Source organism: Streptomyces sp. NPDC005566 (genome assembly GCF_040605575.1).
Lineage (GTDB): Bacteria > Actinomycetota > Actinomycetes > Streptomycetales > Streptomycetaceae > Streptomyces.
The window spans coordinates 131,117-186,614 of the sequence record NZ_JBEXDB010000015.1 but is presented as its reverse complement, the minus strand read 5'-3'; the positions used below and the strand labels follow the sequence as shown (position 1 = coordinate 186,614).

Below are 55,498 nucleotides of genomic sequence, written 5' to 3'. Positions count from 1 at the left end.
AGGCGCTGGAGTCCGGACTGGCCCACGACTTCGTCGCGGGCTGGATCACCCTCCGGGTGCACTCCTCCCTGGATGCCGTCGGCCTGACCGCCGCGGTCTCGCTGGCCCTCACCGACGCGGGGGTGAGCTGCAATGTCGTCGCGGGATTCCACCACGACCACCTGTTCGTTCCGTACGCGCGTGCGACCGAAGCCGTCGAGCTGCTGGAAGCGCTGGCCGCGGAGTCCGCTTAGGGAGTGCCCGGCTCCGCAACGTGAGCCGGGCCACGTAACATGGCTGCATGTCCTTCCTCCGCCGCCGTAGCGCCGCCACACCCGCGGGCCCGGACTTCGACGTCCTGGCCATGGATCCGGGGGACTGGCCCGGCAACCTCGGCGCCGGTCTGCTCCCCGCTCCCGACGGGAGCTGTCAGGGCGTCTTTCTCCGCTACGACCTGTTCGGCGGCCGCGGCCCGGCGATGATCATCGGCAATCTGCCGGAGGGATCGCCCGCCCGCGAGACCGAGGAGGGCCAGGTCCCGTTCGAGGTCGCCCAGCTCCTCCTCGCGCTCGAGAACGACGAGCCGGTGGAGGTGACCGGCACCGAGGACGTCCCCGTCATGCAGGGGGACAGTCTTCTGATCGTGCGCAGGGTCAAGCTCTCGGAGAGCCGAATCTCCTGCGTTCAGTTCGACCGGAGCGACGGCGTGCTGGTCACCATCGCCAGCTGGGACCGGCCGATCACGGACGATCTGTACGCGCTGCTGAAGCCGTTGCCCGCGGAGCTCTTCCAGCAGGGCTGAAACGTCCCTGCGCCTTCAGCAGCTGTGTCACCCGGGCCGCCGAGGTACCGAACCCCGTGGGACCGCTGAGATGCCACGGGGCACCGGAGCCCCGCCGCAGATCCTGCTCCCGGTAGCGCCGGCAGCCGCGGTGCCAGATCAGGATCCCCGCCATCCAGTGCTGGAGCTCCACGACATAGCCCGCGAGGACCTCCCGCGCGTCCGCGTCCAGAGCGAAGTCGTCGTACAGCACCGGGAGTTCCCGCTCGGCGATGTGCTGGAACTGGCGCATCCGCGAATTCATCAGGTCGTCCACGATCGACACCGCCGTCGGATAGTCCACCCCGAAGAAGTTCTGCACGACCAGGACGCCGTTGTGCACCTCGCCCTCGTACTCGATCTCCTTCTGGTAGGAGAAGAGGTCGTTGAGGAGACAGGCGTAGTCCGCCGCCGCGTTCTCCAGGGAACGCAGGGGACCGCTGCGGTAGACCGCGTCCGGCACCTTCCTGCCGTGACCCAGCCGGCACAGGCTCATCGTCAGATCCGAGCCGAACGTCGCCCTGCGCATCTCGACGTAGTCCACCGGGTCCGGGATCCGGTTCTGCGCCTGGTTCGCCAGCTCCCACAGCCAGCTCGCGGTCATCGACTCGACCGCCTCACGGAACGTGCGGCGCCCGCTCACGTCCATGGGCTCGACGGTCCGCCGCCAGACGTCGGCCAGCCCCCGCTCCAGGGCGTTGACCGGCTCGGGCACCGGCGTCCCGTCCAGGGGCATGAAGAGGGACAGCCGCTCGTTGGCCAGCCGGGCCCCGGCAAGGTCCCGCGTCCGGCCGTGCACCACGGGGAACCAGTCGTCGCCGTACGTTCCCCAGGTCAGCCACTGCGATGACAGATCGAGCTCGTCCGGTGCGGCGTCGGGGTGCAGGCCCGCGGCGCAGAGCGGCAGATCGATCGCGACGAGCCGTTCCTCGTCCCAGATGTGCGAACCCGGCACACCCGGCTGAGCCTCCAGAAGCCCCATCCGGCGCGACCAGTCCACGATCCGTACCCGGGCCCCGTCGAGATGCGGACTCGGTGTCGTGGTGAACGGCATGTCGAATTCGGGCAGCAGGGACGGGCCGACGTGCTGGTACGGCACATGGGTGTGGCTGCGCAGCCGGGCCGACTCCGAACGGGGTGTGAAGCGGATGGAGGCGGCTGCCATTCCGAAACCGGGCGCAGTGCCGGCGCCACCGCCGTCGTTCATGTAGCGGCTGGAGCGCATGTGCCACTCGTGACCTCCCGACTGCCAGTCCTGAAGCCCCTTGACGTACGCCAGTACAGCGACCGTCTCCTCGGGGGTGAGCCCCTTCTCCGCACAGAGCGGTCCGAGTTCGGTGAGGGCCGTGTTCTCGAACTGCTGGAGCCGTGAGGTCAGCAGATCGTTGACGGCCTCGGCCGCCTCCTGGGTGGAGCAGCCCAGGAACTTCTCCAGGACCAGCACACCGTTGCTGTTCTCGCCCTCGTCCTCGACCTCACGCTGGTAGGAGAACAGGTCGTTGCGCAGGTGGACCCCGTCGGAGAACGCGTCCCGCAGCACCCGCAGTGCCCGCGCACCGGCCAGCGACGCCGGAACCTCGGCGTTCGCCGCGTACTCCACCAACCCCGCAGACCAGGGTGCGCCGCCCACCTTGCGCCGCATCTCGATGTACTCGACGGGGTTGGCGATCCGGCCCTCGTTGATGTTCGCGAGCTCCCACAAGGACTCGTTGAGCAGATTCTCCGTCGCCTCGGCGAACCTGGCCCGCCAGGCGTCGGACATGGCCGGCACGGTCCTGGCCCAGAGGTCGGCCAGACCCGCCTCGACCGGGTTGGCGGGCTCGGGCGTCGCCGCCCCCCGCTCCATCGGCATGAAGGCCGGCAACCGGTCCAGATACCGCTTGCCGCCCTCTCGGTCCGGAGTGCGCTTGAACAGTTCCAGGAAGTGGTCGTCGAAGAAGAAGACCCACACGTACCAGTCGGTGACCAGGGACAGGGCCTCGGACGAGCAGTCGGGGTGGGTGTACGCACACAGCAGCGCGTAGTCGTGGGACTCGAGGTCCTTCTCCTCCCAGATGCCGGACCCCTCGAGCATGCCCATCCCGCGCGCCCACTCCCGGGTGTGGCTTCTGGCCGCCTCCACATGGGGGTTGAGACGTGCCGGATACGGCACGTAGAAGTCGGGAAGGGAGAAGGGCTGTGCCATGTGTGCGTCGGCCTTTCGAGAACTCCGCCCGGTCCGCTCGGACCGGCTGTCGGCGGCAGCACTACCCCTCGGCCATCCGGGGCACGCACAGCCCGAAATAGTCACACAAGCTCAGACCCCGTACTGCACTGTGCTCTTGACTCACCAACACCTCACGTCACAGAGTGTCCGCCGACGGCGGAAAGCTGAGATCACCCCAGGAACGGCTTCGGTAGGCCCGGCCCAGGAAGGGTTGTCATGACGTCCGAACAGAGGACCAGGCTCGCACTCGCACTGACCACTGCGGGGGCGCTGAGCGTCGCACTCCTCACCCCCGCGTCGCAGGCCGGCGCGGACGCGGTACGGCCGGAATGCCCGCGCAGCCTCCACTGCGACTGGGTGCCGGCGGCCTACCAGCAGACCGGCGATCCGGCCGACAAGGATACGTACGGCAATTACGACACCGCCGACAGGCCGCACAGCAACGCGATCAAGTTCATCGTCCTGCACGACACCGAGGTCGACTACGACACCACCCTGAAGATCTTCCAGAACCCGCTCAACCAGACCTCCGCCCACTACGTGGTGCGATCGGCCGACGGCCATGTCACCCAGATGGTGAAGAACAAGGACGTCGCCTGGCAGGCGGGCAACTGGTACCTCAACACCCACTCCATCGGCATCGAGCAGGAGGGTGTCGCAGCCGAGGGCGCCAAGTGGTACACCCCGGAGATGTACCGGTCCACCGCCCGGCTGGTGCGTCACCTGGCGGCGAAGTACGACATTCCGCTCGACCGGCAGCACATCATCGGCCACGACGGCGTGCCGCCGACCAGTGCGGCCGGTACGAGGAACATGCACTGGGACCCGGGCCCGTACTGGGACTGGAACCGCTTCATGGCTCTGCTCGGCAGACCCGCTGTACCCAGTGCCCCCAAGAGCAGCGAACTGGTCACGGTCAGCCCCGACTTCGCCAGGAACGAGCAGGCATTCCGCGACTGCGAGAAGGGCGTCGACCTGCCCCTGCAGGGGAGCAGCGCGGTCCCGCTGTACACCGGGCCCTCCGACGACGCGCCGCTCTTCTCCGACCCGGGGCTGCACCCGGACGGTTCGGCGGGCACCAACTGCGCAGCCGACTGGGGCAGCAAGATCAGCGCCACCCAGCAGGCCGTCGTCGCGGAACGGGCCCCCGGCTGGACGGCGATCTGGTGGTACGGACAGAAGGCGTGGTTCCGCACTCCGGGCGGCACCCGGGTCACCGTGCCCACGTCCGGTCACGTCGTCAGGCCGAAAGCAGGCAGGACCGAGGTGCCGGTGTACGGGGTGGCGTACCCGGAGAAGGGGGAGTACCCCTCGGACTTCGTCAAGCCGACAGTGGGCACACCCCTCGTGTACACGATCAAGGCGGGCCAGGCATTCCCCGGCGGAGGCGAGGCGCCCACCGGCTACTACTACGCGCCGACGATCGACGCGTCGAAGCCGTACGACCACACCTACTTCACCGGCGCGCAGAAGTATCTGACGGTGCAGATCGGGCACCGGATCGGATTCGTGAAGGCGTCCGACGTGGATGTGGAACGGGTGCGCTGAGCAGAACCCGCTCACCATGCTGCGGGACCGGTGTGTCGGCACCGGTCCCGCAGCACTCGTCCCCCGTCGGTCAGGTTCTCCGGCCCGGCGTGGTCAGCGAGTGCCCACCGCGGCACGCACGGCGCGCCGCGCCATCGCGCAGTCGTCGTGCAGCCTGCGCAGCAGCAGCCGCTGTTCCTCGCTCGACGAGAGCGCGCCCTGCCGGGCCTGGCCGCCACCCGACGGCGCCCCTTCGCGCATCGCGCGCTGGACAGCCGTCTCGTACGTCCGGATCTCCCGGGTCAGTACGAGCATGAGGTTCACCAGGAACGCATCACGTGCCGCGGCACCCGGCGCCTGCGCCAGCTGGCTGATCTGGCGGCGGGCCGCCGGTGCGTCACCGAGTACGGCCCAGAGCGTCGCCAGGTCGTAGCCCGGCAGATACCAGCCGGCGTGCTCCCAGTCGACGAGCACCGGGCCGGTGGGCGGCAGCAGGATGTTGGAGAGCAGCGCGTCACCGTGACAGAACTGGCCCATGCCCCCCCGACCGCTCGCGTGGGCCAGACCGTGCAGCAACTTCTGCAGATCGCCCAGATCACGGTCGGTGAAGAGCCCCAACTCGTGGTACCTGGCGATGCGTGAGGCGTAGTCGAGCGGTGCGTCGAACAGACCCGCCGGAGGCCGCCAGGCGTTGATCCTGCTGACCGCTCCGAGGGCCGCCCGCACATCCGCCCGGGGCGGTGCCTCCGCGGGGTGCCTCGTCAGCGCCGCGACCCGGCCGGGCATCCGCTCGATCACCAGCGTGCAGTTCTCGGGGTCGGCTGCGATGAGCCGGGGGACCCGAACCGGTGGGCGATGCCTGACGAAGGCGCGGTATGCAGCTATTTCGTGCCGGAACCGCTCGGTCCATACGGGGGAGTGGTCCAGTAAGCACTTGGCCACCGCGGTCGCACGGCCGGTGGTGCCGACGATGAGCACCGAGCGCCCGCTGCGACGCAACACCTGGACCGGATTGAACTCCGGACAGATGCGGTGCACCGAGGCGATGGCCATCCGCAGCTGCGCACCCTGAGGGCCGGACAGGTCGAGTCTCCCGCTGAGCGGTTGGGCTCCGGTGCCCGCCGCCCGCCGGGTCCGACCCATGCCGGACGCCGGCGACGCTGCGTTGGGGTCGAGATACGGTCCGCCGCCTGCACCCATGGGGCGGAACGCGCGGGGTGGGGCGGACACGGAGGACGATGCTGTGTACATGGGCGAGACAGATCCCTTCGTGCGCCGACAAGTTACGTGCGCCGCCCCGGCCGGCGGCCGTTCGGCACCCTGGGGAGTACCTAGGGCTGCCGGGCGGGGTGGCGCATTCCTACCTGACACCGGGTAATGGGTAGTGGACCATCTGGCGGACCCTGGCGAAGCCTGGCGAATAGTCACTCAGCATCTGACAGCGGGTTAGTGTCAAGTCAGCCGAGAACCTGGGGGCTTGACGTGACCGGAGAACCCAACACCCGCCTTTCTGATCTGTTCGGCCTGGCCGGATGGTCGAAGGGGGAGCTAGCGAGAATGGTGAACCGGCAGGCGGCGGCCATGGGCCACCTCCAGCTGGCCACCGATACCTCGCGGGTCAGGCGCTGGATCGACATGGGGGAGTCCCCCCGAGATCCCGTGCCCGAAGTGCTGGCAGCTCTGTTCACCGAGCGGCTCGGCCGTGTCGTGACCATCGAGGACCTCGGGTTCGGCCGACGCGGGCGTGTGGGGAAACGGCAGAACACCGGGACGGAGAAGAATCCCGACGGAATGCCGTGGGCGCCCGAACGGACGGCAGCGGTCCTCACCGAATTCACGGGAATGGACCTCATGCTCAACCGACGCGGCTTGGTGAGCGCGGGCGCCGCGCTCGCAGCTGGCTCAGCCATCACAGGCGCCATGCACGACTGGCTGCATTCCGACCCCGCCCCGGCGGCCAAGGCAGCCGGCCTCAACGACCCCATGTACGCCGACGCGGCCGGCTTCGACCGGTACGAGGCTGCCCCCATCGGATCCGAGGAGATCGAGGCCCTCGAGCGCTCGGTCGAGGTATTCCGTGCCTGGGACGCCTCACGCGGTGGAGGACTTCAGCGCAAGGCTGTCGTGGGCCAGCTCAACGAGGTGGGAGGCATGCTCGCCTACCACCACCCCGACCACCTGCAGCGCCGCCTGTGGGGCGTCGCCGCCAACCTCGCCGTCCTCGCGGGCTGGATGTCCCACGACGTCGGCCTCGAGCCCACCGCTCAGAAGTACTTCGTCATCGCCGCTCATGCGGCGCGCGAGGGCGGAGACCGGCCGAGGGCCGGCGAGGCACTCTCCCGCGCGGCACGCCAGATGGTTCATCTGGGCCGCCCGGACGATGCCCTGGACCTGATGAAGCTCGCCAAGTCCGGTTCGGGGGAGGAGACTCTGCCCCGTACACAGGCGATGCTGCACACGATCGAGGCCTGGGCCCAGGCGTCCATGGGGCGCGGGCAGGCCATGCGGCGCACGCTCGGCGAGGCCGAGGAGCTCTTCGTATCGGACAAGGGTGACGTGCCGCCCCCGAGCTGGATGCAGATGTTCGACGAGGCGGACATGCACGGCATGCAGGCCCTGGCGTTCCGTACGCTCGCGGAGCACGATCCGGCTGCGGCCGGCACGGCCCAGCGCCACGCGAAGCAGGCGCTCGAGCTCCGTATAAACGGTCGTCAGCGGTCCAAGATCTTCGACTACATCTCGCTGGCGTCTGCCTGCTTCATCGCCGACGACCCCGAGCAGGCCGACCGGTACGCACGGCTCGCCCTGGTGTCGATGGGGGAAACCTCCTCGCACCGGACCTGGGACCGCCTGCGCGAGATGTACCGGCTCACCGGTCAGTTCGCGGGGTACGCCAAGATCGAGGACCTTCGCGAGGAGATCCAACTCGCCCTGCCGCAAAGCACGTTCACCAAGAGGCCGAGGGGCTCACAGATCTGATCCGGGGCGCCGTCGACCGGCGCAGTGCCGTCGTCCGGCCCTTGTCGGAGCAGCGAATCAGCACATTCACGGGCGGTCATGCCGTCCTGGGATTCCTCATGACCCGACGCGGGCCACCAGCACACATGCGTCGTCGAGCCGCTCGGTTCCGCCGAACTCCTCGACGACAGTCCTGACGCAGTCCTGCGCCGTGCGGGCCTGCGCGAACCGAGGGGCCAGGCCCAGCAACGCGTCCGGGTCGGCACTCCGGTCCCTCTGCCGTGTCAGCCCGTCGGTGTGCAGCATCAGCACATCGCCGGGAAGCAGAGTCACCTGGTCCTGCTCGTAGGAGACGGCGGACGCCGCGCCGAGCAGCACGCCGTCCGGCGTCGGAAGAGCACGCCCCACTCCGTTGCGGAAGAGCAGCGGCGCGGGGTGACCTGCCTGCGCCCAGGCGAGGGTGCCCGTCGCCGGGTCGAATCGGCAGCATACGGCGCTGCCCAGGACGGGCTGGACCGAGGATTCGATCAGCTGGTTCAGATGGCCCATCACGGCGCCCGGCTCGATGCCGGCCATCGCCATGCCGCGCAGCGCGCCCAGCAGCATCGCCATGGCCGAGGTGGCGGGGATTCCGTGGCCCGTCAGGTCACCGACGGTGAGCAGCGTCCTGCCGTCAGGGAGCTGCAGTGCGTCGTACCAGTCGCCGCCGATCAGGTTGCTCGACTCCGACGGAAGGTAGTGGGCGGCGGTGTCCAGGGCACCAAGGCCGCGGCCGGGAGAGGAGAGCGATCCGCGCCAGGGCGGCAGTACGGCCTCCTGCAGCTCCACGGCCATACGGTGCTCGGTCCGCGCGATCTGCTGTCCGCGCCGCAGCGAGTCCCGGGTCCGGCTCATGAGGCGCTGGCTTCGCCGGATCCGGCTGACATCGCGCAGGACCGCCCACATCGACGCGGTGCAGCCGTCGGCGTCGAGAACGGGTTCGCCCATCATGTGAACCGTACGCATCCGGCCTTCGGGCAGCAGGATCCGGAATTCGCCGTCTATCGGCCTGCCGTCGACGAGGCAGTCGGTGACCATCGACATCAGCAGGGGCTGGTCCTCGGCGAGGAGCAGGGAGGGCAGCTCGTCCAGGGACAGCGGCTCCGACTCGGGCGACCTGCCGAAGATCTGGTACATCTCGTCCGACCAGCTGACCTCGTCGGTGAGCAGGTTCCATTCGGCGCTGCCCACCCTGCTGAGGAGCGAGCCGGGCCGCGGTGCGTTCGTCGTCTCCCCGTCGTCCACCCCGGTGGGATCGTCGTCCGCCTGTGCCGGAATGCCGTCCTTGAGCTGTCCCAGGTGCTCGCCGAGGTCGTCGAGCTGGTGGACGGCCAGATCGCAGAGCGCGCGTTGCCAGCGCACCTGGGGGTCGTCCTCCTCGATGACCGAGGTGTCCCGCCGCACGGCGTCCACGTCTCCGCGCAGCCGTCGGGTCCGGCTGATCAACGCTTCGACGGCATCTCGCTCGGGCGGCTGGGGGGCGGGGCGGTCCGCGAACGTATGGGACGGCATCTCGTACTCCGATACAGGCATGGCACGGCCGGTTCATGGGGGTGGACCGAACACGACTGTCGCACAGGCTGGGGGAGCCCGTAAGGGATTTGGCAACACTCGATACGTTGTTGCTTCCGGCATATGCCGTCGGCCGAGTGGGGCGGGGGCTCGCCGAACACCCTTGCCTTTACGCGGGTGTTGACGCAAGTCGTCGGGCGTGAGCGGCTTTGCGTACGCCCGCGTGCGGGGCTGTGGCACGGCGCACCTCTGCGGGGATCAGGGCATATGCGTGCTCCGTGAGCCGGTGGATCAACGGTGTCGCTCCGGTCCGGCGTCCTTGTACGGTGCCCCGTCCCAGGAGGTATCGGCGGTGGCGTCCGCACCGGTGTACGGATGTGCGTCGTACATCTGTTCCACGGGCGAATCGGCACCCGGGAATGCCGTCGGCCCTGCCTGCGTTACTCGACCAGAACGAAAACGATACCCATTCCCATTACGGGGGATCGGTGCTCTCGTCTGGAGGTGCCCATGGCACGCAGTGAACTCAGGCCCGTCGTCACCCTCCGGTCCACGGCCGGAACCGGCCACAGCTATGTGACGCGCAAGAACCGCCGCAACAGCCCTGACCGGCTCGAGCTGCGCAAGTACGACCCGGCCGCGGGAGCGCACGTCCTCTTCCGTGAGGTCCGCTGACCGCTTCCGCCGCCGCCCGGCAGGATCCTTGTCCGTAAGGAAGGAACATTCATGAAGTCCAGCATCCATCCCGTATCCCGTCCCGTGGTCTTCCGTGACATCGCGGCCGGAACGGCTTTCCTGACGCGCTCGACCGCGCATGCCGAGCAGCGCGTCGAGTGGGAGGACGGAAACACGTATCCGATCATCGACGTGGAGACCTCGTCGGCCAGTCATCCCTTCTACACCGGTACTCGCCAGGTGCTGGACACGGCCGGTCGCATCGAACAGTTCCGGCGCCGTTACGGCACGGCCGGAGTTGCCCAGGGCTGACATCGTCCCTGGTGAGCATGGTGTGGATCACATGTGCGGGTGCCGATTCCCGGGAACGCCCCTCGGTGGTTTATCGTTCATATAGTGGGACCGGGCGGGCTGCGCCCGCACGAGGCGACCGAGCCTCGCACCCGCACACAAGCCGCCCCGGCTGGATTCCCCCGATCCGGCCGGGGCTCCTTTATGCCCCGGCGCCGCGAGCGGCGGCCGGCAGCCCACGGGACGGGCTCACATCGTCCGGTTGAGGTCCGACGCGTAGTGCTCGATGGCGGGCCGATACCTCTGCACGCCGGGACTGTCACTCGTCTCCGCGACGAGGCGCAGCAGAATCTGCATAGCTTCGTGATGCTCGCCGGTGTTGAACAGCGCCATGGAGAGGAACGTCCGCAGCGCGCCGTCGTCCGGGAACTCCGACACACCGCGGCGCAGCGTCTCGACGGCCTGCCCGAACCTGCCCAGCACCCGGTAGGTGCTCCCGAGCCCGAGCAGCGCTCCCCGGCGGTCCTCCTCGCGGAGGGCGTCGCCCTGGAGGCAGCGCTCGTAGTACGGAACGGCCTCGGCCTCCAGGCCGAGCACATCGTGGACCCAGGCGGTGTGAAAGGCCACGTCCACAGCATCGGGATAGTCGGCGGTGAGGGAGAGCAAGCGTTCCCTGGCCTGCTCGGGGTGGCCCTGTTCACGCAGCCGCACGGCCTGCGCCAGCAGCTCGTTCTTGTCCGGTGCGCTCATGCCTACATCGTCGCACCCGACTCCGGGTGTGGCCGCCGGGGTTGGGGGCATCCGTTCCGCCATGACTGTAGAGGCGGATCGTAGTGCACAACACAGAAGCTGGGGCCGTCTTGCGCTGCGCGCACTGGTGCTCATCGCGGCATTTCTGAGCCTTGTGGCGTTCTCGGTCGTCCTGGCGAAGGTGACGCTGACACCGTCACCGGCATCCGAGGGCATCGTGACATCGAACATGCAGCCGGGGCGGTCCCTCCGGCAGTACGCGCAGGACTACACCTTCCTGGCTGCGTGCAAACAGGCGGGAGGCAACCTTCTGCTCGGCGCGCCCTTCGGTGTCCTGCTGCCGATCCTGGTGCCACGGCGGCTGCGCATGATCCGGATGGTCCTGCTGACCGGGCTGGTCATGGCCGTCGTCGAACTCACGCAGGGGGCGCTCGTTGCCGGGCGGGCCTTCGACGTCGACGACGTGATCCTCAATACGAGCGGCGCTCTGCTCGGCTACGCGCTGGTGGGCCGACGGATCAGCCACCGCTACCACGCCCTTTCCGACGTGCCGCCCGTTGGGGACACGGCAAGGGTGAAGCCCACGGGGAAAGCCGCGGACCGGAACGGGGCGAAGAGCAGGGCCGGCACCAAGAGCAGGACCGGTGCCAGGAACCGTGCGGACAGCAAGGCCGGTATCTGGGCGAGGGCCGGTGTCGGTGCCGGCGCGAAGACGGGTACCAGGAACAGGCCCGGGGCCAGGACCGGGTCCGCCAAGGCGGTTTCCACCAAGGCTTCTGCCGGGCGGAGCGCGTCCGCGTCGGCTACCCGCGGACGCGCTCTCATCGGCCGGATGTGGGGTCGTCGGCCGGGCCCGGGCGGGGGAGCGTCCGGAACCGGCCGACGTGGAACCTAGAGCGCCGGGTGGGCGTTCTTCATGAGCTCCTGGAACTGGGCGGAGAACCAGTGGCCGGAGACCGGGGCGTCAGCCAGTGCTCCGGACGGGTTGTTGCCGTTGCGTGCGTTACCGGCGTAGGTCGGGTCGCACATCCCGTCGAATCCCTTGCCCTCGTCGTTCGGGATCGCCTTGCTGGAGCCGTCGGACTCCCCCGGCGGCTTCATCCAGACGTACGCGTCGATCCCGGTTGCCGGGGCGGCCTTCGGCCGTTCGCCGAGTCCGGCTCCGGCCTGGTTGCACCAGTTGCCCAGGTGGATGCGCCGGTCGTACCGGCCGCCGTCCACATAGGTGTCGACGCTGGTGGACGCACCCGGTCCGGTCGGCCGCTGCGTGCCGCCCCAGCCGTTGCGCGAGGTGTCGATCAGCATGCCGATGTCGGAGTTGAAGCCGACCGAGACAAGCTTCTGGCGGAAGGCCTGAGCGTAGGACTGCTCGTCCGTGTAGCGGTTCCAGTCGACCCACTTCGACTGACGCACGGAGGTGCCGTTGATGGAGTCGTCGATGGAGAAGTTGTCCTCCTTCGTCGCGCCGTAGTTGGCTGTGTTGGTGATGAAGCCGTGTACGTCGTTGACGGTCGCGCCCTCGGTCGTCGCCGCCACCTTGAAGATGTCGGCGGTCGCGCCGAAGTTGTCGTCCCAGCCGATCCAGCCGTGGTGCCCCGCGTCGATGTAGTTGTAGACGTTGGGCACGTCACCGAGCTTGTTCAGCGCGTAGCCGACGCCCTTCTGGTAGTTGCCGTTGGCCTTCATCACGTCGCAGGCAGGGGTCGCGGTGGGGCGGCTGCCGGTGTTGGTCACGAGGTTCGGCAGCGAGTCGATCTCGACGGTGGTGACGATCCGCAGGCCCGCGTACTTCGAGTCGCCGAGGATCGCCGCGATGGGGTCGATGTACTCCGTCTTGTAGCGGCCGATCTCCGTGGGGCCGAGCTCACCGTTGGAGGCGAGCGCCGAGCAGTCACGCCCGGGCAGGTTGTAGATGACGAGCTGGACGACGAGTTCGCCGGAGCCCTTCTGCGTCAGGGCCGCGTCCAGATGGTCGCGCAGACCCATTCCGTCGTTGGCGCCCTCGATCGCGGCGATCCGGTCGAGCCAGACACCCGTCGGCTGGTTGGACACCCGGCTGCCACCCGTCTCCGCGGCGGCCTTCGCCGACCACTCCGGGTTCACATAGACCTTGGCGCCCTGGTACGGGTTGTTGACACGGCTGCCCGCCGGAGGGTCGGTGGGCGGATCCGTCGGGTCCGGCGGGTCGGTCGGGCCCGTGGCGCCGTTGCAGGTGACGCCGTTCAGCTTGAAGGTCGCGGGCACGGCACTGTTTCCGTTGCCCGTGGCGTTGAACCCGAAGGAGGCGGAGGCTCCGGAAGCGAGCGTGCCGTTGTAGGAGAGGCTCTTGGCGGTGACGGCAGCGCCGCTCTGCGTCACGGTGGCGTTCCAGCCCTGGCTGACCTTCTCGGCGCCGGCGAAGGACCATTCGAGCTGCCAGGTGGAAAGGGCGTCACCCGTGTTCGTCACGCTCACGGCGGCCGTGAGTCCGCCGTTCCACTGGTTCTGGATCTTGTAGTCGACGGTGCATCCCGCCGCCGCGGCGGCCGAGGCCCCGAAGGGTGCTGCCGCGGCGGCGGAGCCGGCGGCTGCGGCGACAAGTGCTCCCGCCGCTATCAGTGCTGTTCGTGATCGGCGCAGGGTGGTGCGGCTCGTGCGGCTCATACGAATTCCGTTTCCTCAACTGTCGAGGGCGCGCAGATGGTCGCGCAGCCCGATTTCGTACGGGGTGGGGGTACCGTCGTAGTCGCTGATCAAGGACGGGCCCGTGGAGCGGTCCCAGGCGTTCCAGGCCCATCCGAGGTAGGAGGGTCCGCGGTCGTCGAGCCACTGCATGACCCGGTCGGCGAAGCCGTGGGAGCAGGTGTTCTCGCCGATCTCGTGTGTGACGAGGGGGACTTCGGCTGCGACCGGTGTGAGCGTGGAGTACCAGCAGTCCTCGTTCGCACAGGGGTTGACTTTGTAGACATGCCAGGCCGCGGCGAGATGGCCCGCCGGGTCCTGGGGCCGGTGCTGGAGCCGTCGGCCCAGGTCGTTGGAGTAGGGGAGTCCGTCGGCCGGAACAGGTTCCGGGCGTCGGCCGTCCGTGCCGCGTCGATGAGGTCCTGGGTCGGCTCGCCCCTGAAGGCCGAGGCGAGCGAAGACCAGAAGTCCTGTGAACAACCGGAGTTGGGCATCGGCTCGCTGCGACCGGCATGCACGCAGGAGCAGCCCGCCGAATCTCCGGTGTTCTGCCACCAGGTCCAGTGCAGTTCGACCACGGGTGTCATGCCGGCTCCCTGACCCGTTGGACCAGGTCCTTCACGGCGCTGATGTGGTTCTCGCCCGCGTACCGCGGGCCTATGGTGTCCAGGCCAAGCCGGCTCTCCTCGTTCAAAGGGATTCGGACAGTGTTGGCGTTCCAGCCGGCGATCGCCTGTACGGAGGCGTTGTCGACCGGGCCGTCGAAGATGCCACGGCCCTGCACGCACATGAATTCGCCGCCGGAGCGGTTGACGCCGAGGATGCGGCGGGTCGCGCCGATCTCGTCGACGAGCTTGTTGCCGGGGACCTTCGACAGGGGCGGTTCCCCGGCAGGGGCTGGCAGTTCGGCCGGATCAGTGGGATCGGTCGGATCCTGGTCGGGATCCGCAGTGCAGACCGTGCCGTTGAGCCTGAACGCACCGGGCGTGGACCCGGACCCCACACCCGTCGCCAGGAAACCGGCGGTGACGCTCGCGCCGTTCGCGAGCGTTCCGTTCCAGCTCTCGTTCGCCGCGGTGATGACACTGCCCGACTGCGACCACCGGGCATTCCGGCCCTGAGTCACGGTCCGGCCCCGGGGCAGGTCGAAGCCGAGAGTCCGACCACTGCTTGCTGCATCCAGGTCGGTGAGCGTGACGGACCGCTGGGAGCCGCTGTCCCTCTGACTCACGGTGCTGTGTTCCACCGTGCGCCCGTGGGCGGATCCGGAGGCCGGCACCATGGGTGCGGCAACCAGGCCGGCCGTGGCGAGCACTGCTCCGAGGAGCAGCCTGAACAGGTGCGATAAGTGCGGGGGGTGTCGCATGAGCGACTCCTTGCAGATCGGGCGCGCCCCCTACGGCACGTCGACTGATGGAACCGCTCCCACTGGTGTGGCTTGACGTTAGAGCGTCAAGTGGTGTCGGTCAACACACCTGTTCTCATCTCTTGCTATCGAAATAATTCGACTCTTCAAGTCTCTTGACTCTCTTTTTCCTCATCCCCATGCTGGGAGCGCTCCCACTGGTTCAAGGCTTGTGTTCAACCCCGCTTGCCCCCCATGTCGCCGAGCCGCGAGGAGGAACCCGCGCATGCCATCGGGAAGCGCACGAAGAGCATGGTTACCAAGAAGATCCGCCAGAACCGGAGTCGGATCCAGACGGTTGTGGACGGCATTCGTCGTCGCACTCGCTCTCCCACTGGGCATGACCGCCGCTGCCAACACGCCGGCCCAGGCCGCGGCCGTCGAGTGCAGCGTCGACTACAAGGCCAATGACTGGGGATCCGGCTTCAGCGCCGAGCTCACCGTCACCAACCGGGGCTCCGCCGCGATCAACGGCTGGACCCTGAGTTACGCCTACACGGGCAACCAGCAGCTCACCAACGGCTGGAACGGCACCTGGTCCCAGTCCGGGAAGACCGTCACGGTCAAGAACGCCGCCTGGAACGGTGGCATCGCCGCCGGGGCCGCGGTCACCACGGGCGGACAGTTCAGCTACAGCGGCACCAATGCCGCCCCGACCGCCTTCTCCGTCAACGGGACGGTCTGCGCGGGCGCCCACAAGGCGCCGATCACCGTCCTCACCTCCCCGGCGGCAGGCGCCGTCTTCACCGCCGGCGATTCCGTACCCCTGGCCGCCACGGCGGCTGCGGCGGACGGGGCGGGGATCAGCAAGGTCGAGTTCTACGACAACACGACGCTGCTCGGCAGCGACACCACGTCGCCGTACACCTACAGCGCCGCAGGGCTGTCCGCGGGGAGCCATTCGGTCTTCGCGAGGGCCTACGACAGCCTCGGAGCCTCGGCGGAGTCGACGCCCGCGGGCATCACCGTCGTCTCGGGCCCGGCAGTTGTTGCCACGCCCGCCCAACTGGGCGTCCAGCAGGGCAAGTCGGGAACGTTCAACGTGGCGCTCTCCACCGCGCCGACCTCGGCGGTCACCGTCACGGTGGCCAGGACAGCCGGCAACTCCGGTCTTTCCGTCACCGCCGGAGCGAGCCTCAGCTTCACTCCGTCGAACTGGTCCACGGCCCAGAAGGTGACCGTTTCGGCCGACGCCTCCGGTACGGGAGCCGCAACCTTCACCGTGACAGCCCCCGGCCACAGCAAGGCCGAGGTCACCGTCACCCAGCTGGCCGCGGCGAAGGAGTACGACGCGCGCTTCCTCGAGCTGTACGGGAAGATCACCGACCCGGCGAACGGCTACTTCTCGCCGGAAGGCATTCCGTACCACTCCGTCGAGACGTTGATCGTCGAGGCTCCCGACCAGGGGCACGAGACGACGTCGGAGGCCTACAGCTATCTGATCTGGCTGCAGGCGATGTACGGGAAGCTCACCGGGGACTGGACGAAGTTCAACGGTGCGTGGGCCACCATGGAGAAGTACATGATCCCCACCCACGCCGACCAGCCCACGAACTCCTTCTACAACGCCTCGAAGCCCGCCACCTACGCGCCCGAGCACGACACCCCGAACGAGTACCCGGCGGTCCTCGACGGGTCGGCGGCCTCCGGATCGGACCCGATCGCGGCCGAGCTGAAGAGCGCGTACGGCACCGACGACATCTACGGCATGCACTGGATCCAGGACGTCGACAACGTCTACGGATACGGCAACACGCCCGGGGGGAAGTGCTCGGCCGGTCCCACAGAGACCGGACCGTCGTACATCAACACCTTCCAGCGCGGACCGCAGGAGTCGGTGTGGGAGACCGTCACCCACCCGACCTGTGACAACTTCACCTACGGCGGCGACAGCGGCTATCTGGACCTGTTCACCGGGGACGCCTCGTACGCCAAGCAGTGGAAGTTCACCAACGCCCCGGACGCGGACGCCCGTGCCGTGCAGGCCGCCTACTGGGCCGATGTCTGGGCCAAGGAGCAGGGCAAGGCGAGCGAGGTCGCGGCGACCGTCGGCAAGGCGGCGAAGATGGGTGACTATCTGCGCTACTCGATGTTCGACAAGTACTTCAAGAAGATCGGCAACTGCGTCGGTCCGACCGCCTGCCCGGCCGGAAGCGGCAAGGACAGCGCGCACTACCTGATGTCCTGGTACTACGCCTGGGGCGGTGCCACCGACACCTCGGCGGGCTGGTCCTGGCGCATCGGCTCCAGCCATGCCCACGGCGGATACCAGAACCCGATGGCCGCCTACGCCCTGAGTGCGTCGGCGGACCTCAAGCCCAAGTCGGCGACGGGGCAGCAGGACTGGGCCAAGAGCCTGGACCGGCAGCTGGACTTCTACCAGTGGCTCCAGTCGGACGAGGGTGCCATCGCGGGCGGCGCGACCAACAGCTGGAAGGGCAGCTACGCCCAGCCGCCGGCCGGTACGCCGACCTTCTACGGCATGTACTACGACGAGAAGCCGGTCTACCACGACCCGCCGTCCAACCAGTGGTTCGGCTTCCAGGCATGGTCGATGGAACGCGTCGCCGAGTACTACCACGAGTCGGGCGACGCCCAGGCCAAGGCCGTGCTCGACAAGTGGGTCGACTGGGCCCTGTCCGAGACGACCATCAACCCGGACGGCACCTACCTCATGCCGTCCACCCTCAAGTGGTCGGGCGCGCCCGACACGTGGAACGCGTCGAGTCCCGGTGCCAACGACAGTCTTCACGTCACCGTCGCCGACTACACCAACGACGTCGGGGTGGCAGGGGCCTACGCCAGGACCCTGACCTACTACGCTGCCAAGTCCGGTGACACCGAGGCGAAGGCAACGGCCGAGGCGCTGCTCGACGGCATGTGGGGCCACTACCAGGACGACGCCGGCGTGGCGGTGCCGGAGACCCGGGCCGACTACAACCGGTTCGACGACCCGGTCTACGTTCCCAGCGGCTGGACGGGCGCCATGCCCAACGGCGACACCGTCAACAACAACTCGACCTTCCTGTCCATCCGTTCCTTCTACGAGGACGACCCGAACTGGCCCAAGGTGCAGGCCTATCTGGACGGCGGAGCAGCGCCGGTCTTCACCTACCACCGGTTCTGGGCACAGGCCGACATCGCGCTGGCTCTGGGGGCGTATGCCGACCTCCTGGAGTGAGTGACCAGGCACCCTGAAATCCAGGCACCCTGAAATCCAGCGCCCTGAGATTCCGGCACCATCAGGTCCCGGCCGTCGGCCGTCCAGCCGACGGCCGGGATCACGCCCACCCGGGAAAGTGGCCCGTGTAGTTCTCGGCGAACTCCGCCGCCGCATGCGGCGAGTCCGCGATCCTGTGCAGCTGCGCGAGCTGCAGACGGGTCTCGAAAGTGCTCTGCGCCGGATCGGTGTGGAGCGTCGACGTCATGAAGTACGAGAAGTGCTCGGCCCGCCAGACCCGTCGCAAGCACGTGTCGGAGTAGGCGTCGAGCAGATCGGAGGAGCCGGTCCGTTCCAGGTGGGCGAACGCACGGGCGAGGACCACGACATCGGCGGCGGCGAGGTTCAGCCCCTTCGCACCGGTGGGCGGCACGATGTGTGCCGCGTCCCCGGCGAGAAACACCCGGCCGTGGCTCATGGGCTCGGTCACCTGACTGCGCATGGGCAGCACGGACTTGGCCGTGACGGCCCCCCGTTCCAGCTTCCGGCTGCCCGCCGAGGCCAGCCGGACGTCCAGCTCGTCCCAGATCCTGTCGTCGGACCAGGCGGCGGGATCCTCCCCGTTCGGCACCTGGAGGTACAGCCGGCTCACGGCAGGCGAACGCATGCTGGCCAGGGCGAATCCACGCGGTGAGTGCGCATAGACCAACTCGTCGTACACCGGTGGCGCATCGGCCAGGATGCCCAGCCAGGAATAGGGATAGGTCCGGGTGTGGGACCGCAGCACGCCTTCGGGGACGGACCGACGGGTCACACCGTGGAAACCGTCGCAGCCGACCACGTAGTCGCACGCCAGCGTCCGTTCGGCACCCCCGTGCCGGTAGCCGATCACCGGCCGGTCCGTATCCGCACCCGACACCCCCACCGCCTCCGCCTCGAACAGCAGCGGTGGGCCCTCGGCGAGCTGCAGGGCGATCAGATCCTTGACGACCTCTGTCTGCGCGTACACCCACACGCGGCTGCCACCCGTCAGCGAGGGGAAGTCGACGCGATGGGACCGTCCGTCGAAACGCAGCTCGATGCCGTCGTGCGCGATGCCCTCCCGGTCCAGACGCGCGCCGGCACCGCTCGCACGCAGGGCGTCGACGGAACTCTGCTCCAGGATCCCGGCCCGCTGACGCTGCTCGGCGTACGCGCGGTCTCGGCTTTCCAGGACCACACAGTCGACGCCGCGCCCGTGCAGCAGCCGGGCCAGGAGCAGTCCCGCCGGGCCCGCCCCCACGATGCCGACACGGGTACGACGAGGGAGGGACGAGGCGGTGTCCACAGATGTCTTCCCTTCACGAACGGGTTCGGTGCCGCTCACGTACGAAGACTCGTGGCTGAGGAGGAGGACGACAAGAGTGGCGGTCGGCGCGGACCGCGCGCACCTCCGTCCGGTGGGGTGGCGGGTGCGGGCTGCACCCGTTCGGGCCCCGGCCGATTGCCGGGCAGGCGCCACGCGCCCAGCGTGGGAGCCGAGGCCGTGCGTGCCGACGCCGTACGGATCACCGGCCGAGGAGAAGCGACATGGCTGACGGACAGTGGAGCCCGGGGCGGACCGCAGGGCACCCGGAGGAATTCCTGCCCGTCCTGGACATCACCGAGCCGACGCGTCAGCGCCGGCTCACCGTCCTCCTGCGACTGCTCCTGCTGATTCCGCACTTCATCGTGCTGTTCTTCCTGCACATCGGCGCCGTGCTCACCGTGATCGTCGGCTGGTTCGCCGCTCTGGTCCTGGGGAGGCTGCCCGAGCCGGTCTTCCGCTTCCTCTCCGGATATCTCGGCTACCGCATGCGGGTGGCCGCATCCGAGATGCTGCTGATCGACCGGTACCCGCCGTTCGCCCTGACCCCGCCGCCCGACTACCCCGTACAGATCGAGGTACGGCCCACCGACCTGAACCGCCTCGCCGTGTTCTTCCGGCTGCTCCTGATGATCCCGGCAGCCGTCGTCCAGAGCCTCGCCATGTCCGGCTGGTGGATGCTGTCCTTCATCTGGTGGCTGATCACGCTGATCCTGGGCCGGATGCCGCGGCCCCTCATGGAGGCGACAGCGGCGACCCTGCGCTTCCAGATGCGTTTCATCGCCTACGCGCTGATGCTCACCCCGGCCTACCCGAAGGGCCTTTTCGGCGACGAGGACCTCTCCGTCGGCCAGCAGCACATGCGTACGCTCACCAGGCCGCTGCTCATGAGCGGGGCGGGGAAGGCCCTGGTGGTGCTCTTCCTCGTCCTCGGGATCCTCGGCAGCATCACGGCATCGCTGACCACGCCGGACGACGGCGGCAGCAGTGACTACGGCCGGCACGGGCAGCAGGCCGCGCGAGACGTCCCCCTACAGATGTGATGACGACATGACTCGACCGCCCGTACAGGAATTGGCGTAGTCGTGGAGCCGGGTGGACTGAAAGCGCCGGACCGGGTCACACGGAAGGAATGACGTCCACAGACGTAAGGACAGACAGCGCCGGAGAACCCGACGGCAGGGGCGCCCGCCGCCCCGCCCGCAGGCGTGGGTGCCTGACAGCAGCCGGACTGTGTGCTGCAGCGGTCGTCCTGCTGCTCCTCGGCACCCGGCTCAGCCTGCTGCCCGGGCTGGGCGACATCTTCGGCGAGGAGACCACGGACCGGTCCGGCCCTGCGGTGCTCAAGTCGATCCAGGACATGAGCGCGTACGAGGCGGCCTCCGGCAACTTCCAGGTCGTCGTCGACCTGGAGAAGGACGCGAAGTTCCTGCCCGACGCCATCCGTGGTACCCGGACGCTCTACGTGGGAGCGGGCACCGTGGGCGCCTTCGTGGACCTCGGCAAGGTCACGGAGAACGGGGTCGTCGTGAACGAGGACCGCACCACGGCCGAACTCCGGCTGCCGCACGCCGTGCTGGGCAAGCCCGCACTGGATCCGGACCGCTCCTACGCGGTGTCCAAGCAGCGCGGAATCCTGGACCGATTCGGTGACTTCTTCTCCGACAACCCCGGAAGCGAGCAGGCGGTCAACAAACTGGCCGCGAAGCACATCGGCGCGGCGGCCAAGGAGAGCGGGCTCACCCAGCGAGCGGAGAAGAACACCACCTCCATGCTCCAAGGGCTGCTCGGTTCACTCGGATTCGACACGGTGACCGTGCGCTACGTCGACCCGCCTGCCTGAGCCGTCCCCCTGAGCCGTCCCCCCGGCCGCAGCCTTGAGCGAGGCTGCGGCATACTCAACAAAGTGACCAGTCACATTGTTGAGCAAGGAGAGTCGGGGAGATGGCCATGACTGCTGCCGAAACCACGGAGCGCTTCCGAACCGCCGTCGAGAAGAGTGATCTCGCGGCACTGGACGATCTGTTCACCGAGAACGTCCGCTTCTTCAGCCCGGTGAAGTTCACCCCCTTCGAGGGCAAGGCGATGGTGCTCGGACTCTTCGGCGTGCTCCTGCGCACGTTCGAGGACTTCCGCTACATCGGACAGTTCGAGGGCGAGGCCCTGACCAGCGCGGACGACGTCCAGGTCCCCTCGGAGGTCCTGCTCTTCAAGGCATCCGTGAGCGGCAAGGAGATTCACGGGATCGACCTGCTCCAGTTCGACGGGGAGGGCAGGATCCAGGAGTTCACCGTGATGGTCCGTCCGCTGTCCGCGGTCCAGACCCTGAGCGCGGCGGTTCTCGCGGGACTCGTGGCCGACGGCCTCGTACCGGATCCGGCCGGCTCCTGAGGGACCGGGCCCCGGCGCCGAATCCCGGTGTCCGGGGCCCGGTGGCATGGCATGACCTCGGGGACGTCGCCGCAGACAGATCATGCATCTGCTCACCGTGAGATCCGCGGCAGCCGCGCATTTGCCGGAACAGCAAGATCTCTTGCCCGACGTGCGGGCTGCGCCGAATGATCGTGACGCAGGTCGACACCGGGATCCACAGGAGGACACATGCCGCAGCCCGCCCGCTCGCCCGAGCCCTCCACATCCGTTCCCGGGGCGGTCCACCGGCTGGTGGACGTCCCCGGCGGCCGGATCCATCTGATCGAACAGGGCGCCGGACCACTCGTCCTGCTGGTCCACGGCTTTCCGGAGACCTCGTACTCCTGGCGCCACCAACTGCCGGCCATCGCCGCGGCGGGCTACCGCGCGGTCGCCATCGACGTACGCGGTTACGGGCGCTCGTCGGCCCCCGCACCCGTGGACGCCTACCGGATGACGGCCCATGTCGGCGACAACGTCGGAGTCGTACACGCCCTGGGTGGAAAGACGGCCACGGTCATCGGCCACGACTGGGGCTCGCCCATCGCAGCGAACAGTGCACTGCTGCGCCCCGACGTCTTCACCGCCGCGGGGCTGCTCAGTGTCCCCTACGCTCCACGGAGCGGCGTGCGGCCCACCGACGGTTTCGCCCGGATCGGCGGCGACGACGAGTTCTACGTCGGGTACTTCCAGGAGCCCGGCCGTGCCGAGGCGGAGATCGAGCCCGACGTACGGGGGTGGCTCGCCGGCTTCTACGCCGCACTCTCCGCGGACACCATGCCGCCGCCGGGCAAGGACAGCGTCTTCTTCGTGCCCCCAGGCGCACAACTGCGTGACCGCTTCCCCGCCGATCAGCTCCCGTCATGGCTCACGGAGGCCGACCTCGACGTGTACAGCGGCGAATTCGAGAGGACCGGCCTGACCGGGGCGCTCAACCGTTACCGGAACGCCGACCGCGACTGGGAGGACCTGGCGGCCTGGGACGGAGCACGGCTCACCCAGCCCTCGCTCTTCATCGGCGGAGCCCTCGACGCCTCCACCACCTGGATGGCCGAGGCCATCGCGCAATACCCCACCACCCTTCCGGGCCTGGTCTCCTCGCACATCCTGGACGGGTGCGGACACTGGATCCAGCAGGAACGCGCCACCGAGGTCAGCACCCTGCTGACGCAGTGGCTGCACACCATCCACGCCTGACGGACGCCGGACGAGACCGCCCGCCGGACGTCGGAGGCGTCAGCAGACCGGGCCGGGCGCCGCCGCGGTGGCCGCGAGCAGATCCCGTACGAGGTCGAAGTCGATGCGTTCCGGTGTACGGAAGCGAAGGCATCCCTTGCCCATGTCCTGACCGGCCAGCCGGGTCTCGAACGCCTCGCGGACGTCGCCGCGCAGCAGGTAGATGGAGATGTACCGCTTCTGGCTCGCGAAGCCGATCTCGAGGGTTCCGTTCCGTTCGTAGCCCGGCATGCCGTACGCCATCACTTCGGTGAAGCCCTTGAGTTCGTGCCGACACAGCTCGCGCAGCTGGCTCAGAGCAGGCCGGCGCTCCGGCTGGAGCTCGGCCAGGTACTGATCCACATCCACCGCGTCGCTCTGTGCCATACGGACATGCTAATTGCGTTCCGACTCACCTCGCGGAGCACGTGAGGTCGTCCCACGGGCTCCGGTCGCGTGTCGAAGTCCGGGCCCCGCAGACACACCGGCCATGGTGGTCGCATGAACAGCGCAGGCATTCTCGCTGATGCGTTCGAGCGCATCCATGAAACGGTGCACACCGCGGTCGAGGGTCTCTCTCCCGACGACCTCAACGCCCGGCTGGACGAGGGCGCGAATTCGATCTCCTGGCTCGTGTGGCACCTCACGCGCATCCAGGACGACCACGTCGCCGACGCCGCAGGAACCGAGCAGGTCTGGTTCTCCGGGGACTGGGCCTCCCGCTTCGAACTGCCCTTCGCCAAGGGATCGACCGGGTACGGCCACAGCCGCGCGCAGGTGGGCTCCGTACAGGTGACTTCGGCGGATCTGCTCCTCGGCTACTACGACGCCGTGCACGAGCAGACTCTGGCCTTCGTCCGCAGTCTCGACGACGAGGCCCTGGACCGCGTGGTGGACGAGTCCTGGTCGCCGCCGGTGACCCTCGGCGTGCGGCTGGTCAGCGTCGTCGCGGACGATCTGCAGCACGCAGGTCAGGCGGCGTTCGTACGCGGCTCGCTGGAGCGCGGGTAAGGGTTTTCGCGGACTGCGGCCGCGGTGCGCGCGTAGCGCCCCGGACTCGTGCCGACGACACGCTTGAAGTGCCGGGAGAAGTGGGACTGATCGTAGAAGCCCACTGACGTGGCCACGTCCGGCGAACGCATTCCCCCGAGCAACAGGCGCCGGGCCAGGTCCACGCGGCGCCCCGTCAGGTACTGGTGCGGAGCCATGGCGAACTCCTTGCTGAACGCCCTCACCAGATGGGTGTGGTGGGCGTGCAGCAGCTCCGCGGCCACCCGCAGCGTCACGCCTTCGACGACGCGCGCATCGAGCAGATCGCGAAGCTCGTGCGCGATCCGGCGGTCGTGCGGTGACGGGGACGCGCCGAGCTGTCCGCCCAGGTGCTGGGCCAGACGTTCGGAGACGAGCGCGAGACGGCTCTGCGCCTCCAACTCGTCGCCGGGCTGTCCGAGCGTGAGGTGCAACTGGTGGATGCGGCGCCGCAGCGACGGATCGTGCAGCACGGGGCGGTCGACGGCCCGGCCGATGAGCCCGGCTTCGATCTGCGCGGTGTTGAGGTAGAGGACTCGCTTGCGGAATCCCGCGGGGGTCGCTGCGCCACCGTTGTGCGGGATGTGCGGAGGCAGCAGCGTCACCACCGAGCTGCGTGCCCCGTGTTCGTGGCGCTCCAGGTCGTAGCGGACCATGCCTTCGTCGACGATGAGCAGCGTCCATGCGTCGTGCGTGTGCATGGGGTAGGCGTGATCGGCGAAGCGGGCGTGGAAGACCTCGTCGATTCCCTCGACGCGCGGACGCCATGCGGTGATGTCCGGAGGGGCAGCCATGAGGGAAGCGTACAAGGCCGGTCCGGCCCGCCGGCCGTGCAAAGTTCGTACAAGACGGCACGGGCCGGGCCCGGCAGGCTTCTCGGCATGACCGATGACAGCGCACCCGTACGCTTCGACACCAAGATCGCCGTCCTGCTCCGTGACGACCTGCAGACCTGGCAGCGCCTCAACGTCACGGCGTTCCTCGTCAGTGGCCTGGGTACGCGGGCGCCGGAGGTGATCGGCGAACCGTACGCCGACGCCGACGGCACCGGGTACTTGCCCATGTTCCGGCAGCCCGTCCTCGTCTTCGCCGGTTCGAAGGAGTTGCTGACGACGGCGCACACCCGGGCGGTCGGGCGGGGCGTGACCATGGCGGTGTTCACGTCCGACCTCTTCGCGACCGGCCACGACGAGGCCAACCGGGCCGCCGTCCGGGCCGTGAAGCGGGATGCGATGGACCTCGTGGGACTGGCCGTCCACGGGCCGCGCAACGCGGTGGACAAGATCCTCAAGGGTGCCTCGATGCACTCCTGAACGGCCCGGCAGCCGGGGCACCCCACGTCACCGGACGGATACGCACTGGCACACCTGTGCGACTGGCGGTCTGTGGTGTCATACTCGAAACCAGTCCGCTAGACAGGCTTGTCACTGTCCCGAAAGGCGACGCGTCATGAACTGGGCATCGTGGACTACCTGCGGTGTCTTCGCGGGATCCGGCGGAGTTCGCACCGAAGAGGTAGGCGTCGTGAGCGGTGATCTGACCGTACACACGACATGGTCCGACGGGCAGGCAGAGGTGGCCGTGCAGTACAGCGGCGCCTCGGACTGGTTCACGCTGGTCGGCAGTCCTGTGCCGTGCCCCTCCGAAGAAGCCAGCCGTTACTTCCATCAGCAGATCGTCGAGGCGGTACGCGCCGGAGACGGAGCGACGGTTCCGGTTTCGCGCGCCGTGGAGTGATCCGCGCCGCTCACCGCTCCCCGAAGCGTCGTACGAACCGCCGCTGCCAGGGAGTCTCCACAGCCCCCGGGTGATAGTGGCGGCGGACGAAGGCGACAGCCTCGTCCGCCGCCACTCCGTCGAGGACCGCCAGACAGGCAAGTGCGGTACCTGTCCGTCCCCGGCCACCCCCGCAGGCGACTTCGACCCGGTCCGCAGCCGTGCGCTGCCATGCCTCGGCGAGCACACTCCGGGCCTCCTCCCGGTCCGCGGGAAGCCGGAAGTCGGGCCAGCGCAGCCACCGCGACTCCCAGGCGGCCGGCGCCGGCCGCCTACCGAGCAGATGCACCGCGAACGTGGGCTCGAGACCCTCGGGAAGCGGACGTCGCAGACCGCGTCCGCGGACCAGCCGCCCCGAGGGGAGGGCGATCACACCCGGACCTTCGGGATCCCACATCTGCGTCACGATCAGGCCTTCGCGTCGAGGTCTTGCGCCAGCACGGCAGCCAGTTCCTCGACCGCCTCCTGTGCCCCCGCACCGGCGGCGGACAGCACCAGCGTATCGCCGCGCTGGGCCGCCAGGGCGAGCACGGAGAGCATGCTGCGGGCGCCGACCGGGTCACTGCCGTCGCGTGCGACGGTCACCCTGACCGGCCGGCGCGAGGCCGTCTGGACGAACAGCGAGGCCGGACGGGCGTGCAGCCCGCTGCGGGAGCCGACGGAGACGGTGCGCCGGTACATGGATTCCCTCCTGAGGGGACGAGTCGGTGAACAGGTTCCGGTACGGGCGGGCTGTCAGGCAGCCACGGGGACCTCGGGCCGGTCCGCCGTCGGCGCGGCCTTCTCCGGGCTGCGGCGCAGCCCCTTGAGGGTGACGACCAGAGCCGTCGCCACCGCCGTACCCGCGGCGATCGCCAGCAGGTACAGGAACGGCCCGCCGATCAGCGGGACGACGAAGACCCCGCCGTGCGGTGCGCGGAGCGTGCAGCCGAACGCCATCGACAGCGCCCCGGTGACGGCCCCACCGGCCATCACCGACGGGATCACCCGCAAGGGATCGGCCGCGGCGAACGGGATCGCACCCTCGCTGATGAACGAGGCGCCGAGGACCCATGCGGCCCTGCCGTTCTCCTGCTCGGCCCGGGTGAACAGCCTGCCGCGCACGGCGGTGGCGAGTGCCATGGCCAGCGGCGGCACCATGCCGGCCGCCATCACCGCGGCCATCACCTTGAGACTGCCGGGCGTCGGATCGGCCAGGCCGCCGACCGCGAACGCGTACGCCACCTTGTTGAGCGGGCCGCCCATGTCGAAGCACATCATGAGGCCGAGGACGACTCCCAGGATGACGGCGTTGGAGCCCGAGAGTCCGTTCAGCCAGTCCGTGAGGGCCTGCTGAAGAGAGGCGATCGGCTTCCCGACCACGATGAACATCAGGTACCCGACCGCCACGGATGCGACCAGAGGGATCACCAGCACCGGCATGATGCCCCGCAGGGTGCGGTGGACCTTCATTCGCTGGATCCCCATCACGACGGCCCCTGCGAGCAGCCCGGCGACCAGGCCGCCCAGGAAGCCCGCGTCGACCGTGAGCGCGATGGCGCCGCCGACGAAACCGGGGACGAGCGCGGGCCGGTCCGCCATCCCGTGCGCGATGTACCCGGCCAGTACGGGGACCAGGAAGCCGAACGCGGTGGTGCCGATCTGGTTGAGCAGGGCGGCTCAGCTGTCGGCCTCGCCCCGGACGAAGTGGTCGGCGACCGAGGCGGCGTTTGCGATCTCGTAGCCGCCGATCGCGAACGACAGGGCGATGAGGAGCCCGCCGGCCGCAACGAACGGAACCATGTAGCTGACCCCGGACATCAGGTAGGTCCGCAGCCGGACACCGACATGGGTGGAAGCCCCGTGGGAGTCGCCGGGGCCGTCAGCACCCGCGGCGGCCGCGGCCGCGTCGGGCGTCCCGCCGATCTCGCCGCGGCCGGCCATGCGCCGGGCCTCGGCGATGAGTTCGGCGGGCCGGTTGATCCCCGCCTTCACCCCGACGTCGACAACCGGCTTGCCGCCGAACCGCGCCTTCTCGCGCACTTCGACATCGTGGGCCCAGATGACCGCGTCCGCTGCGGCGATCACGGCCGGGTCCAGCCGCTCGAACCCGGCGGAGCCCTGCGTTTCGACAGCGATCACGACACCGTCGGCGAGCGCGGCGGACTCCAGCGACTCGGCGGCCATGTACGTGTGCGCGATACCGGTGGGGCAGGACGTGACAGCGACGATCCGGAACAGCTCCTCCGGCTCGGCACCGGCCGGCTCCGGGGCGTCGAGTTCCGCGTCTCCGGCGTTTGTCGCGTCCGAGGGGAGCCGCTCGCCGCGGATCAGGGCGGCGGCCGCCGCAGGATCCAGCTCGGCACGCAGCGCGCTGGTGAACTCGGGGTCCATCAGCCGTCGCGCCAGGCCCGACAGGATCGTGAGGTGGTCCTCGTCCGCGCCGGCCGGCGCGGCTATGAGGAAGACCAGATCTGCAGGACCGTCCGCGGCGCCGAAGTCGATGCCGTGCGCGCTGCGTCCGAAGGCCAACGAAGGCTCGGTGACGTGTTCACTGCGACAGTGGGGAATGCCGATGCCCCCGTCCAGACCGGTAGGCATCTGGGCCTCACGGGCAGCCACGTCGGCAAGAAAGCCGTCGAGGTCGCTCACTCACTCATCGCGGGGCTCCTTGCTCATGGACCGCCCTGTGGACGGCTCGGGGGACGGGGGGCTGGACGTCGTACGGGTGGGCGGGGTGGCGCCGGTCATGGCGCCGGTTCCGTCAGAACGAGATCCACCGGGATGTCCGCGGTCGTGACGACCGCGGACAGATCGAGATCGGCCGGGGCGGGCATGACGCTCCCCGGCAGTTGCACGGCCGCGGCACCGTGTGCCACCGCGGCGGCGAGTGCCGAAGGACCTGTTCCGTCCGCGGCCAGGAAGCCCGCGAGGGAGGCGTCTCCCGCGCCGACGTTGCTGCGGACGGAAGCCACCGGGGCGCAGCCGAAGTACGCACCGGAGCCCTCCACCAGCAGCTGTCCGTCCGCGCCCAGACTGGCCAGGACCGACCGTGCCCCGAGCTCGCACAGCTCCTGCGCGGCCTTGAGGGCATCACCGACCGTCGCCAGCGGACGACCGACAGCCTCCGCGAGTTCTTCCGCGTTCGGCTTGATCACGTCAGGCCGTTCCCGGAGCGCGGCAAGCAGCGCCGCTCCGGAGGTGTCGAGGGCGATCCGCGTACCGCCGTGGTGGCTGCGGGCCACCAGTTCGGCGTACCACTCGGGGGGAAGTCCGCGGGGCAGGCTGCCGCAGCAGGCGATCCAGTCCGCGTCCGCGGACCGCATCCGCACCGCGTCCAGCAGGCGCTCCGCCTCGCCAGGGATGATCTCGGGCCCCGCCGCGTTGACCTTGGTGAGCGTGCCGTCGGGTTCGACGAGCGTGATGTTGACGCGGGTGCTGCCTGCGACCGGTACGCCCACGGCTTCGATGCCGTGCTCGCCGAGGAGTCGGGCCAGCAGGGCGCCCTCCGGCCCGCCCAACGGCGCGACGGCAGCCGTACGGTGACCGGCGGCAGCGACCGCGCGGGAGACGTTGACTCCCTTGCCGCCGGGATCGACACGGTCGGAGGTGGCCCGCAGGACGGCTCCGCGGCTGAGTCCGGGCAGTTCGTACGTGCGGTCCAGGCTCGGATTGGGGGTGACGGTCAGGATCATGCGCGCACCACTTCCGTGCCCCGGCTCTCGATGTCCCGGGCGTCCTCGGAGCTGAGCCCGGTGTCGGTGATGAGCAGGTCGACATGGGAGAGGTCGCCGAAGCGTGCGAAGTGCTCCTGGCCGAACTTGCCCGAGTCGGCGAGGAGCACCACCCGGCGGGCCGCCGCGATCACCGCGCGCTTCACCGCCGCCTCGGCCAGGTCCGGGGTCGTCAGGCCGCCCCTGGCAGAGAACCCGTTGGTGGCGAGGAAGACGACATCGGCGTTGATCTCGCTGTACGCGCTGAGCGCCCAGGCGTCGACTGCGGCCCGGGTGCGGTGCCGCACCCGGCCGCCGACCAGGTGCAGCGAGATTCCGGGATGGTCGGCGAGGCGCGCGGCCACGGGCAGCGCGTGGGTGACCACGGTGAGGGCGGAGTCGAGCGGGACCGCGGCGGCCAGTCTGACGGTCGTCGTCCCCGCGTCGATGATCACGTTGCCGTCGGCGGGGAGCTCTCCCAGCGCGGCTGCGGCGATGCGGTCCTTCTCGTCCGCAGCCACCGTGTCGCGCTCCACGAGGCCGGGCTCGAAGCCGAGCTTCCCGGCAGGAATGGCACCGCCGTGGACCCTGCGCAGGAGCCCCGCCCTGTCCAGAGCCTTGAGGTCACGCCGAACGGTCTCGGCGGTGACCTGGAACTCCTCGGCGAGGGACAGCACATCGACCCGGCCGCTCTCGCTCGCCAGGCGGAGGATCTCTTGCTGCCGCTCCGGTGCGTACATGTGGTTTCGTATCCGTCTCATGCCCGAGTCTGTGGTTTCACCAGCAGACTACGACCGCACCCCGGGCAAGTAAACCCATTCGGGCGGGGTGTGGGCATGAACGGACTTCGGGGCGGACGAGAGCGGGAGAGACGGGTGCTCAGTCGGTGCGACCGGCCCCATGGGTCAAGGGCCGCGCGAGCAGAGGGACTCCGAGAACCTGGTGTCCGCCGCTCGCCACCATGCGGACCTCGCCCCGCTCGCTGATCTCGGCACGCACGATTCCCGTCTCGTCCTCGTAGACCGGGTAACCGCCCGCTCCCGACCGGGCAGTGAGGCGGACAACGACCACATCGTCCGTGGCACCGGCCGCCTGGAAAATCAGCTCGTAACTCTCCGGGTAATCCATGAGGGCCTCCCGACCGGGCGCCGGCAGAGGCCGGCCACTGGTCACCTCCATTGTTTCCCACCCGCGCGCCCGGCGCTTCAGGAGCCGGCCGCAGATTACCCTCGGTCATTCCGGATGCGGATTCGGTGAGCCGGGGTCACCATCATCTGCAAGGGACCGGATGCGTGCTGACACGTCGCACGGCCGCCCGTATCGCCAGGCGTACCGCCGGCGCGATCGGAATTCGTCGGTGCGGGGCCATGTGCTCCCGGCCGCCCTGTGGAGAGGAACTGCCGTGCTGATGGCCAATCCTGCAACGCTGCGGAATCTCGTCATGCGCTACGAGGCACTGCGACGCGCCCACGCACGGCTGCGGACTTCCGAGAGCAGCCGCCGTCTCGAGGACATCTCCTACACCCTCTGCGTCACCACCGGAACCCGGACCGTGGCGGACGCCCTGACCGCGGCGGACGCCCAGTTGCGTGCCGTCCCGTCCGCGGCATCGGTGCTCTCGGCCGCGGAGCCGTCCGAAGTACAGCTGACCGCCTGACGCCTGTACGGAGTCCGCACGGATGACGCCGGTTCCCTCGAACCGGCGTCATCCGTGCGTTCTGCCGTGGTCCGCGCCGTGTTCGGCTGTGCAGAGACCGTCACGCGGCCCGGTCGGCGGGCTCCTCGGTCCGGGTCACGACCCGCGTGCCCGGGTGGCAGAGCGCACACACGAACGCGACGAACAGGGCGCCGGACATGCAGTAGAACACCCACTGATTGGCCTGTGCGAAGTCCATGCGGATGGCGCCCATGGAATCACGCATCACCTCGGCGACCTTTCCCTCGCCGGACGGCTGCCGCGCGTCGCCGTTGCCCGTGACGGCCTCGGCGACGCTGTGGGCGGCGTCTGTTGCCGCCGCGTCCGACAGTCCCGCGGAGCGCAGCGTCGTATGCACCCGGTTGGTCGTGACATGGGTGAGGATCGTGCCGAACACGGCCAGGCCGACGCTCGCCGCGAAGTTCCGGACCGTCTGCGTGATCCCGGTGACCTCGCCGTACGAGGCGCCGATCGCCCGGTTGACCGCGTCGGTCGATGCGGGTGCCAGCAGAAGTCCGATGCCCGCGCCGGCCATGGCCGCGTATGGCCACTGGTCGTGCATCGACAGCGTGGTCAGTTTTCCTGCCCAGAGGGCGAAACCGGCGGCACCCAGCGCCGTGCCGAGTTTCAGCGCGGGCCGGGCACCGTGGCGGTCGAGGATGCGCCCGCCCCACTGCGACGCGATGCCGAAGCCGATGAAGAAATACAGAAGGTAGAGCGCCGCCTGATTGGGTGACGCGCTGAGCGAGACCTGTGCGTAGACGGAGGCGAAGAAGAACACAGGGACGAAGACCAGCATGGAGAAGAACAGCACCGCGGCATCCACGGCGAACGCACGGTCCCGGAAGACCTGGAGCCTGACGAGCGGATACCGCGTACGCAGTTGGAGCCGACAGAACAGAGCGAGCACGAGCAGGCCGCCGACGATGCACGCCCATGTGACGGCACTGCTCCAGCCCCAGGCGGCCGCCTGCTGGAAGCCGAGCACCGTCAGGCCCATACCGGCCGCCATCAGGACGGCCCCCGGTACATCGACGGGCTCGCGCCGCGACCGGTTCGGGATGCGGGCCAGGAGCGTCAGCACGATGGCGATCACGGCGACCGGCACGTTGATCCAGAAGATCGAACGCCAGGTCCAGGAGGTGAGCCAGCCGCCCAGAATGGGTCCGATGGCCGTGAGCGCTCCGGAGAGGCCGAAGAACAGGGCCAGAGCCCGGCCGCGCCGTTCCACCGGGAACACCGCGATGACCACGGCGAGAGCGGCGGGGAACATCAGCGCCGCCCCGAAACCCTGAATGGCGCGGAAGACGATGAGCCATGTCTGGGCGAGGTCCCCGGAGGGGACCGCTCCGCACAGTGCGGAGGAGATCACGAAGACGAGCGTGCCCGCCAGCATGACCCTGCGGTGCCCTAGGACATCCGCAAGCCTCCCGCCGAGGGCGAAGAACGCGGCCAGGGCCAGCAGATAGGCATTGACGACCCACTGCATTCCGGAGCCCGACAGCCCGAGTTCGCGGACGATGTCCGGGGCCGCGATGGAGACGACGGTCTGGTCGATGAACGTCATCGAGACGGCGAAGAGCATCGCAGTCAGGGTCAGCGCCTGATTCGGCGGCGCGCTTCCTGGCACTGCGGGAGCCGGATCGGTCGCGTCCCCCGGGTGAGGTCTACTCATACGCGGAATTCTGCTTGCGAAGGATCATCGGCGCATTCTGTGCGGCCCGCAGTACGGTGCCCGGCCACAGCCGCGGGGCGGGGTGCCACCGGACCACGGCGAATGGGCGGAGGCGCACGGGCGATCGGGTGACAGCCGACTGTCGCACAACATGACTGATCGTCGGGGCGGCTAGTCATGCGGTATGAGATTTGAGCCCCGACGTAACCAGACCGTTTCCACGCGTACCCGCCGGCTCCGTGTCGTCGGCGCGCTGTGCGCCGTCCTTGCATCCGCCGCCATGGTGACGGGATGCGGCCAGGACAACGGTGACGAAACAGCCGCGGCGACCTCAGAGGCTGCCAAGGTCATTCCTCAGCAGACGACCACCCCGTACGAGAGCCCCTCCGGCAGCCCTTCCGGTACGGCCGCGCAGCTGACCGAGGACCAGACCGAGCGCAAGGAACTCCTCTCGACCGTCAAGGTCACCTACGACACCGCCGCCACGACGGCCGTCGGTGAGGTTTCCGGCGGCAAGCTCACCGACCTCGACCTCGAAGGTCTGGACGACGACAGCGACGAGAGCGCCAGCCCCAGCGCAAGCGCCAGCCCCGACGGCAGTGCGAGCCCCAGCCCCACCGGCAGCCCGAGCCCGAGCGGAAGTTCCACGGGTCCGAAGTGGATCGCGGAAGTCGTGGAGGAGGACGGAACCGCGCACACGGTGAGCATTGACGCGGTGTCCGGAGACGTGCTCGACTCCGTCACCGAGGCCGAGCAGAGCGACGCCGACAAGCAGCAGCTGGCCGACTGGGTCAGCAAGGCCCAGCAGACCTGGAAGCAGGCGGCCAAGGTTGCCACGGACAAGCAGAAGGGCACCGTGACCTCGCTCAACCTGGACGAGAACGACAGTCAGGCGCTCGTCTGGCAGGTCGACGTGGTCACCGAGGACTGGAAGAAGACCGCCTTCGACGTGGACGCCGCGACCGGCAAGATCACTGACGAGGAAGTCGACAACGACTGATCACGACACGGCCGAACCCGCATCGGTGGCGGACCGCCCAGCGGTCCGCCACCGATGTGTTCTCAGAGAGGGCCGTCAGCCAGAATCCGGGTGAAGCGCAGGCCGGGACGTCCGCCCAGGGTCACCGCACCGGCGTGGACGAATCCGTTGCGGGCCAGCACGGCCTGCGAACCTGCGTTGTCCAGTGTCGTCTCCGCCCGGAGAACACTCAGGCCGTACGCGTCGAGTGCCAGTGCGCACACACGCCGGACGGCGGAGGTGGCCAGGCCCTGTCCGGCTGCCCGCTCGGCGATGCGGTACCCGAGTTCGGCCGAACCGTCCGCGACACCGACGAGATTGACACGGCCGAGTACGGCGCCGTCGCTGTCAGCAATGATGTGGAAGTGGTGCAGCCCTGCTGCCTGTTCGTCGAGCAGCTCGCGGTGACGTGCGTCGAACCCGGCGAAGTAGTCGTCGCCGCGGTCCGGGATCGAGGCGGCGAAGTACGTGCGGTTCTCCAACTCGAAGGCGAGCAGCGCCGGCGCGTGATCGGGACGAAGACGCTCAAGAACAGTCATGCGAGGACGTTACCGGGACGGCGTCCCGCTCACTGTTCCGGGGTTCGGGGCAGGACGCGATAGGTCACGTGCGTGACGGAGTTCGCCGCTCGCGACTCCACCTGCTCGAGGTTCAGCGACGGCACCCCGTCGAACAGCCGTGTGCCGGCGCCGAGCGTGAACGGCACGATGTGCAGCCGTAGCTCATCGATCAGACCTGCGGCGAGGTACTGGTTGATGGTGGTCGCGCCCCCGTGGATCGACACGTCGCGGTCCCCGGCCGCCTCGCGGGCCTGCCGCAGTGCGGATTCGATGCCGTCGGTGACGAAGTGGAACGTGGTGCCGCCGTCCATCGGTTGCGGGTCGCGTGGATGGTGGGTGAGTACGAAGACCGGTGTGTGGTAGGGCGGATTGTCGCCCCACCAGCCCTTCCACTGCCGATCCCACGCGCCGCGTACGGGTCCGAACATGTTCCGCCCCATGATGAAGGCGCCGTACGCCGTCAGCCGGTCCAGCTCGGCCTGCCGCTGCTCCGGGGTTTCGAACATCCAGGAATGCAGCCTGTCGCCCCAGCCATCGCCGGCATCGTCGCCGAACGGGCGTTCCTCGGCCTGGTTGAGCCCGGCCGAGTACCCGTCGACGGAGATCGAGAGGTCGCTGGTCACCCTGCCCGAACGTGTGGTCACTGTTCTGTCCTCCTGGTGGCGGCTTCTGCCGCCTTCGTGATGAGCTGTCCGATCCGTTCGCTACTGGGGTAGACCGTTGCGGGCCCGCGAACTCATCGCGCGGCCGCACCGCCGTTACCGGCGCCCCCCGGCTGCTGACGCTGTGCTGTGTGCTGCCCCTGCTGTGTGCTGTCCGGCCAGAACCGTCTCGCGGAACGAAGCGACGACGGGCCGGAGGTCGACCCGGTGCCATGCGGCCCACAGGCCGACGGAGCGTTCGTACCAGAGGAGTTCTCGCACCACGACGCCGTCGGTACTGCCGCGCACCATGCTCTTCTGTACGAGCGCGAGGCCCAGGCTCGACGCGACCAGGCCCAGTGCCGTGAGTGGATCGGCAGCGTCGAGGCGGATGTCCGGAGTGAAGCCGGAGGCGACGCACGAGGCGAGGAACGAGTCGCGCCAGGCCGCGTCCTGGGCGTCGCCCACCGCGATCCAGGGCTGTCCGGTCAGGTCGGCGGGCCTCAACTCGGCCTTCTCCGCCAGCAGATGATCCGCTGGAAGCGCGAGCAGCAGGGGATCCTGCAGCAGGGCGGCGGCACTCAGGTCCGGGTCGTCCTCCGGTGGGGGAGTGCGAACCAGCGCGATGTCGAGGCTGCGCTGCCGCAGGCCCTCGAACTGCTCGGCGGACTCCTGGTCGTACAGGGCGACGTGAATACCGGGGCGTTCCTCGCGCAGAGCCCGAAGAGCGGCGGGCAGGATGCCCGTGTGCATGGCGTCGGCGACGTAGCCGATGCACAGCCCGCCCTCTTCGCCCCTGCCGAGACGCCGGCCGAGGTTCTCCAGCCGGTCCGCATGACGCAGCAGGGCGTGGGCCTCGGTCAGGAAGACGCGGCCGTCGGAGGTGAGACGGATCCGCTGCTGGCTGCGCTCGAAGAGGACGAGGCCCAGATTCTTCTCCAGCTGGGCGATCTGGCGGCTGAGCGGGGACTGGGAGATGTGCAGCCGCTCAGCGGCGCGACCGACGTGCTCCTCCTCGGCGACGGCCACGAAGTAGTGAAGAAGTCGCAGGTCAAGCATGTGTGACCTCGGGGGACTCAAGTGAGTCGAGGTAAGTCTTGGACAGTCTCATGCCTGGATCCTAACCTCGAGAGCACAAGACGGATGCATGACGCATTCGCGTACAAAACATCATGTCCCACCCTAGGCATCGCAAGGACCCCCATGACGATCAAGACCCTCCTGCCCGGCGTGCTCGGCTTCGGTACCGCACCCCTCGGCAACATGTTCCGGGCCATCCCCGAGGAAGAGGCGGCAGCCACCGTCGAGGCCGCCTGGAACCAGGGCATCCGCTACTTCGACACCGCGCCCTTCTACGGCGCGGGCCTGTCCGAGATCCGCCTCGGCGGCGTCCTGGCCCAGCACCCGCGCGACGAGTACGTCCTGAGCACGAAGGTCGGCCGCGTCATCCTCGACGAGACGGAGGACCCCGCCGCACGCGACCTCGGCGAGAAGGGGGGACTGTTCGAGCACGGCCGGCCCAACAAGATGGTCAACGACTACACCGCCGACGCCACCCTGCGCTCCATCGAGGACAGCCTCGAGCGCCTCGGGACCGACCGCCTCGACATCGTGTGGGTCCACGACGTGGCCCAGGACTTCTACGGTGACGAGTGGCTCGCCGCGTACGAAACCGCCCGCACCGGCGCTTTCCGTGTTCTGCAGCAACTGCGCGACGAAGGTGTCATCAAGGCCTGGGGCCTGGGCGTCAACCGGGTCGAGCCCCTCGAGCTCACCCTCGACCTGGACGAGCCGAAGCCCGACGCCTTCCTCCTCGCCGGCCGCTACACCCTCCTCGACCACGAGCGTGCCCTGCAGCGTCTGCTGCCCGCCGCAGCTGCCCAGAACGTCGACATCGTGGTCGGCGGCCCGTACAGCTCGGGGATCCTCGCCGGAGGAGCGCACTTCGAGTACCAGAAGGCGCCCGCGGAGATCGTCGAGAAGGTCGGGCGCATCAAGGCGCTCGCCGAACGCCACGAGGTCGGCGTCAAGGCTGCCGCCCTGCAGTTCTCCCTCGCACACCCCGCGACCGCCGCCGCGATCCCCGGCGCGACGAAGCCCAGCCGTACGGCGGAGGACGTCGCCGCGCTCGGCGAGACGATCCCGGCGGCGTTCTGGGCGGAGCTGCGCGAGGAGGAGCTCATAGCGCAGGACGCGCCCGTACCCACCGTCTGAGACCCGACTGCCCGACCTTCAGGAGTTCCCCATGGCCACCACCACCGCATCCATCGAGATTCCCGTGTCGCCCGAACGTGTCTGGCGGCTCATCGGCGGCTTCGGCTCACTGCCGGACTGGCTGCCCTACATCCCCTCCAGCGAACTCGGCGAGGGCGGACGCGTGCGCACGCTCGGAAACCAGGATGGCGGCGTCATCGTCGAGCGCCTCGAAGCCTTCGACGACGCGGCCCGCACCTACAGCTACTCCATCTTGAAGGCGCCCTTCCCCGTGACCGGCTACCGTTCGACCCTCACGGTCCACGGCATTGCCGGAAGGGACACCGCCCGGGTGGAATGGTCCGGCGTCTTCACCCCGGACGCCGTCGGTGAGGACGAGGCCGTCGCCCTGTTCCAGGAGATCTACACGGACGGCCTCGCCGCGCTGAACCGGACGCTCACCACGCGGACCGGCTGACAGCCCGGACCAGGCGGTTCAGGGTGCGATGCCGATACCTTCCACCCGGCTCCACTCCCTCTCCCGTGCGGCGGACAGCGCGGGCCAGTGCTGTCCGCCGGGCCGCGAAAGGACACGCGACGAGTAGTCGGCAGGGACGAAACCGGGCCGCAGGAAGCACCCGGTGCCGTAGACGGCGTCGAAGGAGGGGCAGGACGCCGCGACAGAGGCGGGGGTGGGCTTCTTCCCCGTCCGGACCCACCGGGACAGCGCCGATACGGCGTTGGCGTACTCCGAGGTGCTGAGCCCGCTGTGCTCGCTCTCCTGAGTGAACGTCTGGACGAGATGGCCGCCGCGGCGCGCACCTTCGAGTGAGGCGCGGTACGCCGCTTCGTGCTCGACGAAGGCGGTGGGGTCGTCGATCGCGTGCATGGTCAGCACGGGGACGGAGACCGCGCCCGTCACATCGCTGTCGTAGGACAGGTCACGCCGGGCCGACGGGTCCGCCGAGAAGCGCTCGACACCCGCGTTGAGCGCCCTGTCGTCGTGGGAGCCGCGATAGCGCACGCTCCCGTTCCCGAACGGGTTGCGACCGCCGAGGCGCTGCACGATGTCCCTGAAGGTGAAGGTCGCGAACCTCAGGTGCGACTCGAGTGTCCGCTCGGGAATCTTCGTGACGCTCAGGATGTCGTCCAGATTGCGCTGCTGGAGGGGAGTCCGGTCCGCCGGCTGCGAGGTGTAGCCGGTGCACTCCTGAAGCCGTGCGCCCAGACCCGAGGACGTCATCGCCGAACCGTCCCGCAGCCCCTTCCACAGGGGGTACCGGGGTTCCGTGGGGCGCGGGTGGTTCCGGCAGTAGTACTGGTAGACGACACGGAGATCCACCCGGTAGTCGTAGCCCCGTGAGCCACCGCCGAGCACACCGTTGGTGAGCAGGGCGCCGTCGTAGGGGGAGTCCTTGCCCGCCCCGTACACCTCGACGACCTTCGCGGCCACGTTCCCGCCCCAGGACTGGCCGTGCACGAGCGTGGTCCGCGGTCGCCGGAACTCTGCCGCGAACAGGCGACGGAGATTCTCCGTGTCGGCGGCCGCCATCCTCGTTCCGTACCCGCCGCGGCGGTAGGACGATCCCGCCCAGGCGTAGCCCTCCTCGACCATGACGGACCAGCGCTCGAGGTCGTCGAGGCTTCGCTGCGGGTCCGACTGTTCGCCCAGGTCGGGCCCTCCGTGGGCGTGCATGACCAACGACCCGTTCCAGTCACGGGGGATGGCGACGGCGTAGTGGGCACCGTTGGAATCCTGTCCCGAGTAGCACCTCGCCCGCGCCGTGAGGCTCGCGGGACAGGAGATCTCTCCGGGGGTTCCGGCCGCTGCCGAGGGCTGAACCGGGCCGATGAGACCGACCGCGAGTATCCCCGCGAGGCCGCTCGCAACCACCGCGAACCGATGTCTGCGCGTACCCGGCCTCATGCGAATGGGCAAAAGCGTGGCCACGTGTTCCTCCTGGCTGCTCGGCTCACCGCTGCGTGGCGGCTGATGCTAGTCGCGCCAGGTCAGGGGGCCAGGGGTCGCGGCATTGCGTTCATATCGTTCTCGGGCGGGCGCTCAGGACACCGCCTCGATCCGCCAACTCGCACAGCAGTACGAGGTGGTGACTTCGGTGCCGTACGCGCGTTGTACATGTCGTGCCCAAGTCTCCTTCCAGCTCGCCCCACGCTCCGGCCGCGCCGGTGGTGACGAGCACTCCGAAGCCCTTCCTGCTGACCGCTGTGCAGGGAGAGGCCGCCCGCCGTCTCCTCACCTACGTGGCTTCGCTGCCGCTCGCCGGCAGCGACGCGCAGCTCCTCGCGGTGGTCGTCGCGATCCGCGCCGCCCGGGGCGGGGTCGGGAACATCACCGGCCAGGATCTGAAGTCACTGCGTCTGGACGATGCGGAGAGCGCCGTCACCGCCGTAGCCGCTCTGGGATGGCAGGTGCGGGGCGATCTGATCGGAGGCAGCCCGGACACACCCGTGGCCGTCGCCGTGCCCGATCTCGCCGACACCTCGGACCGGCGGCTGGTCTTCGGCAAGGACAAGAGGTCCCGGGTGTCCGGGTGGACCACCCGCACCCTGGCCGCCAAGCCGGCCAGGAAGGCGTCGTCCGCCGCGCGCCTGGCCGCGCTGTTCCTGGCAGCCCACAGCCGGGCCGAACGCCATGCGACCCTGCCGGCCGACCTTCCCGGCGCGTGCCGCGCCGCACTGCCCGAACTGCTCGCCAAGGGCTTCCTGCTGGAACTGGAAGGTGACCGGTACCTGCTGGCCGACGCCGTACGGCACCTCTCGGGCATGCACGCGCTACCCGAGGCGCCGCGCCCGCGCGACATGACCGCCGAGGAACCGCTGAGTTGGGACGGGTGGAAGGCACAGGCGAGCGTGGCACTGCGTCGGCACGCCGAGGCCGTCGAACACTGCCCGCTCTGCCACATGGCCACCGTGAGGGTGGCGGAGGCGTTCATGCGCAAGGCCGTTCCCGCCCAGATCCCGGCGAGCGTGCGCACGGCCTACGGCGTGTGGAAGGACTCCCAGCCCGACTGCGGCCCCCGCGCAGCAGAGTTCGCCGCCGCCTTCCGCGCGGAACACGGGCACGGTCCGTCCGTGAAACAGCTGTGCGTGGGGCTGGGATGGAAGAAGCAGCCACGTGATCTGCGGATTCTCATCGTCCGGCGGCTGATCGCCGACGAGTGGCTGACGAACACCGAGCCCGTGCCATGGACCCTGCGCCCGGGCCGGGCCGCCCAGACCTCCCGGGCCGCCACGGCGCCGGCCCCCACCGGGGCGCGCCCGGGATAGCGCGCCGCCGTCCGTCGGGCCCGACACGGATACCGCCGGACGCGGGACATGGTCCGAACGGTGCCCGCCGCCGGGCCGCCCGGCTGTTAGCGTCCTCGCCCACGGGACCGGCACGGGCGCCCCCGCTGCCGGCAGCACGGCGAAGGAGTGGTCCACCCATGCGTGTCCTCTTGGTCGGAGCAGGAGGCGTGGGCACCGCGATCACCAGGATCGCGGCCCGTCGGCCTTTCTTCGAACACATGACGGTCGCCGACTACGACCTGGAGCGTGCGGAGAAGGCCGTCGCGGCCCTGGGGGAGAGCGGACACCGGTTCAACGCCGTCCGTGTGGACGCCTCGGACCCCGCAGCGGTGCGCGCCGCCCTCGACGAGAACCGCTGCGATGTGCTGCTCAACGCCACCGACCCCCGATTCGTGCTGCCCTTGTTCGAGGCGGCGCTGGCACACGGCGCGAACTACCTCGACATGGCGATGTCCCTTTCCCGGCCGCACCCTGACCGCCCGTACGAGAAGTGCGGCGTCAAGCTCGGTGACGCGCAGTTCGAACGGGCCGCGGAGTGGGAGGATGCCGGCCGTCTCGCACTGGTGGGAATGGGCGTGGAGCCCGGCCTCTCGGATGTGTTCGCCCGGTACGCCTCCGACGAGCTCTTCGACGAGATCGAGGAGATCGGCATCCGCGACGGAGCCGATCTGGTCGTGGAGGGCTACGACTTCGCCCCCTCCTTCAGTATCTGGACGACCATCGAGGAGTGCCTGAACCCTCCGGTCGTGTACGAGGAGGGGCGCGGCTGGTTCACCACCGCGCCCTTCAGCGAACCGGAGCTCTTCGACTTCCCCGAAGGCATCGGGGAAGTCGAGTGCGTCAATGTCGAGCACGAGGAGGTGCTTCTCGTCCCGCGCCATCTGAAGGCCGGGCGGGTCACGTTCAAGTACGGCCTGGGCGACGAGTTCATCGGAGTACTCCGCGCGCTCCACAAGCTGGGCCTCGACCGTACGGAGCCCGTCCGCGTGAACAGTGACAAGGGCGAGGTCCAGGTGTCACCCCGTGATGTCGTCGCCGCCTGCCTTCCCGACCCGGCCGGGCTCGGCGAGCGGATGCACGGGAAGACGTGCGCGGGCACCTGGGTGAAGGGCACCAAGGACGGACGGCCCAGAGAGGTCTTCCTCTACCACGTGGTCGACAACCAGTGGTCCATGCGGGAGTACGGCTCCCAGGCCGTGGTCTGGCAGACCGCGATCAACCCCGTCGCCGCCCTCGAGCTCATCGCGCGCGGCACCTGGCACGGAAGCGGGGTGCTCGGCCCGGAGGCCCTGCCTCCCCGGCCGTTCCTCGATCTGCTGACGGAGTACGGCGCACCGTGGCGCATGCGCGAACAGTGACAGCTGCGCCTGCCGTGCCCCGTACGGCGGTGTCCGTCCCTGCCTGGGAGGCGCACCCGAAGGCCCGCAAATAGCATGAAGGGGGCATATTCGCCCGTCTCTTCAGGCCGTTACGGAGCGAGGGAGCATGGCAGAGGAACCGGCCGGACCACCAGCACCGGAAGCGACCTTGAAGCCGAACGCGATCGGCTTCGTCGACGCGCTCGTCATCGGATTGAACGCCACCTCCCCGGCCTACTCCGTGGCGGCCGTCATCGGACCGATCGTGGCACTCGTCGGCATCTACGCCCCAGGGGTGCTCTTCGCCTCCTTCGTGCCGATGCTGCTGATCGCTTCGGCGTTCTACTACCTCAACAAGGTGGACCAGGACTGCGGCACCACGTTCTCGTGGGTGACCCGCGCCATGGGGCCGTGGACCGGGTGGCTCGGCGGCTGGGCCATCGCGATGACGGGCGTTCTGGTCGTCGGGTCGCTGGCGGATGTGGCCGTCAGCTTCGCCCTGATGGCCGTCGGCCTGGACAGCTGGGTCGAGAACGATTTCGTGCGCCAGCTTCTCACCGTGCTCCTGATCCTGGTCATGACGGGTCTGTGCGTCATCGGCACAGAGCTCTCGGCCAAGGTCCAGAACGTCCTGATCCTGGCTCAGGTGGCCTTCCTGCTGGTCTTCGTGATCGTGGCGCTCTACCGCGTCTACGCGGGTACGACCGATTTCGACTCCATCAAACCCTCGGCCGAGTGGCTCAACCCCTTCGGAGCGGGCGGTGCGGCGCTCACAGGCGGGCTGCTTCTGGGCGTGTTCATCTACTGGGGCTGGGAGTCGGCCGTCAATCTCACCGAAGAGGTCGAGGACTCCGCCACCGCGCCCGGTAAGGCCGGCGTCTGGTCGACCGTCATCCTGCTGGTGACCTACCTGTCCGTCGGCTTCGCGGTCGTCGGATTCGCCGGAACGGCATACCTCGCCGACAACGCGGACGAGGAGGAGTTCATCTTCGCCCTCCTCGCCGGCGAGGTGATGGGCGGCTGGGACTGGATCGTGCTGCTCGCGGTCGCCACGTCCGCGCTGGCCTCGACCCAGACCACCATCATCCCCGCGTCGCGCACGGCGCTGTCGATGGCCCGCCGCCACGCGCTGCCGGCGCACTTCGCGCGTATCCACCCCCGGTTCCGGACCCCTGACGTGAGCACCTGGTGGGTGGCCGGCATCGCCATCGCCTGGTACCTCGTCGTCAACCGGATCAGCGAGAACGCCCTGTTCGACTCACTGACGGCCCTGTCCCTGCTGATCGCCTTCTACTACGCCCTCACGGGTGTGGCGTGTGCGATCTACTACCGCCGCCATCTGACCGAGAGCCTCCGCAACCTCGTCCTCATCGGCATCGGCCCACTGGTCGGTGCCGGGTTGCTGACCTGGCTGCTCGTACGGTCGGTGATGGACATGGCGGACCCGGAGAACTCCTACACAGGAACCTCGTGGTTCGGGCTCGGCCCGCCACTCGTCATCGGCATCGGCATCAGCGTGGTCGGTGTGGTGATCATGGTGGTGTGGCGTCTCAGGTCGGCCACCTTCTGGACCGAGCGGCGCAGTGTGGTCGACCCGGACCTCGTGCACGGTAAGGAGTCCTGATGTCGGTGGTCCTCGGGTACGACGAGTCGCCCGGTGCCGCGCGCGCCCTGCGCATCGCGATCGAGGTGGCCGCGGCATTCGGCGAGCGGCTCGTCCTGGTCTACGGTGCTGCGCCTCCCGGCCCGGCCGGCGAGGAGTACAGGTCTCACTACGAAGCCATCCGCCAAGCGGGGCGAACCGGCCTGGAGCATGCCGTCGAAGCCGCCGACGAGGCCGGCGTACCGGCCGCCGTCGAGGTCATCGACAAGAACCCGGCCCAGGCGCTGATCGACGCCGCCTCACGCCACGAGGCGCGGGTCATCGTCGTCGGCAGCTGGGGCGAGAGCCCCATGCGAGGCGCCCTGCTCGGGTCGACCCCGCACAAGCTCCTGCACCTGTCGACCGTTCCGGTGCTCTGCGTGCCGACCGAGGTGTGAGCTGCTGCTGCCCAGGCCTCGGGGAGCGCGGTACAGCGGTTGACGCCAAGCCTCGGCGCCCTCCACCTGACCCGCGCTCCGGTCCACCTGGACGACGATGACGCCGCCCTTGCGCTGAACGCGCACTGCCCCGACATCAGCGCCGCCCGTATCGGATACGGGCTCGCGTGGCGAAGAACGGGAACAGCAGCCGGCCGGCCGCTACGTCCTACTTCTCCTCCGGCTCCCAGGCGCGGAGCAGGTCGAGCAGCCCTGCGTCTCCGTCAACGTGCAAGGAGGCGGCCGGAATACGGTCGTACAAGTAGAGGACCAACTCACTGGCCGTGCCATGGACGGAGGCGCCGACTACGCCCGAGTCCTCGTCTGTCGCGGCAGTGTCCGCGGGGATGCGGGTGACGCGTGCGCCGTTGCCGTCGACCGTGAGGCGCCAGGAGCGGCCCTCGGCAGCGTGGAAGTCGAAGGCCGTGGGCTTGTGCGGCCAGGCACTCGGCGTCGCGCAGACGGTGAACAGGAACTCCTCCACACCGTCGAGTGCCACTTCGACCGGCAGCGGCTGCGAGGCGCCCCCGGCGAGCTGGGCGTCGTACGTGTGCACCGCGGTCTCCTGGACCCGGTGCCGGGCGGTGCCGCCGGCGGTCTGCGGTGACTGCGACGCGGGCCACCACGTCCAGCAACCGCTCTCCGGTCCTGCCTCGCGCAGGGCGCTCACCAGTAGTTGCGTCGACGCGGCCAGCCAGGCCAGCAGGGCCTCACGCTCCCGCGGCACTTCCAGAGCGGCCCGCGCAGCGGTGGCCTCGGCCGGGGGAGCGTCGGCAGGCCCCGCGCCGACGATGGCGGCCCAGAAACGGTCTCCCCCACCCAGGTGCTTCACCAGATCGAACAGCGTCCACCCGGGGCAGGTCGGCACCTGCACATCGAGGCTGGGAGCGGCGGCGACCACGGCGCGGAGGGCGCCCGACCGTTCGTCGATGAGTCGCAGCAGGTCAGGGAAGTCCATAGTGTTTTGCACGCCGGATGTCTATCACTGCGCCCCGTGCGACCGCACGCGGATTTTCATGATCGCCCTCGGCAGCGGGGAACTCGCGGTAGGCGTAAGCGTCCCGGATCTCCCACGCGTGCTCGTACGCCGTTGGCTTGCGCTCGGCGTACTGCTTCACGCACGAGACGTCCTCGATGCCGAGCTGCTCCCCGAGGTACTCCACTACCGCCCACGGAACGTCCAGCGGGTCGTCAGGGAGGAACCGGCTGATGTAGCGCACGGTGCACATCTGAAGGGCGAACCCGAGCCGACCGTGGTCACCGCGCCGCTTCGCGATCAGGTTGTGGTCCTCGTCGTCGAGGAAGAAGAACCGCTCCAGCTCCGGCCGGTCGGCTCCTCGTTGAACTTCCCGTACGAACCGGCCTGCTCATCGGTCAAGAACTCGCCGGCATGGCCCCGAAGCTGACGACGCCCGCAGCCGATCGGTGATCTTCCGCCGAACTCCCCTTCCGGGCCGACCGCCTGTGCTAGGGAAGCGCGGTACCGGCAGCGCCGTCGGTGCGCTGACGGCTGTAATGGCGTGCCGCGCGGGCGCGGTTCCCGCAGGAGGGTTTGCACCATTCCTGCCGCCCGTGGCTCTTGACGAAGTAGCGCACGCAACGCGGCGCGGTACATGCCCGCAACTCCCCGTGCCGGGGGCCACTCAGGAAGTCGATGGCGGCACGGGCGAGTTGTGCGACAAGACGGATCGACAGGTCGTCCTGCGCCGACAACAGCCGGGCGGTGGGGGCTCCTTCGAGGGGCCAGACGAGCTGCGGGGCGACCGGCTCCCGGGCGGCGACCGTATTGAGGTGAGCGATGGCCCGGTCGGCAGGCATCAGCCGATGGGCGTCCGCGGGGCTGGGGGGAGCGGGACTGACCGCGCGGGCGAACAGGGCACGGACCGCCCGCCGCACCTCGATGACCGCGAGCCTGAGGTTCTCGTCCACCACGAGCTCGCCGGACGGGGCGGCGCCGCCGGGCAGTTCGCCCTGGTCGTGAATCCAGAGGGCCGTGTCCCGGACCGTGGCGAGGTCGTCGGTGACACCGCCGTCCCCGTCGTGGCGAATCGTGCTCGCCAGGTCCAACGCCAGCCAGCGTTCCATGGAGGCTTCCCTTTTTCTTCCGCGAACGGTCGACAACCACTTGAGCACATCTCCCCGCGCCGCCTAGAGTACCTAACGGTAAATCAGAATTTACCGTTAGAAGCTGAGGTGGCTGCACAACTCCCGGGCGCACGCCGTCGGCCCGTGAACGCCACCGGAGAAGAAGGAGGAGCGATGACGCTGCTTGCCCACATCAGCGACCTGCACCTGGACGGCAGCGACAGAGCGACCCGACGTGCCACTCGCGTCATGGACCACCTGCGCGCCCTGCCGCACCCGGTCGACGCCCTCCTGGTCACCGGGGACATCGCCGACCACGGCGAGGAAGCCGAGTACGAGGAGGCGAAAGGCATCCTGGCCGCGTCCTTCCCGGTGCTGACCTGCCCCGGCAACCACGACGCGCGCCCCGCGTACCGCAAGGCCCTGCTGGGAGAGACGCCCGATCCCGGCCCCGTCAACGAGGTCCACCACATCACCGGCACCGCGATCCTGATGTGCGACTCCACCATCCCGGGCCGTGACGAGGGACGCCTCGACGCCCGGACACTGGCCTGGATCGACGCCACGCTCGACGCCCTGCCGCAAGGGACACCGGCGCTCATCGCCTTCCACCAGTCGCCGGTCGACCTCCATCACCCGCTCCCCGACTCCGGCAAGCTCGAACAGCCCGAGGAACTGGCCGACCTGCTCAGGAGGCACCCGCAGGTGGCCGCCGTTCTCACCGGCCACGCCCACACCGCCGCCGCCTCGACCTTCAGCGGGCTTCCGCTGATCGTCGCTCCGGCCATCACCTGGACCCTGCGCATGCCCTGGGAGGGAAGCGCCCCCGCGGACCGCGAGCAGCCACCCGGACTCGCCTTCCACGTCCTCGACGACCAGGCACGGCTGACCACACACTTCCGCGTCGTGCTCTGAGCCCTCGGCCGACCGCCTACACGTCGGCCCCGTACCTCCCGTACTCCGGCAGCCCTGTCGATTCGTACATGTGAATCGCCAGTCCGCCCGGTGTCGTCCGACTGCGCAGGAGCCGCAGGCCGACCGGGGCGCCGCCGTCCGGGAACAGGCGGCGGCCCGTGCCCACGACCACCGGGGCGATCGCGAGACGCAGTTCGTCGACCAGTCCCGCCGCCAGCAGGGACTGACCCAGCCGACCGCTGCCGTGGATCTGCAGGTCCCGACCGGACTGCTGCTTCAGTTCGGCGACCTGGGCAGGGATGTCGCCGGACAGGATCGTGGTCCGGTCCCACGCGGCCTCGGTCAGGCTGTGGGAGGCGACGTATTTCGGCAGGCCGTTCAGAATGCCGGCGAACGGGTGCTCGGTCATCTGCGGCCAGTCCCGTGCGAAGTTCAGGTAGGTTCGGCGGCCGAACAGGAACGCATCCGCCGTGGCGAGCCAGGTGCCGGCCTGCCGTTCGAACTCCTCGTCCATGTGCGGAACGAACCACCCGCCCCGCGTGAACCCGTCACTGGTGTCCTCGTCCGGCGATCCCGGGCCCTGGTAGACGCCGTCCAGCGACAGGAACTCCTGCAGTACCAACCTCATCGCGCACCACTCTCTTCTCTGGGGGCCGGACGTTTCCGTAGCTCCCTGTGAGACACCGGGCCGCCGGAGAACTCATCGGTCCCGGCTCCGCAGACCGCAGGCTCCCCCTACAGAACCAGATGACGGTGATGTTCGCCGTCACCGTCACGCGGACGGCTGACGACGGTGGGCTGCCGCCACGGGCACCGCTGCGCCGGTCCTCGTCCGGACGCATGGACAGCCGTTCCGGACGCTGAGGCATGGCAGTTCGGGGCCCGCAGGCACACGCTTGCGTCATGACACAGAAAGACGAGAAGGCGCCCGTCGACGTACTGGTGACCGGTGGTACCGGCAAGACCGGCCGCAGGGTCGTGGCCCGCCTCCGCGAACAGGGCGTACGGACACGCGCGGCCTCGCGGTCCGGGGAGACCCGGTTCGACTGGGCGGACCCGGACACCTGGAAGGCCGCCCTGGAAGGAGTCACCGCCGTCTACATCGTTCCGCTGGACACCTCGCCCTCTCCGACGCCTGCCCTGGTCGAGCTGGCAGTCGCGAGCGGGGTGGAACGCCTTGTGCTGCTCTCGGCCCGGGGCGTCGACGTGCCCGGCTACTTCGGCGAAGCCTACGAAGGCGAAGGTCCGCACAGGGAGGGCGAGGCGGCCGTGCGGGCCTCCGGGGCGGACTGGACGATCCTGCGGCCCGGCTGGTTCGCCCAGAACTTCAGCGAGGGGGTCTTCCTCGACGGCGTGGCGGGCGGCGAACTCGCGTTGCCCGTCGGGGACGGAGCCGCCGCGTTCGTCGACGCGGACGACATCGCGGCGGTGGCCGTCGCCGCACTCACCCAGGACGGCCACACGGGCGAGGTGTACGAACTGTCGGGCCCCCGTGCGCTCGGCCTCGCCGAGGTCCTCGACGAGATCGCGAGGGCGACCGGCCGGCGTGCGTCGTACGTCGGAGTGGACGATGCCGCGTTCAGGGCCGGGCTTGTGGCCCAGGGAATGCCGGAGGCCGAGGCCGCGCTCTGGGCCGATGCGCTCCTGCCGATCCGCACGGGCAGGGAGGCCCAGGTCTCCGACGGGGTGCGGCGGGCACTCGGCCGGGCACCGCGTGACTTCGCCGACTTCGTCCGGGACGCGGCAGCCGAAGGGGCTTGGCGCTGAGTGACAGCGGCGAGGAGCATACGGGTGGGTCGATGCCCGTACGCATCCTGCGCGATCAGGCTGTCGGGGCGGCGGCCCGGCCCGGTGCGCGGTCGACCGCCTCCAGGCGATACGTGCTCGGGCTCTCGCCCCGGAGTCTCTTGAATGCCGCGCTGAAACCGAACGCGTCCGCGTACCCGACCTGGCGAGCGACCGCCGCCACGGTCAGCTCGGGGCGGCTCAGCAGATCGGCGGCCAGGGTCATCCGCCACTCCGTCAGATACGCGACCGGGGCCTCCCCGACGAGCTCGGTGAACCGCTTGGCCAGTGTCGTACGCGACACTCCGGACCGGGCCGCCAGGCCCGCCGTCGTCCAGGGGTGCGCGGGGTCCTCGTGAATCGCCTGCAGCGCGGGACCCGCCACCTCGTCCCCGAGTGCCTGGTACCACCCCGGCGACTCGGCCTCCGGGCGGTCGAACCAGTCCCGGAGCGTGCACACCAGCAGCCAGTCCAGCAACCGGTCGAGCACGATCTGGCGGCCCGGACGCGTCCCGGCTATCTGCACCTCCAGGTAGTCCCGCATCGCCGTGCAGTCATGGCCTTCCGGTACGACAAGAGCCGGGGGCAGGACCCGGAGCAGCCGCTGCGGAACCTGGGCCCGCACGTCGTAGGCCGCCGCCAGCAGGACGGTGGTACCGCCGAGTTCGTGATCCGGGTCCTGCCCGCTCCCCGGATCCTCGCTCCAGCGCACCTCCCGCGCGCCCGCTCCCGGCTGCCGGGTGATGTCGTCGGTGAAGGTGAACGGCGCGGGGCCCCGGACGATCGCGGCTTCGCCGAGTCCTACGTGCCGCGGTTCACCGCCCTCCGGCACGATCCACCCGGCACCTCGCAGGGGCACGCAGAAGGTCAGGTACGCCCCGTCGGTGAATCGCAGCGACCACGGCGGCCACAGCATCGACCGGCCGAACACTGCTCCCCGGCCCCGCACACTCCGCAACAACTCGTCGAACACGTCCATGGCGCAACGATATGCAGCCGTTCAGGCAGCGGACACGGAGAACAGCAGACAACTGCTTGTCGCGTGGGCGAGCAGACGGTCCCCGGCGTCGAGCAGCTGTGCCTCGGCGAGCGCGGTGCGGCGGCCGCTGCTCACGACTCTTCCCACAGCCCGGACCCTGCCGGTCCCGACGGTGACCGGGCGCAGGAACTTCACGGTCAGGTCCAGGGAGGTGTATCCGGTGCCGCGCGGCAGTGTGGACTGGACGGCACAGCCGGCCGCGGAGTCGAGCAGGGTGGCGAAGATGCCGCCGTGCACGCTGCCGATGGGGTTGTAGTGCTCCTCGCCCGGGAGCAGTGAGAACACGGCGCGTCCGTGCTCGACCTCGTCGAGGTTGAAGTCCACGGTCGCTCCGACCGGGGGGCCGGGGAGGCGGCCGGCCGCGATGTCACGGAGGAATTCCAGGCCGGTGCCCCGGCCGACGGCGGCCGCCGTGACGGCCGGGTCCTGCCATTCGTAGGTGCGAGATCGCCCCATGGTGCTGCCTTTCGCTGACTATGTCAGGTGAAGCTAGCCAGGTCCGCAGCTGACTGTCAACAATGAAGTCAAGCGGTCTATCATCGTCGGATGGAGTGGCTGGAGACGAGTACGGAGAACTGCCCGGTCCAGCGCACGCTCGACATCGTCGGCGAGAAGTGGACGCTGCTGATCCTGCGTGACGCGGCCAACGGCGTACGGCGCTTCGACGACTTCCACCGTCATGTGGGGTTGTCCGAAGCGGTCCTCTCGGACCGGCTGCGCAAACTGACGGCCGCCGGGATCATGCGCACGGTCCCGTACCGGGAACCGGGCCGACGCACCAGGCAGGAGTACCGCCTGTCCCGGAAGGGCTGGGAGCTGTGGCCCGTCCTGGTGGCCCTGCGGCAATGGGGCGAGACGTACGCCGTGGACCCCGAGGTGCCCGTGCTCGACCTTCGCCACACCGCGTGCGGTGGGCCGGTGCGCGCGGTCGTCGAGTGCGCCGCGGAGCACCTGGCGCTCGACCCGTCCGACGTCGAGGTCACCTCCGGCCCCGCCGCAAGGCCTTCGTCCCAGGCGCAGTGACGAGCACCCACCGGGACTGATGAACGCTGTCTCCCGACGCATGGACCGTCACCCCTCACTGGTTTGGGCACGCCGGGCACGCCTGGCCGGTCGGGGGCGGCACGTGGGGTTACGGTCGCGGCATGGACGGTGATCGCCAAGGGTGGCGCCAGTGTTTCCTCAGCGGAGCGGTGTTCGCCGTGTGCATGGCGGGCACCACGCTGCCGACCCCCCTCTACGGCCTCTACCAGGACAAGTTCGGGTTCTCCGAGCTGACGGTGACCGTCGTGTACGCCGTCTATGCCTTCGGGGTCATCGGTGTGCTGCTGCTGGCCGGCAACGTCTCCGACGTCGTGGGCAGGCGGCCCGTACTGCTGGCGGGCCTGGGGTTCGCGGCGGCGAGCGCCGTCTGCTTCCTGTGTGCCACCGGGCTGGGCTGGCTGTTTGCGGGGCGGTTGCTGTCCGGCCTGTCCGCGGGCCTGTTCACCGGGGCCGCCACGGTGTACGTGATGGAGCTGGCACCGTACGGCGGCGCCTCCCGGGCCACGTTCGTGGCGACTGCCGCCAACATGGGCGGGCTGGGCTGCGGCCCGTTGCTTGCCGGGGTGCTCGCGCAGTACGCCCCCTGGCCCCTGTACCTGCCGTTCGCCGTGCATCTCACCCTGCTGGCCGCCTGTGCCGCGATCACGGTGGGACTCGGGGAGACCGTACCGGAGCGACGTCCGCTGAGTACCGTAAGGCCGCGGCGGCCCGGCCTGCCCCCGCAGGTGCGGTCGGTGTTCGCGCCGGCCGCGATCGCCTCGTTCGTCGGGTTCGCGCTCTTCGGCGTGTTCACGTCGGTCAGCCCGGCGTTCCTCGCGGAATCCCTTGATGTGGACAACCACGCGGTGAGCGGACTGGTCGTCGCGCTGGCCTTCTTCGCCTCGACCGCCGGGCAGCTGGCAGTCGGCAGGGTCGGCGTGGCGCGATCGCTGCCCCTGGGCTGCGCCGGTCTCCTCGCCGGGCTGGCGCTTCTCGCGGGAGCACTGCGATGGGACCTGTTGTTCCTGGTGGTGCTGAGCGCGCTGGTCGGCGGAGTGGGGCAGGGGCTGGCGTTCCGCGGGGCGCTGTCCGCGGTGGCCGGGGCGTCTCCCGAGGACCGGCGCGCGGCGGTGATCTCGACCCTGTTCGTGGTGGCGTACGCGGGAATCTCGGTGCCAGTGATCGGTGTGGGAGTGCTGTCGGGTCCCATCGGCCTGGAGGGTGCGGGGCTGGTGTTCATCGCGTGCATGGCCCTCCTGGTGTCGACCGCGGCCGTGTACCTGCTCCGGCGGCCGGTGCGGGCGGGGATGTGAGGATGTCCATGGGTGCGGGCGGAGGCGATGCCCGTGCCTGTGAACCGGGATGGACGATGCCGCTCCATCCCCTACGCCGCCCCGGGCAGGGGCGCGCCAAGGAGGTTTCGACCATGCGGGGTTCAGGTGCCCGACGCGCTGTAGGCGGTGCGCTCGCCATGCTGCTGGTCACCCCTGTGGCGGCCTGCGGCCAGGACGTCCCCCCGGCCTCGCCCGCGTTCCCGGCCTCGTCCGCTGCGACGGGGGTGGGGCCGAGCCCGGGCGCGGGGGAGTCCGCCCCTGAATTCGAGGAGCTCGAGCGCAAGTTCGGTGCCCGGCTGGGTGTCTACGCTGTCGACACGGGCAGCGGACGCGAAGTGGCTCACAACGACGGAGAGCGGTTCGCCTACGCCTCCACGTTCAAGGTGCTCGCCGCCGGTGCTGTGCTGCGGAAGTACTCCCTGGACGGGATGGGACGGACAGTCAGGTACTCCCCGGATGAACTGGTCCCGCCCTCTCCCGTGACGTCGAAGCACACTGGGAGCGGGATGACCCTGGGCGCCCTCTGTGACGCCGCCGTCCGCTTCGGCGACAACACCGCTGCCAATCTGCTGCTCGACCAGGTGGGCGGCCCTCGGGGACTGGATGCCGAACTCCAGGAGATCGGCGACGACGTGACGCGGATGGAGCGCCGCGAGCCGCAACTGAACGACTGGACCCCCGGTGCCACACGGGACACGAGCACGCCGCGGGCCCTGGCCGCAGACCTGCGCGCGTTCGTCCTGGGCGACGTCCTGGGCACGGGTGAACGAGCACAGCTCACGGAGTGGCTACGCACCAGCACCACCGGCACCGGGCTCGTCAGGGCCGGAGTGCCCGACGGCTGGGAGACCGGCGACAAGTCGGGGGCCGGCAGCACGTACGGCACCCGCAACGACATCGCTGTGGTGTGGCCGCCGGGCGCCGCCCCCATCGTCATGGCGATCATGTCGAACCGCACCGAGGACGGGGCAAAGTACGACGACCGGCTGATCGCGCAGGCGGCATCCGTGGCCGCCGAGTCACTGTCCTGACGGCAGAGTCGCGCTGAGGGCCATCGGGGCCGGGACGAGGCCCCCGAAGGCGCCGTCAGCGCCGTCCCAGCGTGGCGGTGAAGCTGCGGCCATGGGCGTGACGGGTCGTGACGTCGAGGCGAGTGCCGCCGAGGACGCGGCGGACGCGGACGCCGTCGTCGGCCGAGAGGGCCCGCAAGGCCGGTCCGTGGATCGTGACCGAGACCGTGCTCCGCTGCGTCGTGGGATCGGACACCGCGACCGAGCACGTGCCGTCGGGAGCCCGGCGAAGCATCACCGACGCCGCGCCGTCGATGGTGAGGCGGTCGGCACGGTGCCTGCCCGGGGCGAAGGAATTGGCGGCGACCACTCCCAGGCGGGTGTGCGTGACGGCCTGCAGGCGGGCGGTGTTGGCCAGTACGGAGAGCGGGCCATGGGCGTAGGCGGCCAACTGCCGGGCCGAGGCGTTCGGGACGAGGACGTGCGCCATCGCGGCCGGCCGCTCCCCGGCGGCCTGCTCGTACGAGAGCGTGAAGATCTGCTTGGTGACCGGGGTGTCGGGATTGGTCAGTCGTACGACACGCCGGCTGCGGGTGACTGCGCCGAGTGCGACAGCCGGCCGAGGGCCGGACAGGAAGACGTACCCGATCGCGGCCCCCTGTTCGGCATCGGCGTAACGCAGCCAGGCCAGTGGGGCGGTCCCGGTGCCCTGCCAGGGCGTCCCGTCACGGAGGGCCCCGGTGAGGGTGACGGGCGCTGAGGGAGCGGCGATACGGCTGTCGACGCTCGTGGTCACCGCGCGGTCCGCGAGTCCGGCCACTCCTGCGGCGAGGACCACTATCTCGTCGTCGAACATGAACCACGACTTGGTGGCACGGGCCCCTTGGTAGGCGACGAAGTCGTCGGGGAGTTCGCCCGCCTGCTCGGCGGTGTACGCCGCGTCGTCGGACTGGACGAGACCGGCCACACCGTAAGGGCCCAGACGGGTGCCGCCCGAGAAGGCGTGGCTGCCGCGGGGGAAGTAGACGTAGGCGTTCTGCGACTCGGACGATGCGGTGAAGCCGCGCTCGGGGTTGTCGTACCAGAGCGTCCCGTAGAGCTCGGGGACGGTGCGGCGCGTCTCCACCGGAGCGGTGACGCCGGCCAGGCGGTACGGGGAGACGGCCGTGAAGTAGTCGATGCCGAACGACTGCCGCTGGTCCTTGCCGGAGAGATAGAGGTAGTGCGCGCCGTCGCCCTGGAACCACGGCATCAGGTTCTCGCCGCTCATGTACTCGTACTTGCTGATGCGCGCGGAGCTGCGGGTCAGGGCGAACGCGTAGCCGGGCCGCCGGTGGACGGTCCTGTCCATCGCGTTGAACGCGGTGTGCGAGGCGGCTGGACCGAGGTCCCTCGCGGGTGCCGAGGACTTCAGGATGCCGGCGTAGCGGGCGATGCTGACGGGGGAGACGAAGGAGGCCGCGTCGAGGCCGGCCTTCGAGGCCAGACCGACGTACTTGACGTAGCCCTCGAGCGCCTCGGTGTCACTGCCGGTGGTGTACGCGGAGAGGTCGACGACGGCCTCCACGACGGCGGCGACGTCCGCGTACCCCGTGCCGGTCCGCGAGACCGCGCGGCCCTTGACGATCTCCATCATCCAGCCTTCGAAGATCAGCGGGGCGAAGGCGTCGGCGACCCAGCCCTGCACGACACCGACAAGGCTGTCGCCGGACACGTAGCCGGTTCCGTCGAGGATCTTTATCGTCTGGACGATGCGGGTGAGCAGGCCCTTCCCGTAGGAGCCCGTGTACGCGACGGAGCCGTGCTGGACGAAGGAACCGTCGGCGTAGAAACCGTCCGTGACGCCGTGCCGCGGGTTGTACGGGTCGATCGTCGCGAAGACGGTCAATTGGTCGGCTACGGCCTTCGCGATGCGGACCTCGTCGCCGAGAACGGCACCCTGGAGGATCCGGTTCGTCGTGATGTCGGCGAGATTGGCGCCCGTGTGGAATCGCGAGTCCAGATCGACGTCGCCGTCCCTGCCGTTGCGGAGGTAGGCGTCCATGGAGGCCACATAGGTCGTGGCGAGCTCAGGCCGGTACGCCGTGAGTTCGTCCGCCAGAAGGACGAGGATCTTGGTGACGTAGGCGGAGATTCCGATCTCCCAGTGGAACCAGTTGCCGTAGTAGCCCTTGGCCTGATCGCCGTAGTACGCGTCGTGGAGGTGGACCAGGCCGTCGATGACCCGCCGCCGGACCGCGCTGTCGTCGCGGAGCTCCGAGGCGCCGGTACCCGGAAGAGCGGTGGCGAGGGCGATGTCGTACAGGTACTGGAAGGACAGGCTCAG

Annotated in this window: 54 protein-coding genes and 2 pseudogenes (2 of these 56 cut by a window edge); 28 read left to right on the top strand and 28 right to left on the bottom strand. The window is 69.4% G+C overall.

The features are described 5' to 3' along the window. Positions 1-233, top strand: the 3' portion of a protein-coding gene (locus tag ABZS61_RS24025) for an ACT domain-containing protein (RefSeq protein WP_356424772.1). It extends 169 nt beyond the left edge of the window; 233 of the gene's 402 nt are visible here — the last part of the coding sequence; its start codon lies beyond the left edge, outside the window; its stop codon occupies positions 231-233. Between the two features lie 47 nt (positions 234-280). Then, positions 281-781, top strand: coding sequence for a hypothetical protein (locus tag ABZS61_RS24020; protein ID WP_325748050.1), 501 nt, complete (start codon positions 281-283; stop codon positions 779-781). Here the strand turns inward: ABZS61_RS24020 and ABZS61_RS24015 are convergent. After that, positions 720-2,984, bottom strand: a complete 2,265-nt coding sequence (locus ABZS61_RS24015; RefSeq protein ID WP_356424768.1) for a terpene synthase family protein — start codon at positions 2,982-2,984, stop codon at positions 720-722. The genes ABZS61_RS24020 and ABZS61_RS24015 overlap by 62 nt on opposite strands. Before the next feature lie 237 nt (positions 2,985-3,221). Here ABZS61_RS24015 and ABZS61_RS24010 point away from each other — a divergent pair, with 237 nt between their 5' ends. Beyond that, positions 3,222-4,553 carry a peptidoglycan recognition family protein gene (locus ABZS61_RS24010; protein ID WP_356424765.1) on the top strand — a complete coding sequence of 444 codons (1,332 nt, stop codon included), beginning with the start codon at positions 3,222-3,224 and terminating at the stop codon, positions 4,551-4,553. Between the two features lie 93 nt (positions 4,554-4,646). Here ABZS61_RS24010 and ABZS61_RS24005 read toward each other — a convergent pair whose 3' ends face one another. Beyond that, positions 4,647-5,783 (bottom strand): aminoglycoside phosphotransferase family protein, encoded by a 1,137-nt coding sequence (locus ABZS61_RS24005; RefSeq protein ID WP_356424763.1) that lies wholly within the window; start codon positions 5,781-5,783, stop codon positions 4,647-4,649. Positions 5,784-6,014: 231 nt separating this feature from the next. Here ABZS61_RS24005 and ABZS61_RS24000 point away from each other — a divergent pair, with 231 nt between their 5' ends. Then, positions 6,015-7,511: a hypothetical protein gene (locus ABZS61_RS24000; protein ID WP_356424760.1), complete on the top strand. Its 1,497-nt coding sequence runs from the start codon at positions 6,015-6,017 to the stop codon at positions 7,509-7,511. A 96-nt stretch (positions 7,512-7,607) separates the two neighbouring features. On the opposite strand, the gene ABZS61_RS23995 is transcribed toward ABZS61_RS24000, so the two are convergent. Beyond that, positions 7,608-9,041, bottom strand: a complete 1,434-nt coding sequence (locus tag ABZS61_RS23995) for a SpoIIE family protein phosphatase (RefSeq protein WP_356424932.1) — start codon at positions 9,039-9,041, stop codon at positions 7,608-7,610. A gap of 510 nt (positions 9,042-9,551) precedes the next feature. On the opposite strand from ABZS61_RS23995, the gene rpmG reads away from it, so the two are divergent. Both rpmG and ABZS61_RS23985 read left to right on the top strand, forming a co-directional pair. Continuing rightward, positions 9,552-9,716, top strand: coding sequence for a 50S ribosomal protein L33 (gene rpmG / locus ABZS61_RS23990; RefSeq protein WP_356424757.1), 165 nt, complete (start codon positions 9,552-9,554; stop codon positions 9,714-9,716). 51 nt (positions 9,717-9,767) lie between these two features. Next, complete coding sequence (locus ABZS61_RS23985) at positions 9,768-10,028, top strand: type B 50S ribosomal protein L31 (protein WP_356424754.1); 261 nt, start codon at positions 9,768-9,770, stop codon at positions 10,026-10,028. 228 nt (positions 10,029-10,256) lie between these two features. Here ABZS61_RS23985 and ABZS61_RS23980 read toward each other — a convergent pair whose 3' ends face one another. After that, on the bottom strand, positions 10,257-10,757 hold the full coding sequence (locus ABZS61_RS23980) for a tetratricopeptide repeat protein (protein WP_356424751.1): 501 nt from the start codon (positions 10,755-10,757) through the stop codon (positions 10,257-10,259). Positions 10,758-10,818: 61 nt separating this feature from the next. Between ABZS61_RS23980 and ABZS61_RS23975 the strand changes: the two genes are divergently transcribed. After that, positions 10,819-11,652 carry a VanZ family protein gene (locus ABZS61_RS23975; RefSeq protein ID WP_356424748.1) on the top strand — a complete coding sequence of 278 codons (834 nt, stop codon included), beginning with the start codon at positions 10,819-10,821 and terminating at the stop codon, positions 11,650-11,652. On the opposite strand, the gene ABZS61_RS23970 is transcribed toward ABZS61_RS23975, so the two are convergent. The 3 genes from ABZS61_RS23970 to ABZS61_RS23960 all read right to left on the bottom strand — a co-directional run bounded on the left by ABZS61_RS23970 (position 11,649) and on the right by ABZS61_RS23960 (position 14,784). Beyond that, positions 11,649-13,400: a glycoside hydrolase family 6 protein gene (locus ABZS61_RS23970; RefSeq protein WP_356424745.1), complete on the bottom strand. Its 1,752-nt coding sequence runs from the start codon at positions 13,398-13,400 to the stop codon at positions 11,649-11,651. The two genes, ABZS61_RS23975 and ABZS61_RS23970, sit on opposite strands and share 4 nt — an antisense overlap. A gap of 15 nt (positions 13,401-13,415) precedes the next feature. Beyond that, complete coding sequence (locus tag ABZS61_RS23965) at positions 13,416-13,898, bottom strand: hypothetical protein (protein ID WP_356424742.1); 483 nt, start codon at positions 13,896-13,898, stop codon at positions 13,416-13,418. A 103-nt stretch (positions 13,899-14,001) separates the two neighbouring features. Then, positions 14,002-14,784, bottom strand: a complete 783-nt coding sequence (locus ABZS61_RS23960) for a cellulose binding domain-containing protein (RefSeq protein WP_356424739.1) — start codon at positions 14,782-14,784, stop codon at positions 14,002-14,004. A 379-nt stretch (positions 14,785-15,163) separates the two neighbouring features. Between ABZS61_RS23960 and ABZS61_RS23955 the strand changes: the two genes are divergently transcribed. After that, positions 15,164-18,004, top strand: coding sequence for a glycoside hydrolase family 48 protein (locus ABZS61_RS23955; protein ID WP_356424736.1), 2,841 nt, complete (start codon positions 15,164-15,166; stop codon positions 18,002-18,004). Positions 18,005-18,104: 100 nt separating this feature from the next. Here the strand turns inward: ABZS61_RS23955 and ABZS61_RS23950 are convergent, their stop codons facing one another. Further along, complete coding sequence (locus ABZS61_RS23950) at positions 18,105-19,310, bottom strand: 4-hydroxybenzoate 3-monooxygenase (protein WP_356424733.1); 1,206 nt, start codon at positions 19,308-19,310, stop codon at positions 18,105-18,107. 242 nt (positions 19,311-19,552) lie between these two features. On the opposite strand from ABZS61_RS23950, the gene ABZS61_RS23945 reads away from it, so the two are divergent. The 4 genes from ABZS61_RS23945 to ABZS61_RS23930 all read left to right on the top strand — a co-directional run bounded on the left by ABZS61_RS23945 (position 19,553) and on the right by ABZS61_RS23930 (position 22,937). Then, positions 19,553-20,371 (top strand): DUF4389 domain-containing protein, encoded by an 819-nt coding sequence (locus tag ABZS61_RS23945; protein ID WP_356424730.1) that lies wholly within the window; start codon positions 19,553-19,555, stop codon positions 20,369-20,371. Between the two features lie 89 nt (positions 20,372-20,460). Next, positions 20,461-21,171, top strand: coding sequence for a DUF4230 domain-containing protein (locus ABZS61_RS23940; protein WP_356424727.1), 711 nt, complete (start codon positions 20,461-20,463; stop codon positions 21,169-21,171). Positions 21,172-21,278: 107 nt separating this feature from the next. Next, complete coding sequence (locus ABZS61_RS23935; RefSeq protein ID WP_356424724.1) at positions 21,279-21,719, top strand: nuclear transport factor 2 family protein; 441 nt, start codon at positions 21,279-21,281, stop codon at positions 21,717-21,719. Positions 21,720-21,929: 210 nt separating this feature from the next. Then, the gene (locus tag ABZS61_RS23930) at positions 21,930-22,937 is read left to right on the top strand and encodes an alpha/beta hydrolase (RefSeq protein WP_356424721.1); all 1,008 of its coding nucleotides are present in this window, start codon (positions 21,930-21,932) and stop codon (positions 22,935-22,937) included. A 39-nt stretch (positions 22,938-22,976) separates the two neighbouring features. Here ABZS61_RS23930 and ABZS61_RS23925 read toward each other — a convergent pair whose 3' ends face one another. Then, on the bottom strand, positions 22,977-23,342 hold the full coding sequence (locus tag ABZS61_RS23925) for a DUF1801 domain-containing protein (protein WP_356424718.1): 366 nt from the start codon (positions 23,340-23,342) through the stop codon (positions 22,977-22,979). Positions 23,343-23,456: 114 nt separating this feature from the next. On the opposite strand from ABZS61_RS23925, the gene ABZS61_RS23920 reads away from it, so the two are divergent. Then, a complete protein-coding gene (locus ABZS61_RS23920) occupies positions 23,457-23,966 on the top strand; it encodes a DinB family protein (RefSeq protein WP_356424715.1) in 510 nt (169 codons plus the stop codon). Here ABZS61_RS23920 and ABZS61_RS23915 read toward each other — a convergent pair. Beyond that, complete coding sequence (locus ABZS61_RS23915; protein WP_356424712.1) at positions 23,927-24,778, bottom strand: AraC family transcriptional regulator; 852 nt, start codon at positions 24,776-24,778, stop codon at positions 23,927-23,929. The genes ABZS61_RS23920 and ABZS61_RS23915 overlap by 40 nt on opposite strands. Positions 24,779-24,865: 87 nt before the next feature. On the opposite strand from ABZS61_RS23915, the gene ABZS61_RS23910 reads away from it, so the two are divergent. Both ABZS61_RS23910 and ABZS61_RS23905 read left to right on the top strand, forming a co-directional pair. Next, on the top strand, positions 24,866-25,297 hold the full coding sequence (locus tag ABZS61_RS23910) for a DUF2000 domain-containing protein (protein WP_356424709.1): 432 nt from the start codon (positions 24,866-24,868) through the stop codon (positions 25,295-25,297). A gap of 136 nt (positions 25,298-25,433) precedes the next feature. Continuing rightward, entirely contained in the window at positions 25,434-25,721 is a 288-nt protein-coding gene (locus ABZS61_RS23905; RefSeq protein ID WP_356424706.1) for a hypothetical protein, read from the top strand. Positions 25,722-25,731: 10 nt separating this feature from the next. Here ABZS61_RS23905 and ABZS61_RS23900 read toward each other — a convergent pair whose 3' ends face one another. From ABZS61_RS23900 to ABZS61_RS23875, 6 genes and pseudogenes are all read right to left on the bottom strand, one after another. After that, a complete protein-coding gene (locus ABZS61_RS23900) occupies positions 25,732-26,166 on the bottom strand; it encodes a protein-tyrosine phosphatase family protein (RefSeq protein ID WP_356424703.1) in 435 nt (144 codons plus the stop codon). 2 nt (positions 26,167-26,168) lie between these two features. Then, a complete protein-coding gene (locus tag ABZS61_RS23895) occupies positions 26,169-26,441 on the bottom strand; it encodes an HPr family phosphocarrier protein (RefSeq protein ID WP_356424700.1) in 273 nt (90 codons plus the stop codon). Positions 26,442-26,495: 54 nt separating this feature from the next. After that, a pseudogene (locus ABZS61_RS23890) lies at positions 26,496-28,391 on the bottom strand (fructose-specific PTS transporter subunit EIIC); the annotation flags it as partial. A gap of 95 nt (positions 28,392-28,486) precedes the next feature. Then, complete coding sequence (gene pfkB / locus ABZS61_RS23885) at positions 28,487-29,434, bottom strand: 1-phosphofructokinase (RefSeq protein WP_356424697.1); 948 nt, start codon at positions 29,432-29,434, stop codon at positions 28,487-28,489. Next, entirely contained in the window at positions 29,431-30,192 is a 762-nt protein-coding gene (locus ABZS61_RS23880; RefSeq protein ID WP_356424929.1) for a DeoR/GlpR family DNA-binding transcription regulator, read from the bottom strand. The genes pfkB and ABZS61_RS23880 overlap by 4 nt, the downstream gene beginning before the upstream one ends. 139 nt (positions 30,193-30,331) lie before the next feature. Further along, positions 30,332-30,580, bottom strand: a complete 249-nt coding sequence (locus ABZS61_RS23875) for a DUF6296 family protein (protein WP_356424694.1) — start codon at positions 30,578-30,580, stop codon at positions 30,332-30,334. Between the two features lie 274 nt (positions 30,581-30,854). Here ABZS61_RS23875 and ABZS61_RS23870 point away from each other — a divergent pair, with 274 nt between their 5' ends. Further along, entirely contained in the window at positions 30,855-31,109 is a 255-nt protein-coding gene (locus tag ABZS61_RS23870) for a DUF5133 domain-containing protein (protein WP_356424691.1), read from the top strand. A gap of 100 nt (positions 31,110-31,209) precedes the next feature. Here ABZS61_RS23870 and ABZS61_RS23865 read toward each other — a convergent pair whose 3' ends face one another. Further along, positions 31,210-32,733 carry an MFS transporter gene (locus ABZS61_RS23865; protein ID WP_356424926.1) on the bottom strand — a complete coding sequence of 508 codons (1,524 nt, stop codon included), beginning with the start codon at positions 32,731-32,733 and terminating at the stop codon, positions 31,210-31,212. A 274-nt stretch (positions 32,734-33,007) separates the two neighbouring features. Between ABZS61_RS23865 and ABZS61_RS23860 the strand changes: the two genes are divergently transcribed. Next, positions 33,008-33,823, top strand: a complete 816-nt coding sequence (locus ABZS61_RS23860; RefSeq protein WP_356424688.1) for a PepSY domain-containing protein — start codon at positions 33,008-33,010, stop codon at positions 33,821-33,823. A gap of 62 nt (positions 33,824-33,885) precedes the next feature. On the opposite strand, the gene ABZS61_RS23855 is transcribed toward ABZS61_RS23860, so the two are convergent. The 3 genes from ABZS61_RS23855 to ABZS61_RS23845 form a co-directional block, all read right to left on the bottom strand. Then, positions 33,886-34,380: a GNAT family N-acetyltransferase gene (locus ABZS61_RS23855; protein ID WP_356424685.1), complete on the bottom strand. Its 495-nt coding sequence runs from the start codon at positions 34,378-34,380 to the stop codon at positions 33,886-33,888. A gap of 29 nt (positions 34,381-34,409) precedes the next feature. After that, positions 34,410-35,045, bottom strand: a complete 636-nt coding sequence (locus ABZS61_RS23850; RefSeq protein WP_356424682.1) for a dihydrofolate reductase family protein — start codon at positions 35,043-35,045, stop codon at positions 34,410-34,412. Positions 35,046-35,159: 114 nt separating this feature from the next. Then, positions 35,160-36,101: a LysR substrate-binding domain-containing protein gene (locus ABZS61_RS23845; RefSeq protein ID WP_356424679.1), complete on the bottom strand. Its 942-nt coding sequence runs from the start codon at positions 36,099-36,101 to the stop codon at positions 35,160-35,162. Positions 36,102-36,245: 144 nt separating this feature from the next. Between ABZS61_RS23845 and ABZS61_RS23840 the strand changes: the two genes are divergently transcribed. After that, positions 36,246-37,256, top strand: a complete 1,011-nt coding sequence (locus tag ABZS61_RS23840) for an aldo/keto reductase (RefSeq protein WP_356424676.1) — start codon at positions 36,246-36,248, stop codon at positions 37,254-37,256. A gap of 31 nt (positions 37,257-37,287) precedes the next feature. After that, positions 37,288-37,713 (top strand): SRPBCC family protein, encoded by a 426-nt coding sequence (locus ABZS61_RS23835; RefSeq protein ID WP_356424673.1) that lies wholly within the window; start codon positions 37,288-37,290, stop codon positions 37,711-37,713. A gap of 18 nt (positions 37,714-37,731) precedes the next feature. Here ABZS61_RS23835 and ABZS61_RS23830 read toward each other — a convergent pair whose 3' ends face one another. Further along, complete coding sequence (locus ABZS61_RS23830; protein ID WP_356424922.1) at positions 37,732-39,162, bottom strand: hypothetical protein; 1,431 nt, start codon at positions 39,160-39,162, stop codon at positions 37,732-37,734. A 260-nt stretch (positions 39,163-39,422) separates the two neighbouring features. Between ABZS61_RS23830 and ABZS61_RS23825 the strand changes: the two genes are divergently transcribed. The 4 genes from ABZS61_RS23825 to ABZS61_RS23810 all read left to right on the top strand — a co-directional run bounded on the left by ABZS61_RS23825 (position 39,423) and on the right by ABZS61_RS23810 (position 43,942). Next, positions 39,423-40,523 carry a hypothetical protein gene (locus ABZS61_RS23825; protein WP_356424670.1) on the top strand — a complete coding sequence of 367 codons (1,101 nt, stop codon included), beginning with the start codon at positions 39,423-39,425 and terminating at the stop codon, positions 40,521-40,523. Positions 40,524-40,681: 158 nt separating this feature from the next. Continuing rightward, positions 40,682-41,902, top strand: coding sequence for a saccharopine dehydrogenase C-terminal domain-containing protein (locus tag ABZS61_RS23820; protein ID WP_356424667.1), 1,221 nt, complete (start codon positions 40,682-40,684; stop codon positions 41,900-41,902). Between the two features lie 127 nt (positions 41,903-42,029). After that, positions 42,030-43,526 carry an APC family permease gene (locus ABZS61_RS23815; protein ID WP_356424664.1) on the top strand — a complete coding sequence of 499 codons (1,497 nt, stop codon included), beginning with the start codon at positions 42,030-42,032 and terminating at the stop codon, positions 43,524-43,526. Then, positions 43,526-43,942 (top strand): universal stress protein, encoded by a 417-nt coding sequence (locus tag ABZS61_RS23810; RefSeq protein WP_356424661.1) that lies wholly within the window; start codon positions 43,526-43,528, stop codon positions 43,940-43,942. Before ABZS61_RS23815 ends, ABZS61_RS23810 begins: the two co-directional genes overlap by 1 nt. Positions 43,943-44,150: 208 nt before the next feature. Here ABZS61_RS23810 and ABZS61_RS23805 read toward each other — a convergent pair whose 3' ends face one another. From ABZS61_RS23805 to ABZS61_RS23795, 3 genes and pseudogenes are all read right to left on the bottom strand, one after another. Further along, positions 44,151-44,951, bottom strand: coding sequence for a maleylpyruvate isomerase family mycothiol-dependent enzyme (locus tag ABZS61_RS23805; protein ID WP_356424658.1), 801 nt, complete (start codon positions 44,949-44,951; stop codon positions 44,151-44,153). Beyond that, a pseudogene (locus ABZS61_RS23800) lies at positions 44,944-45,404 on the bottom strand (DUF4158 domain-containing protein); the annotation flags it as partial. The pseudogene ABZS61_RS23800 and the gene ABZS61_RS23805, both read right to left, overlap by 8 nt. Before the next feature lie 44 nt (positions 45,405-45,448). Continuing rightward, entirely contained in the window at positions 45,449-46,066 is a 618-nt protein-coding gene (locus ABZS61_RS23795; RefSeq protein WP_356424655.1) for an ABATE domain-containing protein, read from the bottom strand. A 174-nt stretch (positions 46,067-46,240) separates the two neighbouring features. On the opposite strand from ABZS61_RS23795, the gene ABZS61_RS23790 reads away from it, so the two are divergent. Then, a complete protein-coding gene (locus ABZS61_RS23790; protein ID WP_356424652.1) occupies positions 46,241-46,981 on the top strand; it encodes a metallophosphoesterase in 741 nt (246 codons plus the stop codon). 16 nt (positions 46,982-46,997) lie between these two features. Here ABZS61_RS23790 and ABZS61_RS23785 read toward each other — a convergent pair whose 3' ends face one another. After that, positions 46,998-47,609 carry a dihydrofolate reductase family protein gene (locus tag ABZS61_RS23785; RefSeq protein WP_356424649.1) on the bottom strand — a complete coding sequence of 204 codons (612 nt, stop codon included), beginning with the start codon at positions 47,607-47,609 and terminating at the stop codon, positions 46,998-47,000. A 275-nt stretch (positions 47,610-47,884) separates the two neighbouring features. Here ABZS61_RS23785 and ABZS61_RS23780 point away from each other — a divergent pair, with 275 nt between their 5' ends. Beyond that, entirely contained in the window at positions 47,885-48,748 is an 864-nt protein-coding gene (locus ABZS61_RS23780) for an NAD(P)H-binding protein (RefSeq protein WP_356424646.1), read from the top strand. 55 nt (positions 48,749-48,803) lie between these two features. Here the strand turns inward: ABZS61_RS23780 and ABZS61_RS23775 are convergent, their stop codons facing one another. Both ABZS61_RS23775 and ABZS61_RS23770 read right to left on the bottom strand, forming a co-directional pair. Further along, positions 48,804-49,745: an AraC family transcriptional regulator gene (locus ABZS61_RS23775; protein ID WP_356424643.1), complete on the bottom strand. Its 942-nt coding sequence runs from the start codon at positions 49,743-49,745 to the stop codon at positions 48,804-48,806. Positions 49,746-49,766: 21 nt separating this feature from the next. Further along, positions 49,767-50,261 carry a PaaI family thioesterase gene (locus tag ABZS61_RS23770; RefSeq protein ID WP_356424641.1) on the bottom strand — a complete coding sequence of 165 codons (495 nt, stop codon included), beginning with the start codon at positions 50,259-50,261 and terminating at the stop codon, positions 49,767-49,769. A 90-nt stretch (positions 50,262-50,351) separates the two neighbouring features. Between ABZS61_RS23770 and ABZS61_RS23765 the strand changes: the two genes are divergently transcribed. The 3 genes from ABZS61_RS23765 (at position 50,352) to bla (ending at position 53,193) form a co-directional block, all read left to right on the top strand. After that, the gene (locus tag ABZS61_RS23765; protein ID WP_356424638.1) at positions 50,352-50,828 is read left to right on the top strand and encodes a helix-turn-helix domain-containing protein; all 477 of its coding nucleotides are present in this window, start codon (positions 50,352-50,354) and stop codon (positions 50,826-50,828) included. 122 nt (positions 50,829-50,950) lie between these two features. Then, positions 50,951-52,141: an MFS transporter gene (locus ABZS61_RS23760; protein ID WP_356424635.1), complete on the top strand. Its 1,191-nt coding sequence runs from the start codon at positions 50,951-50,953 to the stop codon at positions 52,139-52,141. Positions 52,142-52,254: 113 nt separating this feature from the next. Further along, positions 52,255-53,193, top strand: a complete 939-nt coding sequence (gene bla, locus ABZS61_RS23755; protein ID WP_356424631.1) for a class A beta-lactamase — start codon at positions 52,255-52,257, stop codon at positions 53,191-53,193. 55 nt (positions 53,194-53,248) lie between these two features. On the opposite strand, the gene ABZS61_RS23750 is transcribed toward bla, so the two are convergent. Beyond that, positions 53,249-55,498, bottom strand: the 3' portion of a protein-coding gene (locus tag ABZS61_RS23750) for a polysaccharide lyase family 8 super-sandwich domain-containing protein (protein WP_356424628.1). Its footprint extends 315 nt past the window's final position; the window shows 2,250 of its 2,565 coding nt (coding positions 316-2,565); its start codon lies beyond the right edge, outside the window — the gene reads right to left on this strand; it ends in the stop codon at positions 53,249-53,251.

Coding starts and splice junctions, on each gene's coding strand:
- ABZS61_RS23985 (WP_356424754.1), top strand. CDS start 9,768: ATGAAGTCCAGCATCCATCCCGTATCCCGTCCCGTGGTCTTCCGTGAC.
- ABZS61_RS23920 (WP_356424715.1), top strand. CDS start 23,457: ATGAACAGCGCAGGCATTCTCGCTGATGCGTTCGAGCGCATCCATGAA.
- ABZS61_RS23930 (WP_356424721.1), top strand. CDS start 21,930: ATGCCGCAGCCCGCCCGCTCGCCCGAGCCCTCCACATCCGTTCCCGGG.
- ABZS61_RS23855 (WP_356424685.1), bottom strand. CDS start 34,380: ATGACTGTTCTTGAGCGTCTTCGTCCCGATCACGCGCCGGCGCTGCTC.
- ABZS61_RS23860 (WP_356424688.1), top strand. CDS start 33,008: ATGAGATTTGAGCCCCGACGTAACCAGACCGTTTCCACGCGTACCCGC.
- ABZS61_RS23865 (WP_356424926.1), bottom strand. CDS start 32,733: ATGCTCTTCGCCGTCTCGATGACGTTCATCGACCAGACCGTCGTCTCC.
- ABZS61_RS23945 (WP_356424730.1), top strand. CDS start 19,553: ATGGCTGACGGACAGTGGAGCCCGGGGCGGACCGCAGGGCACCCGGAG.
- ABZS61_RS23960 (WP_356424739.1), bottom strand. CDS start 14,784: ATGCGACACCCCCCGCACTTATCGCACCTGTTCAGGCTGCTCCTCGGA.
- ABZS61_RS23810 (WP_356424661.1), top strand. CDS start 43,526: ATGTCGGTGGTCCTCGGGTACGACGAGTCGCCCGGTGCCGCGCGCGCC.
- ABZS61_RS23975 (WP_356424748.1), top strand. CDS start 10,819: ATGACTGTAGAGGCGGATCGTAGTGCACAACACAGAAGCTGGGGCCGT.
- ABZS61_RS24010 (WP_356424765.1), top strand. CDS start 3,222: ATGACGTCCGAACAGAGGACCAGGCTCGCACTCGCACTGACCACTGCG.
- ABZS61_RS23790 (WP_356424652.1), top strand. CDS start 46,241: ATGACGCTGCTTGCCCACATCAGCGACCTGCACCTGGACGGCAGCGAC.
- ABZS61_RS23980 (WP_356424751.1), bottom strand. CDS start 10,757: ATGAGCGCACCGGACAAGAACGAGCTGCTGGCGCAGGCCGTGCGGCTG.
- ABZS61_RS23915 (WP_356424712.1), bottom strand. CDS start 24,778: ATGGCTGCCCCTCCGGACATCACCGCATGGCGTCCGCGCGTCGAGGGA.
- ABZS61_RS24005 (WP_356424763.1), bottom strand. CDS start 5,783: ATGTACACAGCATCGTCCTCCGTGTCCGCCCCACCCCGCGCGTTCCGC.
- ABZS61_RS23765 (WP_356424638.1), top strand. CDS start 50,352: ATGGAGTGGCTGGAGACGAGTACGGAGAACTGCCCGGTCCAGCGCACG.
- ABZS61_RS23795 (WP_356424655.1), bottom strand. CDS start 46,066: ATGGAACGCTGGCTGGCGTTGGACCTGGCGAGCACGATTCGCCACGAC.
- ABZS61_RS23875 (WP_356424694.1), bottom strand. CDS start 30,580: ATGGATTACCCGGAGAGTTACGAGCTGATTTTCCAGGCGGCCGGTGCC.
- pfkB (WP_356424697.1), bottom strand. CDS start 29,434: ATGATCCTGACCGTCACCCCCAATCCGAGCCTGGACCGCACGTACGAA.
- ABZS61_RS23895 (WP_356424700.1), bottom strand. CDS start 26,441: ATGTACCGGCGCACCGTCTCCGTCGGCTCCCGCAGCGGGCTGCACGCC.
- ABZS61_RS23770 (WP_356424641.1), bottom strand. CDS start 50,261: ATGGGGCGATCTCGCACCTACGAATGGCAGGACCCGGCCGTCACGGCG.
- ABZS61_RS23780 (WP_356424646.1), top strand. CDS start 47,885: ATGACACAGAAAGACGAGAAGGCGCCCGTCGACGTACTGGTGACCGGT.
- ABZS61_RS23955 (WP_356424736.1), top strand. CDS start 15,164: ATGACCGCCGCTGCCAACACGCCGGCCCAGGCCGCGGCCGTCGAGTGC.
- ABZS61_RS23830 (WP_356424922.1), bottom strand. CDS start 39,162: ATGAGGCCGGGTACGCGCAGACATCGGTTCGCGGTGGTTGCGAGCGGC.
- ABZS61_RS24020 (WP_325748050.1), top strand. CDS start 281: ATGTCCTTCCTCCGCCGCCGTAGCGCCGCCACACCCGCGGGCCCGGAC.
- ABZS61_RS23925 (WP_356424718.1), bottom strand. CDS start 23,342: ATGGCACAGAGCGACGCGGTGGATGTGGATCAGTACCTGGCCGAGCTC.
- ABZS61_RS23910 (WP_356424709.1), top strand. CDS start 24,866: ATGACCGATGACAGCGCACCCGTACGCTTCGACACCAAGATCGCCGTC.
- ABZS61_RS23840 (WP_356424676.1), top strand. CDS start 36,246: ATGACGATCAAGACCCTCCTGCCCGGCGTGCTCGGCTTCGGTACCGCA.
- ABZS61_RS23880 (WP_356424929.1), bottom strand. CDS start 30,192: ATGTACGCACCGGAGCGGCAGCAAGAGATCCTCCGCCTGGCGAGCGAG.
- ABZS61_RS23760 (WP_356424635.1), top strand. CDS start 50,951: ATGGACGGTGATCGCCAAGGGTGGCGCCAGTGTTTCCTCAGCGGAGCG.
- ABZS61_RS23785 (WP_356424649.1), bottom strand. CDS start 47,609: ATGAGGTTGGTACTGCAGGAGTTCCTGTCGCTGGACGGCGTCTACCAG.
- ABZS61_RS23775 (WP_356424643.1), bottom strand. CDS start 49,745: ATGGACGTGTTCGACGAGTTGTTGCGGAGTGTGCGGGGCCGGGGAGCA.
- rpmG (WP_356424757.1), top strand. CDS start 9,552: ATGGCACGCAGTGAACTCAGGCCCGTCGTCACCCTCCGGTCCACGGCC.
- ABZS61_RS23905 (WP_356424706.1), top strand. CDS start 25,434: ATGAACTGGGCATCGTGGACTACCTGCGGTGTCTTCGCGGGATCCGGC.
- ABZS61_RS23820 (WP_356424667.1), top strand. CDS start 40,682: ATGCGTGTCCTCTTGGTCGGAGCAGGAGGCGTGGGCACCGCGATCACC.
- ABZS61_RS23935 (WP_356424724.1), top strand. CDS start 21,279: ATGACTGCTGCCGAAACCACGGAGCGCTTCCGAACCGCCGTCGAGAAG.
- bla (WP_356424631.1), top strand. CDS start 52,255: ATGCGGGGTTCAGGTGCCCGACGCGCTGTAGGCGGTGCGCTCGCCATG.
- ABZS61_RS24015 (WP_356424768.1), bottom strand. CDS start 2,984: ATGGCACAGCCCTTCTCCCTTCCCGACTTCTACGTGCCGTATCCGGCA.
- ABZS61_RS23940 (WP_356424727.1), top strand. CDS start 20,461: ATGACGTCCACAGACGTAAGGACAGACAGCGCCGGAGAACCCGACGGC.
- ABZS61_RS23835 (WP_356424673.1), top strand. CDS start 37,288: ATGGCCACCACCACCGCATCCATCGAGATTCCCGTGTCGCCCGAACGT.
- ABZS61_RS23970 (WP_356424745.1), bottom strand. CDS start 13,400: ATGAGCCGCACGAGCCGCACCACCCTGCGCCGATCACGAACAGCACTG.
- ABZS61_RS23995 (WP_356424932.1), bottom strand. CDS start 9,041: ATGCCGTCCCATACGTTCGCGGACCGCCCCGCCCCCCAGCCGCCCGAG.
- ABZS61_RS23815 (WP_356424664.1), top strand. CDS start 42,030: ATGGCAGAGGAACCGGCCGGACCACCAGCACCGGAAGCGACCTTGAAG.
- ABZS61_RS23845 (WP_356424679.1), bottom strand. CDS start 36,101: ATGCTTGACCTGCGACTTCTTCACTACTTCGTGGCCGTCGCCGAGGAG.